The sequence below is a fragment of the Sarcina sp. DSM 11001 genome (assembly GCF_900101015.1).
In the GTDB taxonomy this organism is placed as follows: domain Bacteria; phylum Bacillota; class Clostridia; order Lachnospirales; family Lachnospiraceae; genus CAG-791.
Window position 1 is genome coordinate 142,564 of the sequence record NZ_FNFZ01000002.1, and the last position, 57,671, is coordinate 200,234.

General features: G+C 52.6%; 50 protein-coding genes and 1 tRNA gene (1 of these 51 running past the window's edge). 46 read left to right on the forward strand and 5 right to left on the reverse strand.

All coding sequences use genetic code 11. From position 1 onward, the window contains the following. The 5 genes from BLT02_RS01440 to BLT02_RS01460 form a co-directional block, all read left to right on the forward strand. Nucleotides 1-121, forward strand: the 3' end of a protein-coding gene (locus BLT02_RS01440; RefSeq protein WP_092991087.1) for a hypothetical protein. 1,442 nt of this gene lie to the left of the window's left edge; the window shows 121 of its 1,563 coding nt (coding positions 1,443-1,563); its start codon lies beyond the left edge, outside the window; the stop codon is at nucleotides 119-121. A gap of 106 nt (nucleotides 122-227) precedes the next feature. Further along, nucleotides 228-563 carry a DUF4176 domain-containing protein gene (locus BLT02_RS01445; RefSeq protein ID WP_092991088.1) on the forward strand — a complete coding sequence of 112 codons (336 nt, stop codon included), beginning with the start codon at nucleotides 228-230 and terminating at the stop codon, nucleotides 561-563. 352 nt (nucleotides 564-915) lie between these two features. After that, complete coding sequence (locus BLT02_RS01450; RefSeq protein WP_092991089.1) at nucleotides 916-1,215, forward strand: WXG100 family type VII secretion target; 300 nt, start codon at nucleotides 916-918, stop codon at nucleotides 1,213-1,215. A 214-nt stretch (nucleotides 1,216-1,429) separates the two neighbouring features. After that, nucleotides 1,430-1,744 (forward strand): WXG100 family type VII secretion target, encoded by a 315-nt coding sequence (locus tag BLT02_RS01455; RefSeq protein ID WP_092991090.1) that lies wholly within the window; start codon nucleotides 1,430-1,432, stop codon nucleotides 1,742-1,744. 433 nt (nucleotides 1,745-2,177) lie between these two features. Next, nucleotides 2,178-2,447 (forward strand): helix-turn-helix domain-containing protein, encoded by a 270-nt coding sequence (locus tag BLT02_RS01460; protein WP_242869666.1) that lies wholly within the window; start codon nucleotides 2,178-2,180, stop codon nucleotides 2,445-2,447. Between the two features lie 25 nt (nucleotides 2,448-2,472). Here the strand turns inward: BLT02_RS01460 and BLT02_RS01465 are convergent, their stop codons facing one another. Together BLT02_RS01465 and BLT02_RS01475 are read right to left on the reverse strand one after the other, a co-directional pair. Beyond that, on the reverse strand, nucleotides 2,473-4,488 hold the full coding sequence (locus BLT02_RS01465; protein ID WP_092991091.1) for a GH25 family lysozyme: 2,016 nt from the start codon (nucleotides 4,486-4,488) through the stop codon (nucleotides 2,473-2,475). Nucleotides 4,489-4,807: 319 nt separating this feature from the next. Beyond that, complete coding sequence (locus BLT02_RS01475; protein WP_092991093.1) at nucleotides 4,808-6,406, reverse strand: AAA family ATPase; 1,599 nt, start codon at nucleotides 6,404-6,406, stop codon at nucleotides 4,808-4,810. 225 nt (nucleotides 6,407-6,631) lie between these two features. Between BLT02_RS01475 and BLT02_RS01480 the strand changes: the two genes are divergently transcribed. From BLT02_RS01480 to atpC, 12 genes are all read left to right on the forward strand, one after another. Then, complete coding sequence (locus BLT02_RS01480) at nucleotides 6,632-8,191, forward strand: AAA family ATPase (protein WP_242869667.1); 1,560 nt, start codon at nucleotides 6,632-6,634, stop codon at nucleotides 8,189-8,191. Nucleotides 8,192-8,412: 221 nt separating this feature from the next. Then, the gene (locus BLT02_RS01485) at nucleotides 8,413-9,414 is read left to right on the forward strand and encodes an SDR family NAD(P)-dependent oxidoreductase (RefSeq protein ID WP_347474851.1); all 1,002 of its coding nucleotides are present in this window, start codon (nucleotides 8,413-8,415) and stop codon (nucleotides 9,412-9,414) included. Between the two features lie 167 nt (nucleotides 9,415-9,581). Further along, nucleotides 9,582-9,845, forward strand: a complete 264-nt coding sequence (locus tag BLT02_RS01490; RefSeq protein ID WP_092991095.1) for an AtpZ/AtpI family protein — start codon at nucleotides 9,582-9,584, stop codon at nucleotides 9,843-9,845. A gap of 57 nt (nucleotides 9,846-9,902) precedes the next feature. Beyond that, on the forward strand, nucleotides 9,903-10,511 hold the full coding sequence (locus tag BLT02_RS16710) for an ATP synthase subunit I (RefSeq protein WP_242869668.1): 609 nt from the start codon (nucleotides 9,903-9,905) through the stop codon (nucleotides 10,509-10,511). An 84-nt stretch (nucleotides 10,512-10,595) separates the two neighbouring features. After that, on the forward strand, nucleotides 10,596-11,360 hold the full coding sequence (gene atpB, locus BLT02_RS01500) for a F0F1 ATP synthase subunit A (RefSeq protein WP_092991096.1): 765 nt from the start codon (nucleotides 10,596-10,598) through the stop codon (nucleotides 11,358-11,360). Between the two features lie 255 nt (nucleotides 11,361-11,615). Beyond that, the gene (gene atpE / locus BLT02_RS01505; protein ID WP_092991097.1) at nucleotides 11,616-11,897 is read left to right on the forward strand and encodes an ATP synthase F0 subunit C; all 282 of its coding nucleotides are present in this window, start codon (nucleotides 11,616-11,618) and stop codon (nucleotides 11,895-11,897) included. Nucleotides 11,898-11,959: 62 nt separating this feature from the next. Then, nucleotides 11,960-12,463, forward strand: a complete 504-nt coding sequence (gene atpF, locus BLT02_RS01510) for a F0F1 ATP synthase subunit B (protein WP_092991098.1) — start codon at nucleotides 11,960-11,962, stop codon at nucleotides 12,461-12,463. Further along, nucleotides 12,460-12,999 (forward strand): ATP synthase F1 subunit delta, encoded by a 540-nt coding sequence (gene atpH / locus BLT02_RS01515; protein ID WP_092991099.1) that lies wholly within the window; start codon nucleotides 12,460-12,462, stop codon nucleotides 12,997-12,999. Before atpF ends, atpH begins: the two co-directional genes overlap by 4 nt. 130 nt (nucleotides 13,000-13,129) lie before the next feature. Then, nucleotides 13,130-14,662, forward strand: a complete 1,533-nt coding sequence (gene atpA, locus BLT02_RS01520) for a F0F1 ATP synthase subunit alpha (RefSeq protein ID WP_092991100.1) — start codon at nucleotides 13,130-13,132, stop codon at nucleotides 14,660-14,662. 65 nt (nucleotides 14,663-14,727) lie between these two features. Further along, entirely contained in the window at nucleotides 14,728-15,591 is an 864-nt protein-coding gene (atpG, locus tag BLT02_RS01525) for an ATP synthase F1 subunit gamma (protein ID WP_092991101.1), read from the forward strand. 63 nt (nucleotides 15,592-15,654) lie between these two features. Then, on the forward strand, nucleotides 15,655-17,049 hold the full coding sequence (gene atpD, locus BLT02_RS01530; protein WP_092991102.1) for a F0F1 ATP synthase subunit beta: 1,395 nt from the start codon (nucleotides 15,655-15,657) through the stop codon (nucleotides 17,047-17,049). A gap of 14 nt (nucleotides 17,050-17,063) precedes the next feature. Then, the gene (gene atpC / locus BLT02_RS01535; protein WP_092991103.1) at nucleotides 17,064-17,471 is read left to right on the forward strand and encodes an ATP synthase F1 subunit epsilon; all 408 of its coding nucleotides are present in this window, start codon (nucleotides 17,064-17,066) and stop codon (nucleotides 17,469-17,471) included. Nucleotides 17,472-17,693: 222 nt separating this feature from the next. Here the strand turns inward: atpC and BLT02_RS01540 are convergent, their stop codons facing one another. Next, entirely contained in the window at nucleotides 17,694-17,975 is a 282-nt protein-coding gene (locus tag BLT02_RS01540) for a helix-turn-helix domain-containing protein (protein WP_092991104.1), read from the reverse strand. Nucleotides 17,976-18,262: 287 nt separating this feature from the next. On the opposite strand from BLT02_RS01540, the gene hrcA reads away from it, so the two are divergent. From hrcA to thiI, 9 genes are all read left to right on the forward strand, one after another. Then, nucleotides 18,263-19,480: a heat-inducible transcriptional repressor HrcA gene (gene hrcA / locus BLT02_RS01545; protein ID WP_092991105.1), complete on the forward strand. Its 1,218-nt coding sequence runs from the start codon at nucleotides 18,263-18,265 to the stop codon at nucleotides 19,478-19,480. A gap of 161 nt (nucleotides 19,481-19,641) precedes the next feature. Continuing rightward, nucleotides 19,642-21,318 (forward strand): AAA family ATPase, encoded by a 1,677-nt coding sequence (locus BLT02_RS01550; RefSeq protein WP_092991154.1) that lies wholly within the window; start codon nucleotides 19,642-19,644, stop codon nucleotides 21,316-21,318. Between the two features lie 269 nt (nucleotides 21,319-21,587). Then, a complete protein-coding gene (gene grpE / locus BLT02_RS01555; protein ID WP_092991106.1) occupies nucleotides 21,588-22,292 on the forward strand; it encodes a nucleotide exchange factor GrpE in 705 nt (234 codons plus the stop codon). A 276-nt stretch (nucleotides 22,293-22,568) separates the two neighbouring features. Continuing rightward, nucleotides 22,569-24,449 (forward strand): molecular chaperone DnaK, encoded by a 1,881-nt coding sequence (gene dnaK, locus BLT02_RS01560; protein WP_092991107.1) that lies wholly within the window; start codon nucleotides 22,569-22,571, stop codon nucleotides 24,447-24,449. 218 nt (nucleotides 24,450-24,667) lie between these two features. Continuing rightward, the gene (dnaJ, locus tag BLT02_RS01565; protein ID WP_092991155.1) at nucleotides 24,668-25,855 is read left to right on the forward strand and encodes a molecular chaperone DnaJ; all 1,188 of its coding nucleotides are present in this window, start codon (nucleotides 24,668-24,670) and stop codon (nucleotides 25,853-25,855) included. 319 nt (nucleotides 25,856-26,174) lie between these two features. After that, nucleotides 26,175-27,179, forward strand: a complete 1,005-nt coding sequence (locus tag BLT02_RS01575; protein ID WP_092991109.1) for a 50S ribosomal protein L11 methyltransferase — start codon at nucleotides 26,175-26,177, stop codon at nucleotides 27,177-27,179. Between the two features lie 74 nt (nucleotides 27,180-27,253). Beyond that, complete coding sequence (locus tag BLT02_RS01580; RefSeq protein ID WP_092991110.1) at nucleotides 27,254-28,015, forward strand: RsmE family RNA methyltransferase; 762 nt, start codon at nucleotides 27,254-27,256, stop codon at nucleotides 28,013-28,015. Nucleotides 28,016-28,082: 67 nt separating this feature from the next. Beyond that, nucleotides 28,083-29,252: a cysteine desulfurase family protein gene (locus BLT02_RS01585; protein ID WP_092991111.1), complete on the forward strand. Its 1,170-nt coding sequence runs from the start codon at nucleotides 28,083-28,085 to the stop codon at nucleotides 29,250-29,252. Between the two features lie 75 nt (nucleotides 29,253-29,327). Further along, nucleotides 29,328-30,527: a tRNA uracil 4-sulfurtransferase ThiI gene (gene thiI / locus BLT02_RS01590; RefSeq protein WP_092991112.1), complete on the forward strand. Its 1,200-nt coding sequence runs from the start codon at nucleotides 29,328-29,330 to the stop codon at nucleotides 30,525-30,527. Between the two features lie 271 nt (nucleotides 30,528-30,798). Here thiI and BLT02_RS01595 read toward each other — a convergent pair whose 3' ends face one another. Further along, complete coding sequence (locus tag BLT02_RS01595) at nucleotides 30,799-31,029, reverse strand: HPr family phosphocarrier protein (RefSeq protein ID WP_092991113.1); 231 nt, start codon at nucleotides 31,027-31,029, stop codon at nucleotides 30,799-30,801. Between the two features lie 206 nt (nucleotides 31,030-31,235). Between BLT02_RS01595 and mtaB the strand changes: the two genes are divergently transcribed. The 20 genes from mtaB to BLT02_RS01700 all read left to right on the forward strand — a co-directional run bounded on the left by mtaB (nucleotide 31,236) and on the right by BLT02_RS01700 (nucleotide 56,254). Next, nucleotides 31,236-32,690, forward strand: coding sequence for a tRNA (N(6)-L-threonylcarbamoyladenosine(37)-C(2))-methylthiotransferase MtaB (mtaB, locus tag BLT02_RS01600; RefSeq protein WP_092991114.1), 1,455 nt, complete (start codon nucleotides 31,236-31,238; stop codon nucleotides 32,688-32,690). Between the two features lie 334 nt (nucleotides 32,691-33,024). Further along, nucleotides 33,025-33,306 carry an IreB family regulatory phosphoprotein gene (locus BLT02_RS01605; protein ID WP_092991115.1) on the forward strand — a complete coding sequence of 94 codons (282 nt, stop codon included), beginning with the start codon at nucleotides 33,025-33,027 and terminating at the stop codon, nucleotides 33,304-33,306. Between the two features lie 70 nt (nucleotides 33,307-33,376). Next, nucleotides 33,377-33,841 carry a Holliday junction resolvase RuvX gene (gene ruvX, locus BLT02_RS01610; RefSeq protein ID WP_092991116.1) on the forward strand — a complete coding sequence of 155 codons (465 nt, stop codon included), beginning with the start codon at nucleotides 33,377-33,379 and terminating at the stop codon, nucleotides 33,839-33,841. A 2-nt stretch (nucleotides 33,842-33,843) separates the two neighbouring features. Continuing rightward, on the forward strand, nucleotides 33,844-34,110 hold the full coding sequence (locus tag BLT02_RS01615; protein ID WP_175453639.1) for a DUF1292 domain-containing protein: 267 nt from the start codon (nucleotides 33,844-33,846) through the stop codon (nucleotides 34,108-34,110). 679 nt (nucleotides 34,111-34,789) lie between these two features. Further along, nucleotides 34,790-36,472: a ribonuclease J gene (locus BLT02_RS01620; RefSeq protein ID WP_347474853.1), complete on the forward strand. Its 1,683-nt coding sequence runs from the start codon at nucleotides 34,790-34,792 to the stop codon at nucleotides 36,470-36,472. Nucleotides 36,473-36,618: 146 nt separating this feature from the next. Continuing rightward, entirely contained in the window at nucleotides 36,619-37,125 is a 507-nt protein-coding gene (locus BLT02_RS01625; protein WP_092991118.1) for an endolytic transglycosylase MltG, read from the forward strand. Beyond that, nucleotides 37,106-38,044 carry an O-methyltransferase gene (locus tag BLT02_RS01630; RefSeq protein ID WP_092991119.1) on the forward strand — a complete coding sequence of 313 codons (939 nt, stop codon included), beginning with the start codon at nucleotides 37,106-37,108 and terminating at the stop codon, nucleotides 38,042-38,044. The genes BLT02_RS01625 and BLT02_RS01630 overlap by 20 nt, the downstream gene beginning before the upstream one ends. A 115-nt stretch (nucleotides 38,045-38,159) precedes the next feature. Further along, nucleotides 38,160-39,422 carry a peptidase U32 family protein gene (locus tag BLT02_RS01635; protein WP_092991120.1) on the forward strand — a complete coding sequence of 421 codons (1,263 nt, stop codon included), beginning with the start codon at nucleotides 38,160-38,162 and terminating at the stop codon, nucleotides 39,420-39,422. 118 nt (nucleotides 39,423-39,540) lie between these two features. After that, complete coding sequence (gene trkA, locus BLT02_RS01640) at nucleotides 39,541-40,917, forward strand: Trk system potassium transporter TrkA (RefSeq protein WP_092991121.1); 1,377 nt, start codon at nucleotides 39,541-39,543, stop codon at nucleotides 40,915-40,917. Nucleotides 40,918-41,067: 150 nt separating this feature from the next. Next, nucleotides 41,068-42,528, forward strand: a complete 1,461-nt coding sequence (locus BLT02_RS01645; RefSeq protein ID WP_092991122.1) for a TrkH family potassium uptake protein — start codon at nucleotides 41,068-41,070, stop codon at nucleotides 42,526-42,528. A 382-nt stretch (nucleotides 42,529-42,910) separates the two neighbouring features. Continuing rightward, nucleotides 42,911-42,983: transfer RNA gene (locus BLT02_RS01650), tRNA-Gln, on the forward strand. A gap of 588 nt (nucleotides 42,984-43,571) precedes the next feature. Then, the gene (locus BLT02_RS01665; protein ID WP_139187353.1) at nucleotides 43,572-45,512 is read left to right on the forward strand and encodes an amidase domain-containing protein; all 1,941 of its coding nucleotides are present in this window, start codon (nucleotides 43,572-43,574) and stop codon (nucleotides 45,510-45,512) included. A gap of 38 nt (nucleotides 45,513-45,550) precedes the next feature. After that, the gene (locus BLT02_RS01670; RefSeq protein WP_092991126.1) at nucleotides 45,551-46,327 is read left to right on the forward strand and encodes an acyl-[acyl-carrier-protein] thioesterase; all 777 of its coding nucleotides are present in this window, start codon (nucleotides 45,551-45,553) and stop codon (nucleotides 46,325-46,327) included. A gap of 204 nt (nucleotides 46,328-46,531) precedes the next feature. Then, nucleotides 46,532-47,365 (forward strand): CvfB family protein, encoded by an 834-nt coding sequence (locus tag BLT02_RS01675; RefSeq protein ID WP_092991127.1) that lies wholly within the window; start codon nucleotides 46,532-46,534, stop codon nucleotides 47,363-47,365. A gap of 241 nt (nucleotides 47,366-47,606) precedes the next feature. Next, nucleotides 47,607-48,695: a PucR family transcriptional regulator gene (locus BLT02_RS01680; protein WP_092991128.1), complete on the forward strand. Its 1,089-nt coding sequence runs from the start codon at nucleotides 47,607-47,609 to the stop codon at nucleotides 48,693-48,695. A 560-nt stretch (nucleotides 48,696-49,255) separates the two neighbouring features. Beyond that, nucleotides 49,256-50,593 (forward strand): S41 family peptidase, encoded by a 1,338-nt coding sequence (locus BLT02_RS01685; RefSeq protein WP_175453640.1) that lies wholly within the window; start codon nucleotides 49,256-49,258, stop codon nucleotides 50,591-50,593. Nucleotides 50,594-50,730: 137 nt separating this feature from the next. Further along, nucleotides 50,731-50,907, forward strand: a complete 177-nt coding sequence (locus BLT02_RS17040; RefSeq protein ID WP_175453641.1) for a DUF6472 family protein — start codon at nucleotides 50,731-50,733, stop codon at nucleotides 50,905-50,907. 103 nt (nucleotides 50,908-51,010) lie between these two features. After that, entirely contained in the window at nucleotides 51,011-52,324 is a 1,314-nt protein-coding gene (locus BLT02_RS01690; protein ID WP_092991130.1) for an SPFH domain-containing protein, read from the forward strand. 144 nt (nucleotides 52,325-52,468) lie between these two features. Then, nucleotides 52,469-53,908 carry a TFIIB-type zinc ribbon-containing protein gene (locus tag BLT02_RS01695; RefSeq protein WP_175453642.1) on the forward strand — a complete coding sequence of 480 codons (1,440 nt, stop codon included), beginning with the start codon at nucleotides 52,469-52,471 and terminating at the stop codon, nucleotides 53,906-53,908. Between the two features lie 174 nt (nucleotides 53,909-54,082). Then, nucleotides 54,083-56,254: a CotH kinase family protein gene (locus BLT02_RS01700; protein ID WP_092991131.1), complete on the forward strand. Its 2,172-nt coding sequence runs from the start codon at nucleotides 54,083-54,085 to the stop codon at nucleotides 56,252-56,254. A 37-nt stretch (nucleotides 56,255-56,291) separates the two neighbouring features. On the opposite strand, the gene BLT02_RS01705 is transcribed toward BLT02_RS01700, so the two are convergent. Continuing rightward, a complete protein-coding gene (locus BLT02_RS01705) occupies nucleotides 56,292-57,602 on the reverse strand; it encodes a glutamate-5-semialdehyde dehydrogenase (RefSeq protein ID WP_092991132.1) in 1,311 nt (436 codons plus the stop codon). Between the last annotated feature and the right edge of the window lie 69 nt (nucleotides 57,603-57,671).

A 57,671-nucleotide genomic window follows, 5' to 3' on the forward strand; every position in this document is an offset into this window, starting at 1 on the left:
ACGGCAGGGAGCTGAAAAAGCTGGGAAGGCAATTGTGAATACGGCAGAATCTGCGTGGGAACATGCAAAAACAGCCGGCGAAAAGATCGACAGCTTCATGCCCTGGAGATGGAGCTGGTAAAGGATGCGATGGCTTCCGCAGATAAAACAGAGAAAAAACCTATTGAAAAAAACGGATTGAGAAAAAAACGGATTGAGAAAAGCGGTTCGAGAAAAGGAGAAAAACCATGAAGTCACTTATTCCCGCGGGCAGTATAGTTTTGCTGAAAAATGCAGTGAAGAGGCTGATGGTGATCGGCGTTCTGCAGCAGAAACATTCAGAGACGGCAAATGGAATTCCGGCAGTATATGACTATATAGGTGTTCCTTATCCGGAGGGTTATATCGGGGCGGACAGTGCCTTTTTATTTAACCACGAGGATATAAAGGATATCGTCTTTACAGGCTTTGAAGATGAGGAGCGTGAAGGCTTTCTGGAGATTCTCTCGACTGTCTATGACTCCGCGCGGGAAACTGCCGAAAAGGAAGCCGATGAAACGAAGGAAGCTGATGAAACCAAGTGAATTGATATGGATATGATGATGTGTCCAGTACCTTGCGAAGATCCCATTCCGACAATGTGAATCGTTGTTGGAATGGGATCTTTGACGTACTGCCGGGATCCCTGATCTGACCGGGAGGAAATCTGCCCCATTTATCAGGATGGAACTGGTGGCGGGACCGCATTTCGTCAGGAAAATATGCAGTCTGTCGGACTTTGCCCTCCCGCTGGAGTACAGATGTTAATATACAATCACAGCAAGGGAAACACAAAAAAGAACAAAACAAAGAACAAAACGAAGAAGAAACACAGAAACAAAGAAGAGAAGATCACAACCGAAAAGGATTTTAAAAAGAAAGGAAGGATAATCAATTATGGCAGCAACATTCAGAGTATCAACAGCACGGCTCATTCAGCAGGCACAGGAACTGCAGACACTCAACGAGAGATTCAAGGCTGAGGTCACTGCAATGACCGAGAAAGAGGAGGCACTTTCCTCTATGTGGGAGGGCGAAGCGAGAAATGCCTTCCACAACGCCTACGCGACAGACGCAGAAAAATTCGCGAATTTCTATAACGGAATCGTCCGCTTCATTCAGGCACTGAGTGATGTAGCTCAGAATTACCAGAAAGCAGAGGCACAGGCGGCAGCGATAGCAACGACCCGGGCATAAGAATAATCCGGTCAAAAGCCTGAACGCAGATCATAAGAAAAAAATGTTACGGCCTGAGACATCGGACAACAGAACAGGCTGCAGCAGAACAGATCGCGGCAGAACAGGTTACAGCAGAATTGTTCACAACAGAACAGACTACAATAAACAGACCCCAGAAGAATAAACTCAATAGAAAAGATCGGATCCGCAGAAGCGGAAGAAAGGAAAGGACATGGAAGGACAGATCAAAGTAACAGCGCAGGAGCTTCTCAATGCATCCAGCGATTTCGAGGCAAGGAACTCTTCAGTCAATGATATCACGGCACAGATGCTCAGCCTGGCAAGAAATCTCTCCAGCCAGTGGGAGGGCGAAGCCGCTACAGCATACATCAACAAATTCAACGAGCTCGAGGACGATATGCAGCTGATCAGCAAAAAGATCACCGAGCATGTCACAGACCTGCAGGAAATGGCATCCATTTATGAGAATGCAGAGAAACTTGCACAGGAGAGCGGAAGCGGACTAAACGCACAGCTGATCAGCTGACGGGTAAAAGGAGACCGCAGAAGACAGGGCATTGCCTTATGCATCAGAAAGAAAGCATTAGCAAAATCAAAACAGAGATCACAGGAACCGCCCGGGACAGAAAAAGTCCCGGGCGGTATTTCGTGTTCCAGTGTAAAGTCGATACAGTGTGGCTCTGTTTTGGTGTAAAAAACAATACACAGATTTGGTGACACTTATTAAATGTCATTGTCTTATTACAGATTTCTATAATTTTATTAGGCTTTATGGTTTTTAAGATCAAAAGCTTTTTGATCAAAAGAATCTTGATCAAGGCTTTCCTGATTAAGGATATTCCTGATCAGAGACTTTCCTGATCAAAGAATATCTTGATTTAAAGAATCCGGATGAATTTAAAGAATCCGGATGAAAACAGAGTACGCAGAAACAGTCAGGTTTCGGGAGCGGGGAATTTATGGACGGCAGGGATGACAGATTTTTTAAAAACCAGGAGAAAATAATCTCCGGCGCTGGGGAAACGATCGGAGGCAACGTAAGGCGGCTCAGGGAATCAAGAAGGATCGGCCAGACGGAAATGGTGGCAAAGCTGCAGCTCAGGCAGGTCCCGATCACACGGGAAACCCTTGTGAAGATCGAAGGGGGAAGGCAGCACATAAAGCTGGCGCAGCTCAGGGGGATCAGGGATGTGCTGGGTGTTTCCTACGAGGACATTCTGGACAATTGAAAAAAGAGAGGAAAAGTGACCGGAATCACTTTTCCTCTCTTTCTACGAACCAGACATTGAGGTCTGTCATCCCCTCCGGGATCCCCTCGACCCAGCCGGTGTTGCTGTACTGCCAGAAGGTAAAGCGGTAAGGCGATTCCGGGATAATGCCGTAATCGGCATACCAGATCACAGCATTGTCCAGGCGGGACATATCCAGAATGTCTGTCTCAGTGGAACAGTTTGTGTAGATGGCGGGAGTAAAGCCCGCCTTTTCGATTTTTTTACAAAAAGCGACAGCGTTGTCTGTGAACTGCTCGCCGCTGATATAGTTGATGCGGGCGATGTATTCGGTCTGGATCTCCGGGTCAAAGACGACAGGAAGGGTGATTTCGACGCCGCTCTTTTTGATGATATCCAGGCAGAGCTGGGCTTCTTCCCGGGCTTCCGATTCGGAGACGGCCTGTGAAAAGACGTAGACACCTACATCAAGGCCGGCCTTTTTTGCCTGCCGCATATTTTTTACTGCGCGCGAGTCTGTAATGAGATCTCCGCTTTCAAACATACGGTGGCCGGCTCGGACAAAAACGAAATCATACCCGGCTTTTTTGACCTCGTCCCAGTCGATCTCTCCCTGAAATTCAGACACATCGATCCCCCGGCGGATCTTGTATTTTTTGTCCCCTTTGTAATAAAGATTCCACATCTCATCGTATTCCAGATAATCCCAGTTATAGTCATGCAGGGTCGTCTGCATCGGGAAATCATATCCGTGGAGTTCCTCCCAGTCCCGGACATATTCTTTCTGTTTTTTTGTCAGAGAAGCCTTGGAATCAGAATCCCCTTTGTCATTTTTGGAGTTTTTATTGTTGGCATTCTGCTCTTTATTTCCGCTGTCTTCGTCCCCTTTGTCCTCTTTGTTACCTTTGTCTTCTTTATTCTCCTTACCCTTTTCTTTATCATTTTTTCCGGAGGATTTTTCCGCGTCTGTTTTGTCCTCTTTATTATCGGATTTGCCATCGGACTTCTCATCAGTTTTTTTATCTGCTTCGGGCTTTTTCCCGTCTTTTGCACTGTCTTTTTCAGGAGCTGCTTTATCGGAGGCCGTTTTCTCAGGGGCTGCTTTTTCAGTAGCTGCTTTCTCAGAGGCTGCTTTTTCAGAAGCTGCTTTAACAGTGCTGTCAGCGGAAGCGTCTTTGTTTTTCCCTGCGGCAGTTTTCCCGGTATTTTGATCAGCGGCAGCCATTTCCATTCGGGTGCCAGCGGCAGCGGCGGAGGCATCTGCGCGTGTTGAGGCTGCAGCTGATTCCGGAGATGCTGCCCTGGCCGGGGAATCCGCCGTTGAGACCGGGTCTGCGGAGAGAGAATTGCTCTCTGCAGTGTTCTCTTCTTCCACAGCAGAGGATACAAATGAAAAAGAAGAAACAGGGGCCTCACCGGCTGGAGAGGCGGAAAGCGCAGGAACGGCAGAGGAGTCCTCTGCGCTGGAAAGAGCCTGAGATTCGGAGGGTTGAGAGATTTCAGCGGGTTCCGGGGACAGAATCTCCAGGACTGTGTCTACTCCGAGCCAGGACCGGAGACTTTCGGGAGAAGCGCTGTCCGACGAAGTACGGCGGGAAGAAGCACTGCCCGGCGAAGTATTACCCGGAGAAGTACTATCCGGGGAAGCACTATCCGGGGAAGCACTGCCTGGAGAAGCACTGTCTGCAGAAGAATTCAGCGTACTGCTGTGTCCGGCGGGATCCTGGATCCCGGGCTCGAAAACAGACCTGCTCCGGGACAGCACAAGGGAACTGCCTGCAAGGAACAGGAGGACCGCTAAAGCGGCGGAGAGTACCGGAATGAAAAATGAAGGGCCGTGGACGCCTTTTTTTTCTGGAGACGAAGAAACGGCTTTGCCTGATTTGCGGACGGCTTTGCCTGATATGCCCCCGCCGGCTTTGTTCTGGCCGGTTTTAATCCTGCCGATTGTTTTTTGGCCGGCTTTATTTATGGCAGTGTTATTCTGGCTGGTTTCCTCTTTATGATTTTGTTCAGAATTGATCTTTTTGAAAGAAGGCATAGGGTATCCTGTCTGGTATGGCTGGCCGGGTGAAAGCAACGGAATATTATTATAACTGGTTTTTTACACAGACTGCAAGCATAAGGGGAGGAAACAGCGAAACACTGAAACAGCAGGAAGCGAAACAGCAGGACCAGCAGGAAACAGCGGAACAGTGTAACGCGGAACAAAACGGAGCTGAATCAAACCAGAAACAAAAACCAAACCGCCGAACCACAGGAAGTCAGTGATTACGTTCCTTGGGACGGCGGCTGAAGACAGCGCATGCGCATGGAAATTTTTGCTGGTGTTTTCCCTGGAGTTATTTTTGGACAGTTTCTTACTTTTGCAGGCGTTCGATCCTGCAGGTGTGTCTGCGATTTCCGGCCTTTGCATTTTTGTCGTAGTTGATGCCGACGAGCAGGATTTCGCCTGTATATTCCCGGATCGATTCGGGGTACTGCTTTCGGCGGATTTGATCGATGGCGCTCTCCGCGGAGCGGTTCCACTTGAGTTCTACTACCAGCGCCGGCCAGCCTGAGCTATTTTTGGGGAAATAGACAATATCCGCGTACCCGATTCCCGCAGGCAGTTCCTCCCACTGCAGATAATGATCGCGGTACGTATAATATGCCAGTTTCAGCACACTGCGCAGACTCTGTTCATCGTTGTAATGAAGAGGAGACGTCTCCTCCATATGAACCTTTTCTATCTGAGTGGCGACAGCCTCTTCGTCCAGACGGATCGTGCTGTCAAACAGCCTGCTGCTCTCAAGAAGCCGTTTCTGTGTGGCTGCATGTTCTGTGGTACGAATGGATTTTGAAAACTCTCTCCGTATTTCCTCGTTGGGGATTCGTGCTTTTTTGTTTTCTGAATCATAGGACAGATATCCGAGGTGGATGAGCAGAGTCAGGACATCATCTTTTCCTCTGAATGTCGTCAGGTCATTCGCAAATCCCACAGTGTCGACCGGAACATCGATTCCGCCGACCAGTTCCGCTATAGTCCTTGACAATCCACTGTAGTCTTTACAGATATATTCGAGAAGCCCCTCTGCCGCAGAGGTCTCTGTCCAGTATGAATCAAAAGCGTCATAGCGGATCGCCTTCATGACCGAATTCGGATTATATACGGATCCGACATTTCTGACCCGGTATCCGTCATACCATTGCCGCATGCGCGAGAAATCGGCGTGTTTTTCTTCGCACAGACCTGCAACCTCCTCTTCGGTAAATCCGATGTATTTCCCGTAAGGTCCGGGCTGAAGCATATTGTATTCTTCAAAGTCAGAGATTGCAGACTGGGTTCCATCCTTTTTGATCGGCAGGATGCCGGTCATATATGCCCCCGCCACGGCAAAAGGCGTAAAATTACCGTTTTTGAACCATTCCCGAAGCAGGTTGAGGTATGCTTCCTGGGCGTCCTGATCATTCCTTGCCTCCCTGATCATGGCGTCCCATTCATCAATAATAAAATAAAACTTTCTTCCGTCCCGTTTCACATATTCCACCAGGCACTCCGTGAGTTCCTTTTCCGGGGACAATTCCGGACAGACCGCCAATAATTCTTCTTTTACAGCATGATTTATTTTTGCCGGGACATTCAGCAGACTTCCTTTATTTTTTTTGATTTCAGAGATGAAACCGGTGATATCCAGATAGATCACATTGAATTGATTGATCCGCATCTCATAATCAGGAAGCTGTGAAACCATCAGTCCGTCAAACAGAGCATGCGAATCACAGGATCTGTCGTAATACGCACTGAGCATCTGGGCTGCAAAAGACTTGCCGAAGCGTCTTGGTCTGCTGACACAGACCAGTTTCTGCTTCGTCCCAATCGTGCGATTGGTAAGGCCGATCAGCCCTGTCTTGTCCACATATTCCGTACGCAATACCTCTTCAAATCCTTCACTGCCGGGATTCAGGTACAGACTCATTTGAACAGCCTCCTTCCAGACGGCGGATCCCGCCACTTCAGTGATTCCGCCACTTTATTGTCTCATTGTACAGATTTGCGAAAGCACTTGTCAATCCGGTGTATACTATGCTTTTTTAACGTGTTTGTCCTATGGCACACCAGAAGTTCATTGCAGAAAGGGCATACGAAATTGTATAATAAAACAGAGTCCGGAGATACCGGGCGTGAGAGGAGATCGGGGATAATGAGTTCTGAGAAAAAGAGTTCGGAAAAAAAGCTTGCTCAGGAAAGGGAAAGACAGCGTCTGGAGGCGCTTCAGAATACGGAGAAGAAGTTTCTCAAGGGAATGTACGGAGACTTTTTCGGGGAGTCAGGATCCTCGCAGTCCGCAGGGAGCAGGATCGATGCGCTTGCGGAAAAGGAAAAAGAGGTTACTTCCGGGTTTTCGTCGCGGGCGGATGAGCTTCTGGGGAGGCAGAAAGAGATCTCCACACAGTTGGGAGAGCGTACAGATGCCCTGAAGCGTGCCAATGATGCGCTCAAAGAGGTGCAGTCTCTTTTGAACAATCCCCTTTACAATGGAATGCCGGATCTGACCGGGGAAGGGGCTGCCTGGTCCGGCGGCGGTAAGCCTGCCGGCGGGTTGGAAGGAGCTGGAGCGCAGGATTCCGGAGAGGGATCCTTCCCTAAAACAGGACTCTCTTCTGAAACGGGATACTCTCCTGCAGCAGGCCTTTCCTCCGAAGCAGCGGCGGATATACGGCCGGAAGCCATGGCTGTGCAGACATCATCGCAGCCGTCTCCTCAGGCGGAAGTAAAACCCGGGGAGCCGGAGACGGATCCCATGGAAGATCTGGATAAGCTGATCGGACTTAAAAAGATCAAGCACGATGTGAAGGAACTCACGGACTTTGTCAAGATCCAGAAGCTCCGCAGGGACGGCGGCCTCAAATCCGTGCCGGTGTCGCTCCACCTTGTGTTTACCGGGAATCCCGGGACGGGCAAGACGACAGTAGCCCGCATACTGGCGCGGCTTTATAAGCAGATCGGAGTTCTGTCAAAGGGACAGCTTGTCGAGGTGGACCGCTCAGGCCTCGTGGCTGGCTATGTCGGGCAGACCGCCCTCAAGACCGCCAAAAAGATCGAGGAAGCCAAGGGCGGCGTCCTCTTTATCGATGAGGCGTATGCCCTTGCGAGGAAAGACGACACCTTCGGGCAGGAGGCGATCGATACGATCCTCAAGGCGATGGAAGACAGCAGAGAGGATTTTGTCGTGATCGTCGCCGGCTACACAAAGCCTATGGAGGATTTTATCAACAGCAATCCGGGCCTGAAATCCCGTTTTAATAAATACATTGAGTTTCCGGATTATACCATCGATGAGCTGATGGGAATCTTTGAAATGAATTGTAAAAAGTACGATTATGAAGCTGAGGAGGATGTCCTGTCACAGATCCGGGCTATGATCGTACAGCGGAAGCTCGGATCCCTCGAAAACTTTGCCAACGCCAGAGAGGTGCGCAATCTTTTTGAGGAGATCATTACAAACCAGGCGCGCAGAGTGGCCGCCATGGAATCTCCCTCGCATGAGGATATGAAAAAGATCCTGATCGAAGACCTGGTGGAGACCGCCGAGGAGGACGCGGAGAAAACCGCCCGGAAGACCGCCGGGACAGAAACAGAAGGGAATGGACCGGAATCTGGAGAGGCTGAAGAGCCTGCAGATACGGAAGAGATCACGGAACCCGCTGAGATCACGGAACCTGTCCAGAAGGCAGAAACGGAAGAAAAGGCGGAAGCTTAAGAGAATCTTCCGTGTCCACAGTTATGGGTACGGTATAAGGCAGAAACTCAAGAGAACACAGAGCCTGCAGAGAACACATGACACTGCCCCCGGGATCGTTTTGGGATTTGTCAGGATCAAATGGGGTTTGGTTGGGAATTTGCCGGAATTTTGTCTGGACTTTTCATGGGATTTTTACAGAGTTCGCGGTTATAATATTTATGGAGTGGATGGATCGTTTTATGAATACTAACCTTATGGGAAAAGCCACACCCTGGCTCAGACAACTTGGAATGGGCAGTAAAAAGCTGAGTGAAACGGCAGCAGCGGCGGCCCGTTATTGCGCGGAGGGTGCGGAAAATGCTTTTCGGGATGCCCTTGCGAAAGCAAAGGCTGCCGCAGCGGAAACCGGGTCACAGGCCGGCGCAGCGGTGTCGGGCAAAAAGAATTATGCCCTGATTACAGGTGCCAGTTCAGGGATCGGTATGGAGTTTGCCCGCCGCCTGTCGCTGGAAGGATATCCGCTTATCCTCATCGCGCGAAGGCGTGACCGGCTTGAGGCTCTGCGCGCCGAACTGGGCACGGAGTGCCTCCTGCTGCCGGCAGATCTGGCCAGACGGGAAGACCTGATCCGCCTCTGCGAGGATCTCGTCGGGAGAAGGATCGATATTTTTATCAACAATGCGGGCTTTGGAGTCAGCGGCCCCTTCCTTGGGACTGATCTGATGAGGGAAGTCAATATGGTGGATGTCAACGTGGTCGCCCAGCATGTCCTCTTCAAGTATGTCCTCCACAGGATGGAGGCGGAAGGCGGCGGCGCCATCCTCAATGTGGCTTCCTCCGCCGGGCTCTTTCCCGGAGGGCCCTTTATGTCGGGATACTACGCGACCAAGGCTTACATGACAAGCCTCACCCGGGGCGTCGCCGAGGAACTGCGGCAGTCGGGGTCTCCCGTCTATGTCGGCTGTCTCTGCCCCGGTCCCGTGAACACGGAATTCAACGCGGTGGCGGATGTCGTTTTTGCCCTGCCCGGTATTTCCGTGGAGGAGTGCGTGGATTCCGCTCTTCGCATGATGAAAAAAAGAAAGACGGTCATCATTCCTGAAAAGGAGCTCAGGGCAGCTGTCATCGGACAGAGATTTCTGCCCGATGCCCTGACAGTGCGGATCACTGCTGCCCAGCAGAAAAAGAAGATGCAGGAGCCGGAGCATAAGACCGTGAAGGAGACGGCCTGCCCATCCTGACAGAAGAAGATGCAGAAAAAAGGTGCAGGAAACGGAGCAAAAGACCGTGAAAGAGACGGGTTGCCCTTCCTGACAGAAAAGTGTATAGTATAAAGACGTGTCGGCTGGGATAATGATTGAGACGGCATGTTAGTCTGAATCCGAAACCTGGAGGAGGCGGCAGCTATATGAAATGGAATGAGATACTGGCGCAGCTGACTCTGCTGGGACAGCTCGGGCTGTCGCTTGCAATGCCGATCCTGATGTGCCTCGGAGCCTGCTACCTGTTATGTACGCGTCTGAATGCTCCGCTGTGGATCTATCTTCCGGGTATGATCCTCGGGATAGGAGCTTCCTTTATGACTGCTTACAAAGTCTATCTGGCAGTCACGCGGAAGGAAAAGAGAGATCCCCGGGATCCGGATGAACGCTCCTACAACAGACATATGTAAATGACTGCGATGCGGAGCCGCACATAAATCCTTAGAATAAGAGAATACGAAACGAGAATGATGAAACTACAAAAAGCTGTAAAGCAGGAGACAGTCTCCGTCGCTGTGGGCACGGGGATTGGATGCATCGGCGTCATGGCTCTGTTCCTGATCCTGCATCTGATCTTTCCTGAATCCACTGTAAAATTTGATTACCGTGTGGTTCTGGGAGCTCTCTGCGGCGGGGCGGTCGCAGTTGCCAATTTCTTTCTCATGGCGTTGACAGTCCAGAGCGTCGTAAATGTGGAGAACAAGGATGATGCCCTGCGCATGATGCGTGTGAGTTACCGCAACAGGATGCTGATGCGGGGGCTCTGGGTCATCATTGCGATCGTTGCGCCCTGTTTCAACTATGCGGCCGGCATCATACCGCTTTTTATTCCGGGGTTCGTGATCAAGATCCGGGGGATCCGGATGGGGATCACGCAGAAGAAGCCTGCGGCCGGAAATACTTCCGGGACGGGACATGCAGACGCTTCCACAGAAACAGGCTCAAAAACAGAATCAGAGACAGATTCTCAGGCCCTGCCGGAAGAGGCAGAAGCTTCAGAAAAAACGGAAACTTCTGTGGAAACTGATTCTCAGGCCCTGCCGGAAGAGGCAGACACGTCAGAGAAAACAGAATAGTCGGAAACATCAACATCAGTCTGTTGCAGCACATACTATTCTTTATAATGTGGGAAAACACGAAGGAGGAGGTGAGTTTATTTAATGGAATTTGACATTTCCGGTGCGAAGATATTCGCGAGAATTCCGACCGGGATTCCCGTCCTCGGGGATATCCTGATCACGGAAACACTGGTGGTGAGCTGGATCGTCATGCTTATCATCACGGGACTGTGCATTTTCCTGACGCGCAATCTGAAAGTGGAGAAGATCTCCAAACGCCAGGCCGTTGCCGAGATGATCGTTGAAGCGGCGACCAACCTGGTGAGGAATAATACGGGAGGAACTAAATTTGACAACCTGATCCCGTTTGTTTCCACGATCTTCGCCACCAGTATCGTCTCAAACCTGATCAGCCTGATCCCGATCTTCAGGAGCCCGACGGCAGATTTGTCGACAGAGGCTGCCTGGGCGATTGTGGTGTTCATCATGATCACGGCGAACAAGATCAAGGCCGGCGGTGTCCTGGGTTATATGAAAGGGTTCACGGAGCCGATCCCCGTAATGACGCCCTTCAATATCCTGTCCGAGCTCGCGACGCCTGTCAGTATGGCCTGCCGTCATTTCGGCAACATTCTGTCCGGCATCGTTATCAACGGCCTGATCTATGCGGCTCTGGCAATCGCTTCTGCCGCCCTGCTGGGACTTATTCCCGGCGCGGCCGGTGAGTTCCTGAGCCATATCCCGATCCTGAGCGTAGGTCTTCCGGCGGTCCTGTCCGTTTATTTTGACTGGTTCACGGGATGTATGCAGGCCTTTATTTTCACGATGCTGACGATCATGTACATCGCGAACGCGGCGGAAGGCTGATCCGGGAAAGACCGGGCGGCGGTTTCAGAAACAGTTTCTGAAGGGAGTCGGTCCGGCTTCAGATCGCAAAGCGGCAGGAAAACAGCAAACTGCAGAAAATCATAAGCGGCAGGAAAACAGTAAACTGCAGAGAAACAGTAAACTGCGCGAAAACAGTAAACTGCACGATTTTGTAAGGAAAACAATAAATATATTATTGGATAATCTTAATATTTTAGAGGGATTTAGAAGGTTATTTCCCGAAAGGAGAATGAAATGAGTGAAATGCAATTTCTGGCAAAAGGTATCGCACTGGCTGGCTGCGGCATCGGCGCGGGATGCGCTCTGATCGCAGGTATCGGCCCTGGTATCGGTGAAGGCAACGCTGCCGCGAAGGCTCTGGAGGCCATCGGCCGTCAGCCCGAGTGCAAGGGCGACGTCACCAGCACCATGCTTCTGGGCTGCGCGATCGCAGAGACCACCGGTATCTACGGTTTCGTCACCGGCCTGCTTCTGATCTTTGTCGCTCCCGGCATGTTCATGGGTTATCTCAACTGATTCCGGAGTCCTTTTATCGGAACCGGTAATCACACAGATCCACAGGTATTTGGAGGAAAAGCATGAATACACAGCCACTGGTAACACTTGTGCCGTGGACTATGATCGCCCAGTTCCTGAACCTGATGATCCAGCTGTTTCTGATTAAAAAGTTCCTTTTCAAGCCGATCAATGAAATCCTTGAAAAGAGGAGACAGGCTGCGGATCAGGAGATCAGGGAAGCACGCGAAGCCAGGGAAGAGGCGGACAGCCTGAAGTCCCAGTATGAGACAGGGATCGCCAAGGCCCGCGAAGAAGCTGCCCGGATCGTGCAGAGCGCGCAGAAAGAGGCGCAGGGCAGGGCGGATGAGCTGGTGCAGGAAGCCCAGGCAAAAGCCGCCGGCATCAAGGCACAGGCGGAAGCCGATATTGCCCAGGAGCGCAAAAAAGCGATCAATGAGGTCAAGAATGAGATCGGCGGGCTGGTGATGGATATTGCCGGCAAGGTCGTCGAGAAAGAGATCGATGAAGCCGACCACAAAAAGCTCATCGATGAGTTTATTGAGAATGTAGGAGAGGCATCATGACAACAGCATGGGGTCTTTACGGGCAGAGCCTGTACGATCTGGCTGCTGAGGAAAAGGCCGATGATCAGATCATGGAGGAGTTGGAGGCGGTCCGCGGAATCTTCAGAGAGAACCCCGACTATATCACCCTTCTTTGTGAGCCTTCGATCCCCGGCAGGACCCGGGTTCAGCTGCTGGATGAGGCTTTCCGCGGACAGATCCATCCCTACCTGCTGAATTTTCTCAAGATCCTCGTGGAAAAGGGTCTGCTGCGCGGTTTTTCGACCTGCTGCAGGACCTACCGTGCCTCCTATAACAGGGATCACGGGATCTCCGAGGCGACTGTAGTCAGCGCCATCCCTCTTGGAGAGGAACAGGCGGCTGCCCTGCAGGCAAAACTGGAGAAGATCAGCGGAAAGAAAGTCCTGCTCAAACGGAGAGTAGACCCGAAGGTCCTGGGAGGCCTCCGCGTCTTACTGGACGGAAAGCTTTACGACGGAACTGTCGGAGGCAGGCTGGATGAGATCCGCAGGAGAGTCACGGAAACAGTCCTTTAATTATAAGTCTTATATATATAAGTCTTTTAATACTTTAATATTCAATACGCTTTATTTAATATTTTTATATTTAATAATAGAAAACACAGTCTACGTATAAAACATAATTTACGTATATAGAGGAATAGCAATGGAATTAAAACCAGAGAAGATTTCCCAGGTGATCCGCAGTCAGATCAAATATTATGAGAATGCGATCATCCAGAACGAGACCGGCACTGTCCTCACGGTCGGTGACGGTATCGCCAGGGTCAGCGGGCTGGTGAACTGCATGGCGGGCGAGCTGCTGGAATTTGCTGACGGCACTTTCGGCATGGCTCAGAACCTTGAGGAGAACAGCGTTTCCGCTGTTCTGTTCGGAGAAGATACGGGGATCAGCGAGGGACAGACTGTCAAGCGCACCGGCCGTGTCGTCTCCGTTCCCGTGGGTGATGCCATGGTCGGCCGTGTCGTCAACGCGATCGGCCAGCCGATCGACGGCGCAGGCCCCATCGACACGACAGAGTTCCGCGCAGTGGAATCCCCCGCGCCCGGCATCATTGACCGTCAGCCTGTCAAGGAGCCCCTGCAGACCGGTATCAAGGCTATCGACTCCATGATCCCGATCGGCAGAGGCCAGCGTGAGCTGATCATCGGCGACCGCCAGACCGGCAAGACGACGATCGCCACGGATACGATCATCAACCAGAAGGGCAAGGATGTCATCTGCATCTATGTCGCTATCGGTCAGAAGAGGTCCACGGTCGCCAACATCGTCTCGTCCCTGCGGGCCGCGGACGCCATGAGCTACACCATCGTCGTGGCGGCGACAGCTTCGGAGCCCTCTCCGCTGCAGTTTATCGCTCCCTATGCGGGCTGCGCGATGGGCGAATATTTTATGAACAAGGGCGGACATGTCCTCATCATCTATGATGACCTGTCCAAGCACGCGGTCGCTTACCGCGCTATTTCCCTGCTGATCAGAAGGCCCCCGGGACGTGAAGCTTATCCCGGCGACGTCTTTTACCTGCACTCGAGACTGCTCGAGCGCGCGGCCAAGCTCTCCGACGAGCTGGGCGGCGGTTCGCTCACAGCCCTTCCCATTATCGAGACCCAGGCGGGTGACGTCTCGGCCTATATTCCGACCAACGTCATTTCCATTACCGACGGACAGATCTTCCTCGAGACTGAGCTCTTCCACTCGGGCATCATGCCGGCTATCAACCCCGGTATCTCTGTCTCCCGAGTCGGCGGCAACGCCCAGATCAAGGCCATGAAGAAGGTCGCCGGAACCCTTAAGCTGGTCTACTCCCAGTACAGAGAGCTGCAGAGCTTCGCTCAGTTCGGGTCTGATCTGGACGAGGACACCAAGTCCCGTCTGGCCCAGGGCGAGCGCATCGTTGAAGTCCTCAAGCAGGGCAAGAACGTACCTTGGGAAGTCGAACGCCAGGTTGCGATCCTGTATGCCACAGTCAACGGGATCCTCAAGGACGTCGAGGTCGCGGACATCGGCGAATACCAGGAGGAGCTCGGCAGACGCCTCACCCAGGATCCCGACGGCATCGCCGTCATGAAGGCGATCCATGAGACCGGCGATCTCAGCAAGGAAAATGAAGCTCTGCTGAAATCGGTCCTCGAGGGCTTCACCCTGAACTTTATCGAATCGAAGAAGGCTTCTGCTTAAGAGTTTTCGCTTTTGTGAAAACTCTTCGGTGAACCGCCTGAAGGGCGGTTCAATGGAGGAAAATAATGGCAGCTGCTAATATGAAAGCAGTCAAGCTGCGGATCAAGAGTGTGCAGAACACGATGCAGATCACCAAGGCCATGCAGCTGGTCGCCGCATCCAAGCTCAGAAGGGCAAAGGACAAGGCAATGTCCAGCAAGCCTTACCTGCGTATCATGAAGCGCACGCTCACCAAGATCGCCAACGAAAACACGGATTTCCAGTCCCCATTTACCGTGCCGGGAGCCAGTGAGCGGCGTCTCTTTATCGTCATCGGCGGCGACAGGGGACTCGCGGGCGGTTACAACGCCAACCTGTTTAAATTTGTGGAAAAAGAGATCGAGGGACACGATTACGACGTCCTTCCCATCGGGAAAAAGGCAGTGGAGTATTTCCGCAGGAAGAAGGCGGGGATCTTCACAGACCTCTATGCCGAGGTGGCGAAGGTCTCGATCTCGGAGTGCTTCCGCATTGCCAAGACAGTGTGCGACGCTTATCTGGAAGGCCGGTATGGACACGTTTCCATGTGCTATACCAATTTCGTCTCCATGATGTCTCAGGTGCCGAAGGCAAGCGCCCTTCTGCCCCTTTCCGATTTTGAAAATCCGGAATATGACGATACTCCCGATGTGAAGAATATGATCCTGTATGAGCCGTCCGGCGAAGAGGTCTTTAACGACATCGTCCCCGAGTATCTGGCGGGAATCCTGTATACCAGTATCAACGTCTCGGTCGCCAGTGAGCTGGCTGCCCGCCGCACGGCCATGGAGGCCGCGACGGACAATGCGAGCGAGATGATCGAGAAGCTGAGTCTCTACTACAACCGCGCGAGACAGGCGAGCATCACGCAGGAGATCACGGAGATCGTGGCCGGCGCAGAGGGATCATAAGGACACGTAAGGACAACAGAGATCCTGCAGCTTTGACTTTTATCATTTAAAAAGAGGAAATCAATGAGTGAAAAACATATCGGCAAGGTAATACAGGTCACCGGCCCTGTCCTTGATATCAGATTCAAGGAGGGCGAGCTGCCTGCACTGCTCAATGCCATCGAAATCAATATTGATGGCCGCAGACTGATCGCCGAGGTGGCTCAGCAGATCGGCGATGATGTCGTCAGATGCATCGCGATGAGCTCCACTGACGGCCTGGTCCGCGGCGTCGATGCTGTCGACACGGCGGGGCCGATCACCGTGCCCGTAGGCGATGAGTGCCTGGGACGCGTGTTCAACCTCCTGGGCGATCCGGTCGACAATATGCCCGCTCCCGACGCGAAAGAGCGCTGGGCGATCCACCGTCCCGCCCCTTCCTTTGAGGACCAGATCCCCGCAACGGAGATCCTGGAGACCGGCATCAAGGTCGTCGACCTGATCTGCCCCTATGCCAAGGGCGGCAAGATCGGCCTTTTCGGCGGCGCCGGCGTCGGCAAGACGGTCCTGATCATGGAACTGATCCACAACATCGCGACCGCCCACGGCGGTATCTCCGTATTCACGGGCGTCGGCGAGCGCACCCGTGAAGGAAACGACCTCTACGGCGAGATGAAGGAGAGCGGCGTCATCGACAAGACCGCCCTGGTCTATGGTCAGATGAATGAGCCTCCGGGAGCCCGTATGCGTGTCGGCCTCTCGGGTCTTACCATGGCGGAGTACTTCCGCGATGTCAAGAACCAGGACGTGCTCCTGTTCATCGACAACATTTTCCGTTTCACCCAGGCTGGCTCCGAGGTCTCCGCGCTTTTGGGCCGCATGCCCTCCGCCGTCGGTTACCAGCCCACGCTGGCCACGGACATGGGCGCCCTGCAGGAACGCATCACCTCTACCAGGAAGGGATCCATCACCTCCGTCCAGGCAGTCTACGTCCCTGCGGACGACCTGACCGACCCGGCGCCGGCGACGACCTTCACCCATCTGGACGCCACCACTGTCCTCGCGCGTGAGATCGCTTCCATGGGAATCTATCCCGCGGTCGATCCTCTGGATTCCACGAGCCGTATCCTCTCCCCCGAAGTTGTCGGAGAAGAGCACTATGCCGTGGCCAGGGGCGTGCAGCAGATCCTGCAGAGATACCGTGAACTCCAGGATATCATCGCTATCATGGGTATGGACGAGCTTTCCGACGAGGACAAACAGGCTGTCTTCCGCGCCAGAAAGATCCAGAACTATCTGTCCCAGAGCTTTTCTGTCGCAGAGCAGTTCACCGGTATCCCCGGCAAGTACGTCCCGCTCAAGGAGACCCTCCGCGGTTTCCGCATGATCCTCGACGGCGAGTGCGATGATCTTCCCGAGAGCGCATTCCTCTTTGTCGGCTCCATCGACGAGGCATTCGAGAAGGCAAAGAAAGCGTAAGGAGGTGTAAATAAATGGCAAACACCTTCCATTTACAGATCGTTACTGTGGACGGCCTCGCCTATGAGGGAAACGTACAGCGCGTGACGATCCGTTCCGTACACGGAGATCTCGCCATCCTCGCGAGGCATATCAACTACTGCACTGCGGTAGGCATGGGCACGGCCCGTGTCCTCATGGAGGACGGGACGGAGCGCACGGCTGCCTGCATCGGCGGCATGCTCTCCATGATGGCGAATGAGTGCCGCCTGCTCCCCACGACCTGGGAATGGAGCGAGGACATCGACGTCGAAAGAGCACAGGCCGCGAAGGCCCGCGCCGAGGCCCTGCTTCAGCAGGGCGGTCTCTCGGAAGAGAGACGGATTCTGACCGAAGCCAGACTCTCCAGAGCCCTGGTCCGCATCGGCAGCGCGAAAAAGTAAAAGAGTATATAATCCACTATATAACTCTGATCTATAACTATGTATGTATATTTCCAGGTTTATAGAGATATTTCATATAGACACTTTTTATAAGTATATAGAAGTAAAAAAACCGCGGGGCTTTGTACAGTGCCCTGCGGTTTTTTGTGTTCAGCGGGGAAGGCCCCGGCTGAGATCAGCGGTGCGGGACTCGCGAGCGGGTCCTGCATTCATGAACATTATCTAAGCCTTATCGTCCTTTTCTTCATCGTCCTCTTCTGTTGAAAGGAGTTTGTCTACCGTGACGCCAAGAACGCGCGCGATTTTTTTCAACTCGATGTCGGTGACAAAACGTTTGCCGGCTTCAATGCGCTGAACTGCGTTCTTCTCAATATCAAGTCCGTGCAATTGTAAACTGTATGCCAGCGCCCGCTGTGATGTTTTTTCGGGCAGCGCCAGCCGCTGCTGTCTGATATTTGGACCGCAAATATTGTATCTGCCGTCTGCACTTCTACATTTGAACATTTTTTACTCCTTTTTTGACAAGTAACTCTACCCATAATCAAATAATAAAATATAAATTGGTTGAGAATGACATGCACTAGATGTCATAGCAGATGGACAAAATGATTTTTTGTATTTACAGGCGTACAGGATTCTAAAGTGGACATGCCCTGAATCTTGAGTTCTATTATTGACATCCCTTTTTGGCGGTGATATTCTCCTAATTATAAGATTTAGCACTCGAAGCAATGGAGTGCTAATAGAGAAAATATAAAGAGATAGAGACTATTGAAGCAGAGAGGTGTGCCATGGAACTTCCGGATCGAAAAATGCGAATATTGAAGGCTGTCGTCAGGAATTATCTGGAGACGGGCGAACCGGTCGGAAGCAGGACCATCTCCAAGCTCACGGACCTGAAGCTCTCCAGCGCGACGATCCGCAATGAGATGGCGGATCTTGAGGAGCTGGGACTGATCATGCAGCCGCATACGTCCGCAGGACGTATTCCGACAGATGCCGGCTACAGGTTCTATGTCGATGATATGCTCAGCGAGGAGCGGAAAGAGCTGCAGCAGGAGAGGAACGAACTGCTGGACATGAAGGATTTCCTCATGGCGAAGCAGGACCGTCTGGAAAACCTGCTGCAGAGTGTGGCAAAGACCCTGGCTTCGACGACGAATTATGCCTCCATGATCTCCGCGCCGACGACCAGGAGCAGCAAGATCAAGTTTATCCAGCTCTCGCAGGTGGATGATCACAATGTTCTTGCCGTCATCGTCATCGAGGGGAACCTCATCCGCAACAAGGTGATCCCGGTGGAGGAAGCCCTGTCAGCGGAGAACATGCTCAAGCTCAATATGCTCCTGAACACTAATCTCTGCGGCCTGGCGGTGGAGGAGATCACCCTGGGGCTCATAGAAAATATCAAGCGCAACGCCGGGATCCACACAGCGATCGTCAATGATGTTTTCGATGCCGCGGCGGAGATCGTCCGCAGCGAGGAGGAGCTCAAGATCTATACCAGCGGCGCCAACAACATCTTCCGTTATCCCGAGCTGGCTGACCACCAGCGCGCCAGCGAGATCATCAGTGATTTCGAGGAAAAACAGGCTCTGGGCAGCATTGTCCAGGAAACCCTGGCGGGCGAGGGCCAGAACGGGATCCAGGTCTATATTGGCGACGAAATGCCGGTAGCGCGCATGCGCGACTGCAGCGTAGTCACTGCGACCTATGAGCTGGGCGAGGGAATGAAGGGCACCATCGGCATCATCGGTCCCAAGCGAATGGACTATGACAAGGTTGTCGGCGTGATGAAGGAGATCATGACCCAGCTGGACGCATTATATAAACCCTCCGGACGCGCAGGCGGCAGCCGGAAAAATATGAATGGGAAAAACGAAACGGGCGCGACAGCCGGTGGCGGGTCAGTCCCGGGCAAAGGACCCGGACAGTCCTTCACGATACCGGACATCCGGATCCCACAGATCAAGCGGATCGAGGTCAAGGAAATACGGGATCCTGAATAATATTTTTTACATTTCCGATATAAGAGGAATAAGCAGCAACTGTGTTTATTTTTTGATTTTTTAGATTTATTAGTATGCTGGAAAGCAGGTGCGGAACGCGCCTGCTTTCTGCTATAATATTGATGCGGCAGAGTCTGACAGAGGCTGGGGAGGAGAATGATATGGGCACATACCTGAATCCCGGGAAACAGAGTTTTCAGATGGCAGTTAACTCCGGGATATTTGTAGACAAGACAGAGATGATCGCCTATTTGAATTCTGTCGTGAATACACAGCAGCGGTTTGTAAGTGTTTCCCGTCCTCGAAGATTTGGGAAAACGATGGCGGCGGATATGATCTGCGCTTATTATGACAGGACAGAAGAAAGCAGGGAACTGTTTGAAAAAAGAAAGCTCGCCTCATGCACATTCGATCGTGCCAGAGAAAAAGAAAGAGCCTGGGATGAATATCTTGGAAAATTTGATGTGATCAGGGTAGTGATGACCAGGTTTATCAAAAAGGGGACATCCGTTTCCAAAGCTCTGGAAAAAATGCAGCGGCTGATCATCCGGGAGTTGAAGAAGGAATATCCTGATGTTGATTATTTCAGCGATGACGATCTGATCCAGGCATTGGATGATGTTTATGCGGATAATAGACGGAGGGTAGTGATTGTCATTGACGAATGGGACGCAGTTTTCAGAGAAAGGCAGAATGACAGAGACGGGCAGACGGAATACCTGGATTTTCTCCGCGATCTGATGAAGGACAACAGCCACATTGCGCTTGCTTATATGACCGGAATACTCCCGATTAAAAAATACGGAAAACATTCCGCACTGAACATGTTTACGGAATATTCGATGACATTCCCCCGGCAAATTGCGCCCTATACCGGTTTTACAGAAAAAGAAGTAAGAGATCTCTGTGAAAAATATGGCCGGGATTATGAACGCATCAAAGATTGGTACGATGGATATGAAGTAAGCGATATCATACCGCCGGATCCTGATCACGAAAAGCTTAAGGTGACAGGTGGACCGCCAAAAGCGGTTAAATATTCACTTTACAGTCCGCTGTCTGTTGTTGAAGCGATGACGACCGGAGTCATTAAGGACTATTGGAACAAGACGGAAACCTATGAAGCATTGGCGGATTATATCCGAAAAGACTATGATGGATTAAAAGACGCAGTTGCTCTTTTGATGGACGGAGCCCGGCTGAGAATAGATACATCCGCTTATCAGAATGACATGACGACATTCTCGGGGAAGGACGATGTGCTCTCACTGCTTATTCATCTTGGCTATCTTGGTTTTGATGATGAGAGAAGCGAGGTGTTCATTCCTAATCGTGAAATACTGGACGAGTTCAAGACCTCAACCAGGTCTGAAGAATGGGATGAACCCTTGAGAGCATATGAGGCGTCCGGTGAGCTGCTGAGGGCAACATGGGCAGAAGATGCGGAGAAAGTGGCTGAATTGATTGAGACGGCACATAATTGCGCCGGGAATAGAACTTATAACGATGAAACCGCATTGAGCTATAGTATTCAGCTGGCATATTATGCTGCGCAAAAGTATTACACGACCATACTTGAACTGGATACAGGCAAAGGGTTTGCGGACATTGTTTACCTTCCATCACCCATGTATCCGCATATTCCTGTACTTTTGATAGAACTGAAATATGATAAATCGGCAAAGGGGGCTATTGCCCAGATCAGGAGACAAGATTATCCCGCAAGACTGGAGCATTACAGAGGGAACATTCTTCTGGTTGGAGTCAATTACGACAGGGATGTTTCAAACGTGAAACCAGAGTTTAAGCATCATACCTGTGTCATAGAAAAGGCGTAGACAGTATATCAAAACCGTTATATGGATCATGACAGCTGCCTGTGAATGACCAGGATCACCCGGCTGGAACGCATTGGCGTTCCAGCTTTTTTCATATCAGTATTTATTTCATTTATTCACTTCATTTATTTTCATTTCACGAATTCTTTACAAATTGCTGTTGACATAAGGTCTTTAGGGTGATATTCTCTCAAATGAAAGATGTTAGCACTCGAATCGAGTGAGTGCTAACAGAGAACAGAAACAGACAGAAAGGAAGTCAGCATATCATGGTAGAAAAGACAGTGGAGGAAATGCTGCAGGAGGAGATTCCTGTGACAGGAGAAGCCTCGGAGGAAGCTTCCACAGAGGAGACTTCGGGATCCGATGCAGCCGCTGATACTGACAGCATGGATGCCGATCAGGAAGAGAGCGGGGAGGCCGCAGAGGAAGAGACTTCGGAAGGAGAGGCCTCCGGCGATGATCTCGATCCTGATGAAACCGGTGAAGATAAAAAAGGCTTTTTTAAAAAGCTTAAAAAAGGTGATAAAGAAAAGACAGCCCTTCAGGAGAAGATCGAGGCTCTTGAGGACCGGGTGAAGCGCCAGATGGCGGAGTTCGACAATTTCCGCAAGCGCACCGAAAAGGAGAAACAGCAGATGTTCTCCATGGGTGAGCGAAATGCCATCGAGAAAATGCTGCCGATCGTCGATAACTTTGAGCGCGGCCTGGCCACTGTTCCCGAAGAGGAAAAGGACGGCCCGCTGGCCAGCGGCATGGAGATGGTATACCGCCAGCTTCTGAAGCAGCTCGAAGCTATGGGCGTCGCCCCGATCGAGGCGGTCGGAAAGGAATTCGATCCCGCCTTCCACAATGCGGTCATGCAGGTGGAGAGCGACGAATACCCGTCCGGCACAGTCGCCCAGGAGTTCCAGAAGGGATACACCTATCACGGAACGGTCATCCGTTACAGCATGGTGGGCGTCGTCCAGTAGTCCATTGCTGAAAGGGGCCGGCGGATAATCCCATAATTTTGAAAGCTGGAGAATATAACCGCGGCAGCTGCCGCGTTGACCATAGATCTTCCATTTAAGTCAGGTATACAGGAAAAGGAAATACAGGAAAGGAAATACAGGAAAAGAACTTACAGGAAAAGAAGAGTAAGAATAAAGTAAGAAAAAGAATAGCAGGAAAAACAGTAGGAAAAAGAAGAATAAGAAAAAAGATTATCGAATTTTATCGAATTATTCGTAAAAATAAGGAGGGAAATCATGAGCAAGATTATTGGTATCGATCTGGGAACCACCAACAGCTGTGTGGCAGTCATGGAGGGCGGCAAGCCCACCGTTATCGCGAACGCCGAAGGCGCCCGCACGACACCTTCTGTAGTGGCTTTTACTAAGAATAATGAGCGTCTGGTCGGCGAACCCGCAAAGCGTCAGGCCGTTACCAACGCGGACAACACCATCTCTTCCATCAAGAGGGATATGGGCACAGACCACGGCCGCACCATCAACGGCAAAAAGTACAGCCCCCAGCAGATCTCCGCATTCATCCTGCAGAAGCTGAAAGCGGACGCAGAGAGCTACCTGGGCGAGAAAGTAACCGAGGCAGTCATCACTGTCCCCGCCTACTTCAATGACGCACAGCGTCAGGCGACCAAGGACGCCGGCAAGATCGCGGGCCTCGAGGTCAAGCGTATCATCAACGAGCCCACAGCGGCAGCTCTGGCCTATGGCCTGAACAACGAAAAAGACCAGAAGATCATGGTCTACGACCTGGGCGGCGGCACATTTGATGTCTCCATCATCGACATCGGCGACGGCGTCATCGAAGTCAAGGCCACCAACGGCGACACCCACCTGGGCGGCGATGACTTTGACCAGAAGATCATCGACTGGATGGTCCGTGAGTTCAAAGCCAAAGAGGGCGTTGACCTCTCCAAAGACAAAATGGCTATGCAGCGTCTGAAAGAGGCGGCTGAGAAAGCCAAGAAAGAGCTCTCCAGCGCAGTCTCCACCAATATCAACCTGCCTTTCATCACTGCTACGGCAGAGGGACCCAAGCACTTTGACATGGATCTGTCCCGTTCCAAGTTCGAGGAGCTGATCAGCGACCTCGTCGAGAAGACAGCGATCCCTGTCCAGAACGCTATGCGTGACGCGGGCCTGAACAACTCCGACCTCAGCATGGTCCTGCTGGTCGGCGGATCCACCCGTATCCCCTGCGTGCAGGAAAAGGTTAAACAGCTGACCGGCAAAGAGCCTTCCAAGACTCTGAACCCCGACGAGTGCGTGGCTCTCGGCGCTTCCATCCAGGGCGGCACGCTCTCCGGCGACAAGGATGCCGGCACAGATATCCTGCTTCTGGACGTCACGCCTCTGACCCTGTCCATCGAGACCATGGGCGGCATCGCGACTCCTCTGATCGAGCGCAACACCACCATCCCGACCAGGAAGAGCCAGGTGTTCTCCACGGCGGCTGACAACCAGCCCGCTGTTGACATCAACGTCCTGCAGGGCGAGCGTAAATTTGCCCGCGACAACAAGTCCCTCGGCCAGTTCCGCCTGGACGGCATCCCGCCCGCAATGCGCGGCGTGCCGCAGATCGAGGTCACTTTCGATATCGATGCCAACGGCATTGTCAATGTTTCCGCAAAAGACCTGGGCACAGGCAAGGAGCAGCACATCACCATCACTGCCGGTTCCAACATGTCTGACGAAGAGATCGAGAGGGCTGTCAAGGAAGCTGCTCAGTACGAGGCTGAGGACCGCAAGCGCAAAGAGGCTGTCGAGGCCAGGAACGAAGCGGACTCCATCGTCTTCCAGACCGAAAAGGCCATGAAGGAAGCCGGAGACAAGATCGACGGCGCCGTCAAGGGCACAGTCGAAGCTGACATCGCGGACCTCAAGGCGATCCTCGAGCGCACCAAAGACCAGACAGATATCAGCGATTCTGATATTGACGCCCTCAAGAGCGGCAAGGAGAAGCTGATGAACGACGCCCAGCAGCTGTTCGCCCAGATGTATCAGGGCGCGCAGGGCGCGGCAGGCCCCGACATGGGTGCAGGCGCAGGCGCGGCAGGCAATTACCAGCAGCCTCAGGGCGGCGCGGATGACGATGTCGTCGACGGCGACTACAGAGAAGTATAAAAGACCAAGATAAAAGACCAGGTATAAAAGACCAGGTATAAAAGACGGAGTGTAACAGCTTTACAAATACATCCGGGTGTGGTATAAAAATATTTTGTTGCCGTCAGGCAATGACGATGCCCAGGCCGTACCAGCGGCCTGGGCTAAATGTGTGATTAAGACTTTGTGTGTGATTAAGACTTTGTGTGACCTGAACGCAGGACGGATTGGGTGTTTATATGGCAGAACAGAAAAGAGATTATTATGAGGTCCTGGGCGTGGAAAAGAGCGCGTCAGAGGACGAGATCAAAAAGGCGTACCGCAAGCTCGCAAAAAAGTATCATCCGGATATGAACCCGGGCGACAAGGAGGCGGAAGCCAAGTTCAAAGAGGCTTCAGAGGCCTATGCAGTCCTGAGCGACAGCGAGAAACGGGCCAAGTATGACCAGTTCGGCCATGCGGCATTTGACGGCAGCGGCGGCTTCGGCGCAGGCGGATTTGACTTTACCGGCGCGGATTTCTCAGATATTTTCGGGGATCTTTTCGGCGGCATGTTCGGCGGCGGCCGCAGCAGGGGCGCTTCCAACGGCCCCATGAAGGGCGCGAATATCCGCACCAGCGTCAGGATCACCTTCCTGGAAGCTGTTTTCGGCACAGAAAAAGACCTGACCATGAACCTCAAGGATCCCTGCCCCACATGTAACGGAACGGGCGCAAAGCCTGGGACATCACCCCAGATGTGTCCCAAGTGCGGAGGCAAGGGACAGGTGGTCTTTACTCAGCAGTCCTTCTTCGGGACGGTCCGGAACGTACAGACCTGCCCGGACTGCGGAGGAAGCGGCAAGATCATCAAGGACAAGTGCACGGACTGCGGCGGTACCGGTTATATCACCAGCCGCAAGACCATCAATGTATCAATCCCTGCCGGAATTGATAATGGTCAGAGTGTCCGCATCCGCGAAAAGGGCGAGCCCGGGATCAACGGCGGACCCCGCGGCGATCTTCTGGTGGAGGTCATCGTATCTCCTCATGAGACCTTTGAGAGGGATGGGATCGATATCTTTTCCATGGTCAGGATCTCCTACCCCATCGCAGCCCTCGGCGGCAGCGTCATGATCGACACCGTCGACGGCAGGATCGTCTACGACGTGAAAGCCGGCACACAGACAGGAACGCAGATCCGTTTCCGCAACAAGGGCGTGCCGAGCCTTCGAAACAAGGACATCCGGGGCAACCATTATGTGACCTTGGTGGTGGAAGTCCCCACGAAACTCAGCAAGGAAGCCAAGGAGGTCCTGCGCAAGTTTGACGAACTGACAGGAGACTCCCTCACCGCTGTGGAACGCGCGGGAAATAAGGACAATAAAGACGGCGAATCGGAAAAGAAAGACCATAAGGAAAAGAAAAAGCACTTTTGGGAAAAATAACTTCCGGGGAAAGGGCTTCCGGAAAAAGCAGTTTCCGGAAAAAGCAGTTTCCGGAAAAAGCAGCTTCCGGAAAAAGCAGCCTGCAGAAAAACAGGTTCCGGAAAAGCAGCTTCCGGAAGAAACAGGCTCCGGAAAAGATAAAATTTCCGGAGAAATATTCCGAATGAAATAAAGAGAAAGTTGTCAGGAGCTCTCTTCTGGCAACTTTCGCGTATACGCGTATATCGGGAGACAAGGGATTCCGGCAGCCCGCCGGATAAAAAATGACACGTCACCAGGAACGTCGACAAGACAGATAAACAGGGAGCAGGTACCTGCCATGAAATGGATGAGATTCAGGATCCGTACCAAAACGGACGCAGAGGATATATTGATCAGCTTTATGGAGGATATCGGACTGGACGGAGCCCAGATCGAGGACAATGTTCCTCTGACGGCTGCCGAAAAGGAGCAGATGTTCGTGGACATTCTGCCTGAGACAAAGGCCGATGACGGCACAGCTGTTCTGAGTTTTTACCTGGAGGAGAATGAGGACGGGTCTCTGACTGTGGACGGAGAGAAGTGTACTCCTGAGGAGATCCGCAGCAGGATCCTGGACAAAATAGAGGAGATCCGGGCGTTTACAGACCTCGGCGAGGGAACGGTCAGTGTGGATGAGACAGAAGATATTGACTGGATCAACAATTGGAAACAGTATTTCCACCAGTTCTGGATCGATGACATTCTGGTGATCCCTTCCTGGGAGGAACCGGAAAAAGTGATTGAGAACGGCCGGGAAAAGGTGCCCTTCCTCACCTTCCACATTGATCCGGGAACGGCTTTCGGAACAGGAATGCATGAGACGACACAGCTGTGCATTCGCCGGCTCCGCCAGTTTATCACTCCCCAGACAGACCTTCTGGATGTGGGCACCGGGAGCGGGATCCTGGCTCTCCTCGCGCTCAAGCTGGGGATCCGGTCCGCTGTCGGGACAGATCTTGACCCCTGTACCCTGCCTGCGATCGCGGACAACTGTGCCGCGAACGGAGTCGATCCCGCAAGGTTTGATGTCATTCTCGGCAACCTGATCGATGCCCCTTCTGTGCAGGAACGGGTGGGAGAAGGCCGCTATGATGTGGTTCTGGCCAATATCCTGCCGGATGTGCTGATCCCTTTGACCCCGCAGGCGGTGCGCTGTCTCAAGCCCGGCGGCATTTATATCACCTCCGGGATCCTGATCGAGCGCGCAGGAAGTGTTGAGGATGCCATGCGCAGGGAGGGACTGGAGATCCTGGAGACGATCAGGCAGGGCGAGTGGTGCTGTGTGACCGGCAGAAAGAAGTGACAGAGCTGAAAAAACAGCTGTAACAGGAGACTGTCACAGCAGATTGGAAAAAACCAGCAGAACCGGAGGCGGCCATGGTTCAGGTTTTCGCGGATCTTTCCGCCATGCAGGACGGCATACTGTCCATAGGCGGAAATGACTATAATCATATCAAAAATGTCCTGCGTATGCACCCGGGTGACCAGCTGGCTGTCCGCCCGGACACGGACGGAAACCAAGAAGGGAGCGGAGAATATCTTTTTGAGATCGTTTCCTTTTCAGAGAGTACGGTGATCTGCCGGCTCTTGTCTGTGCGGGAGGCGCAGACTGAGCTCCCGGTGCGGGTCCTGCTGTTTCAGGGCCTGCCCAAGGCCGACAAGATGGATCAGATCGTGCAGAAGACTGTGGAGCTGGGCGTCACGGATATCATTCCCGTGCAGATGCACAGGAGCATCGTGAAGCTTTCCGGCGACAAACGGAAAAAACGCATAGACAGATGGCAGCTGATCGCGGAAGCCGCTGCGAAGCAGAGCAGACGGAGCATCCTTCCGCAGGTACATGACCTGTGCCTGATGAAAGACGCTCTTGCCATGGCAGCGGCGGAGGCAGACCGGATCTTTGTCCCCTATGAAGCGGAAGCCGGCTCTGCCGGGACGCGCGCGATGCTGGAACAGCTGCGCCCCGGGCAGAGGGTCGCGGTTTTTGTGGGACCGGAGGGCGGCTTTGAGGAATCGGAGATTGAACTGGCGAGGGAACAGGGCGCCCAGACGATCTCCCTGGGCAGGCGGATCCTGAGAACGGAGACGGCGGCACCGGCCTTTTTGGCCTTCCTGACCTATCGGTTTGAACTGGACTGAAAACATATCTGTTCTGCTTCTATGCAGATGATGCAGGCGGCATGGAACAGGACATGGAGTAATCAATATGACCGGACAGAAAAGAGACATTTATCTCGACAATTCCGCGACGACGAGATGCTTTCCCGAAGCCGCCGCATTGATGAACGAGATTTTTCTGGAGGATTACGGAAACCCTTCCAGCATGCACCACAGGGGAGTGACTGCCGAGAGACGGGTTCTCGAGGCAAAAAAGACGCTGGCAGGACTTCTGAAAGTAAAGGAAAAAAATCTGTATTTTACTTCCTGCGGGACGGAGTCGGACAATCTGGCCATCATCGGCGGAGCGCTGGCCGCGCAGCGCCGGGGCAGACACCTGATCACGACCAGGATCGAGCATCCTGCGGTCCTGGAGGCAATGAAATACCTCGAAGCACAGGGCTTCGAGATCACATATCTGGGTGTGGACCGGGACGGCCTCGTCTCTGCAGAGGAGACGGCCGCGGCTGTGAGACCGGATACCATCCTGGTCTCTGTGATGCACACGAATAATGAGATCGGCTCGGTGCAGCCGATCGAGGAGATCGGCAGAGCGGTCAAGGCGGTCAATCCCCGCGTCCTCTTTCATGTGGATGCTGTGCAGGGCTTTGGAAAGTCACTGATCCTGCCGAAAAGGATGCACATTGACCTCCTGGCGGCCAGCGGGCACAAGATCCACGGTCCCAAGGGCGTCGGCCTCTTGTATGTGGCGGACGGCGTCCGTCTGGAACCCCTCCTGCACGGGGGCGGTCAGCAGGGAGGCATGAGGTCCGGAACGGAAAACGTTCCCGGCATTGCCGGAATGGCCCTGGCGGCAAAGCTTTTGTGCGGGAATCTGGATGAGGACCGTCAGAGACTGTTCGCCATGAAAAACAGGCTTATTGACAGGCTCCGGGAGATCCCGGATATTGAATTCAACGGAAGGACGGATGAGACGGCGGCTCCCCATATCCTGAGTGTCCGCGTCCGGGGCGTGCGGGCGGAGGTCCTGCTGCACGCGCTGGAGGACAAGGGAATCTATGTCTCATCGGGAAGCGCCTGCTCCTCGAATCATCCGCGCCCCTCTGAAACACTGGCTGCGATCGGCACTCCGGCTTCTGAGATGGACAACTCCATCCGCATGAGCCTCTCCGTAATGAATACAATGGAAGAGATGGATGCGGCTGCTCAGGCCGTCGGGGAGATCGTTCCGCTTTTGAGAAAATATATAAGACGATGAGGACTGCCTGCCACACAGGGCTTTTGAACGGTGTACAAGGAATAGAACGGTACACTGAAAATGAAGGGATTCTCTATGAATAAATACGATGCTTTTTTGATCAAATACGCCGAGATCGGGATCAAGGGCAAGAACCGGCATGTCTTTGAGGAGGCGCTGGTCCGCCAGATCAGGATCGCTCTGCGCCCCTGTGAGGGACGGTTCGCGGTGAGCCGGACTTACGGAAGGGTGTTTGTCGAAGCCCACAGCGATTACGATTTTGATGAAGTGACCGAGGCGCTCTCTCATGTGTTCGGTATCTGGGGGATCTGCCCTGTCGCGGTCCACGACCTCATGCCGCTCCCCGACCTGTGCAGGACGGCTGCGGCTTTCATGCAGGAGGAGTATCCGGAAGGGATCCATACCTTTAAAGTACGCACAAGGCGCATGAACAAGGAATATCCGCAGGACTCCCTGGAAGTCAATGCGGAGCTCGGCCGCGCTGTCCTGGAAGCCTGCCCCGGCATGTCTGTCGACGTACATACACCGGAGATCATGCTGAGCGTGGAGATCCGGGAGAAGCTGTATCTCTATTCCCATGTCATCCCCGGACCCGGCGGGCTTCCTGTCGGTGTCGGCGGCAAGTGCATGCTCCTGCTCTCCGGCGGGATCGATTCCCCTGTGGCGGGCTATATGGTCGCCAAGAGGGGCGTCCGCATCGATGCAGTCTACTTTAACGCTCCGCCCTATACCAGTGAGCGGGCCCTGCAGAAGGTCGTTGACCTCGCTAAAGAAATCTCTGTGTATACCGGCCCGATCCGCCTGCACAATATCAATTTTACCGAGATCCAGCTTTACATTTATGAAAAATGCCCGCACGACGAGCTCACGATCATCATGCGCAGATACATGATGCGCATCGCCGAGCGCCTCGCGAAGGAAAATGACTGCCTGGGTCTGGTCACCGGAGAGAGTATCGGACAGGTCGCCTCGCAGACTCTGGCCGCCCTGGCTGTAACCAATGAAGTCTGTACGCTTCCCGTCTTCCGCCCCCTGGTAGGCTTTGACAAGGAGGAGATCATCCAGGTCTCCAAAAAGATCGGGACCTTTGAGACATCCATCCTGCCCTATGAGGACTGCTGTACGATCTTTGTCGCAAAGCACCCTGTGACGAAACCCAGAGCGGAAGTCATCCGCGCGCACGAACACAATCTCGATGAGAAGATCGATGAAATGGTGGACCGCGCCATAGCGACGGATGATATCATCAATATCAGCAGCTACAGACCGGAGTGATTGCTTTCCGGATCCTTCACTGCCTGTACAATGTTGTGAAATGTACTGTGCTGTGAACAGAAAAGGGGAGCCTTTGTGAAAAAGGCTCCCCTGCTGTTTCTCTCCTGCGGGATTATAATATCGGAATATAATTCCTGACTATAATTCCGGATCATAATATCGGAATATAATTCCTGATGATAATACCTGATTATAATTCCTGACTATAATTCCGGATTATTATTTTCGGACTGTTATTTCCCGGATCATTATTTGTCCCGGGTCATTATTTTCAGATGATGTAGGGCTCAAGAGCCTTCAGGATCTCATCCATATTGTCAGATGCGTGAATATTCAGGTCGATCGGCTTGGAAAGATCCAGAGAAAAGATCCCCATGATGGATTTTGCATCAATGACATAACGGCCGGAAACGAGATCAAAATCATCGTCGAATTTTGTAAGAGTGTTGACAAAAGATTTGACTTTGTCGATAGAATTGAGAGAGATTGTTACTGTCTTCATGCGTATCGTTCCTTTCAACTTTTTAGCTGAAGCGTTGACTGCCCCGAAGCGTAAAAAAGCGCGGGAAGGCGTCAACGGCTGTCGTTTTTTCCTTTACTGTTTCATATAGCTTTATATAGTCACTATAAAATCAGAGGGTATAAAAGTCAAGAGGCGGTCTGAACCGTAAACCCCAATCCGCTCTTCAAACGAAAGATTTGTATCATATGAAAAAGGCTGCTTTTCACAATCTGGGCTGCAAGGTCAACAGCTATGAACTGGATATAATGCGTCAGATCCTGCTTGAGGAAGGGTACGAGGAAGTGCCGTTCCACGAACAGGCAGATGTCTATGTGATCAATACCTGTACAGTGACGAATATCGCTGACCGCAAGAGCCGGCAGATGCTGCACCGGGCAAAAAAACAGAACAGGGAGGCGGTTGTCATTGCCGCGGGCTGTTATGTGGAAACGGATCCTGAGCGGGTGGAGAAGGACGACGCCATCGATCTCGTGATCGGCAACAACAGGAAATCCGAGATCGGGACGATCCTGAGAGAATACCTTGAAAACAGAGAAAAGCAGAGGGGCGGGAAAGAACCGGAAAAAGAGGAAGAACAGGGCAGGCAGGATAAGCCTTTTTTCAAAGAGGATCTCACCTGTTCACCTGTCTATGAAGACATGCAGCTCGAAGTCCCCGGGCACACGAGGGCTTTTATCAAGATTCAGGACGGCTGCAACCAGTTCTGCAGCTACTGTATCATTCCCTTTGCGCGCGGCCGTATCCGCAGCAGGGATAAGGAGGAGATCCTGCGGGAGGCGGAAAGACTGGCTGCGGGCGGGATCCGTGAGATCGTCCTGACCGGGATCCATGTCAGTTCCTACGGTCTTGACCGCGGGGCTGAGGGGCCTGTCCGCTTTGATCCGGACAAGTCAGGTGATGCTCTCCTGGATCTGCTGCAGGATTTGAGTTCTGTCAATGGTCTTGAACGGATCCGCCTGAGCTCCCTGGAACCCAGGATCATGACGGAAAGCTTCATTTCCAGGCTTGCTGCGCTCCACAAGGTCTGCCCGCATTTCCATCTCTCCCTTCAGAGCGGATGTGATGAGACCCTGCGCCGCATGAACCGGCACTATACAGCTGCCGAATATGCGCAGAGTGTCTGTCTTCTGAGGCAGTATTATGACCGCCCGGCTTTGACTACCGATGTCATTGTCGGTTTTCCCGGAGAGACTGAAGAGGAATTTGAGACCACCTGCGCGTTCCTTGAGAATATCGGCTTTTACGAGATCCATGTTTTTCGCTATTCGAGAAGAAACGGGACTGTGGCGGCGAAAAGAAAAGACCAGATTCTGGAGCCTGTCAAGGCGGTGAGGAGCGACCGGCTCCTCGAAATGACAGCAGCCCAGGCGGCGGCATACCGGGCACAGTTTGCCGGAGAGAGGGAGACCCTGCTGCTGGAGGAGGTCTGCGAACATGAAGGTGTGCATTACTGGACAGGAAACACGACCCGGTATGTGACGGGGGCATTTCCTGTCTCCGCATCAGAAGGGACCGGCACTTTGAAGGCTGGCGATCTGGTATCGGGCGTTTTCGGGACCCGGGAGATTCCTTTCTCCAGGGGGGCAGCCCTGTGTTTTATACCGGATGATGTCCCGGCCCCGACAGGGCATGTACTGTGACGCCGCTTGACCAGCCCTGGCCCGTCCCGGAATGCTCCCGGCATGAAGGCCGGAATGCCCCCGGCATGAAATCCCGGCATGCAGTCCCGGTATGCAGTCCCGGTATGCAGTCCGGGTATGCATAAAAGTATTTCCTGAAAACATGATTGATTCAAGGACACAAATAGAGTAAGATAGGTGAAAAGCTGTTTTAGCTCATTAGCAGAACGCGCGTCCGGAATTGCAGGGCAATGACTGGTTTGACTGAAGATCCGGACCGCTGACCGAGATCCAGCTGCTGTAACGGGTCCTGCCGAAACGGCCCCGGGAGGCAGCAGACAGTGAGGCATTCTAAATGGAAGATAGAACAAAAAACAACCTTGAGAATACGCAGTTTTTCCGGGTTCAGCCAGAACCTGTCAACGGTGTTCAGAAGATCCTTTCCGTTGTTTACGAAGCTCTTTCCGAGAAAGGGTATGATCCGGTCAGCCAGATCGTCGGGTATATCATGTCCGGCGACCCCACCTATGTGACTAACTACAAGGGAGCCCGCAGCCTCATCATGAAAGTGGAACGGGACGAACTGGTCGAAGAGATTATGCGGAGCTATATACAGTGTCACAATTGGTCGGAATGATCAGGCCCTGACGGGGACCTGTCAGCATTCCGAAGATGATTGACGGGCAGGATGTAATGGCAGAACGCATATGAGGATCATGGGATTGGATTTCGGCGGAAAAACCTGCGGCGTAGCGCTCAGTGATCCGCTGATGATTACGGCACAGCCCCTGGAGATCATACGCAGAGACCGGGAGAACAAACTCAGGAGAACTCTTGCCAGGATCGAGGAGCTGATTATAGAGTACGAGGTAGGCCTGATCATTCTGGGGCTGCCGCTGAATATGGATGATACGCAGGGAGAGCGGGCAAGGAAGACCCTTGAATTCAAGGAGGATCTTCATAGAAGGACCGGTCTCCCGGTTATAATGTCCGACGAAAGGCTGACGACTGTCGAGGCAGAGGAAATCATGAAAAAGCAGGGGATCCCCCGGGACAAATTTCACGATTACGTGGATATGATCGCGGCCGGGATCATTCTTTCAGATTATCTCGAAAATCACCGCGAACAGCTCCGGGAAGGCCTTTCCCGCTTTGAATGGGAAGAAGAGTGAACATGAAAAAAGTGCAGTTTATTCCGGACGGCGAAGACCGTGCCGTTGATTTTTTTGTACTTGAAGAAACCAGGCTTGCCGGAAAACAGTATCTTCTCGTCACGGATGTTCCTGACGGAGACGGAGAAGCACTGATCCTGCGCGCCTGCAAAGGTGAAACAGAAGAAGATAAATCATTTGAGATTGTGGAGGACGAAAAGGAACTCTCCGCAGTCCTTTTACTTATGCGCGACAGCCTTGAGGAGCTTGGAATAGAGGTCCAGGAGTGAGACAGCAGGCCGGCGCGCCTACAATGGAAAGAAGACGGAATTGAAGAAAGTGGCATTTGGAAAAAAAGAAATTAAAAAAGATAAGAGAAATACTGCAAAGAACAAAAAAGAGCTTTTAAAGAAAAAAACTTTTAAAAAGGAAACTGGAAAAAAAGGTTTATCAGAAAAGGAAACTGAAGTAAAGAAAGCTGAAGCAAAGAAAACAGAAGTAAAGAAAACAGAAGCAAAGAAAAGCGCAGCCAGGCCGGCTGTAAAAAAGGGACTCTCCGGAAAACCGAAAGCGGATGTAAGGGCTGCGGGGCCGAATATCCTGAGAAAGAGTAAAAGCCCGGAGAAGAAAATAACAGGAAAAACAGGTCCGGAAAAACAAAAAGAGTTTAGAAAAAGCACGGAGAAGAGATTTTTCGAAGAAAAGAAGCCGGGAAAGAAGAAGCCTGAAAAGAAAGGTTCTGATAAGAAAAATCCCGCAAAGAAGGAGTCAACACAGAACAATCATCTGACAAGACCTGACCGTGAAGTAATGTTTCCGGAAAAAGAGATCCGGGAGGGAGAGGTCAGAGGAAGAAAAAAACACGAGAAAACAGTCTCTCCGGGGATGTTATTTTCTGCTCGGAAAAATGCAGTCAATAACCTGAGCGGGAATTTGACGGAGAGAGCAAAATCCGGAAGAGGAGACCTCTTGAATAATTTAATAGAGACAAACAAGGAATCTGAGCAGACCCTCAAGATCGTTCCTCTGGGGGGACTTGAACAGATCGGTATGAATATCACTGCTTTCGTATACGGCGACAGCATTGTGGTAGTGGACTGCGGACTGGCGTTCCCCGAGGACGACATGTTCGGCATCGATCTTGTGATCCCTGATACGACGTTTCTGGAGGAGAATCTCGACAAGGTCAAAGCGTTTGTGATCACACATGGACACGAGGATCATATCGGAGCCCTCCCCTACGTACTGAAAAAGATCAATGTACCAGTCTACGGGACCCGCCTGACAATGGGTATCATTGAAAACAAGCTGCGGGAGCACAATCTGCTGAATACTACGGAAAGGCATGTCGTCTCCTTCGGAGATGTCATCACGCTCGGACAGTTCCAGGTGGAATTTATCAAGACCAACCACAGTATTGTGGATGCAGCGGCGCTTGCCATCACTTCTCCCGCAGGGACGATCGTCCATACGGGCGACTTTAAAGTGGACTACACACCGGTCTACGGGGATGCTATCGACCTGCAGCGCTTCGCGGAGCTGGGAAATGACGGTGTCCTGGCGCTGATGTGTGATTCCACCAATTCCAACAGGCCCGGCCACACGCCTTCCGAAAAGGCGGTCGGCAGGAACATCGACCAGATCTTCCGTGATCACTCGGACACCAGGATCATCATTGCGACCTTTGCCTCCAATGTGGACCGTGTCCAGCAGATCATTGATTCCGCTTATAAATATGGCAGGAAGGTCGTGGTCGAGGGCAGGAGCATGGTCAATATCATTGAGACCGCGACCAAGCTCGATGTACTCAAAATCCCGGAAAACACTCTGATCGACACCGACCAGCTCAAAAACTATCCCGGGGAAAAGACAGTCATCATCACGACCGGCAGCCAGGGAGAAAGTATGGCGGCTTTGAGCCGCATGGCGGACGGCCTGCACCGCAAGGTCACGATCGGCCCCAACGACACCGTGATCTTTTCGTCCAGCCCGATCCCGGGCAACGAAAAGGCTGTCACGGCGGTGATCAATAAACTCCTTCTCAAGGGCGCGGACGTCATTTCCCAGGATGTCCATGCCTCCGGCCATCCCTGCCAGGAGGACGTAAAGCTGATCTACCACCTCGTGCAGCCCAGATACTGCATCCCCGTTCACGGAGAGTACCGGCACCTCAAGGCCCAGGCGAAGCTCCTGAGAGGTCTGGGGTATGACAAACAGGATATTTTTATCCTACATTCCGGTGATGTCCTGGAGTTCGGAAAAGACGGAGCCGTTGTGCGTGAAAAGGTCCAGGTGGGTAATATCCTGGTGGACGGGATCGGAGTCGGCGATGTCGGAAACGTCGTGCTTCGCGACCGCCAGCATCTGGCCGAGGACGGCATCGTGATCGTTGCCTTCGCCCTCGAATCCGGCAGCTGCCAGCTCCTGTCCGGACCGGAGATCACCTCCCGCGGATTTGTTTATATCAAAGAAGCAGACGATATGATGACCGGGGCGGCCGCAGTGGCGGAGGAATCCATTTATCATTGCCTGGAGACCGGCGTGACGGACTGGAACCGCTTCAAGAGCGCCGTCAAAGACAGCCTGAGTGACTTTTTCTGGAAAAAGACCCAGCGCCGTCCTGTCATCCTGCCTATGATCCTGGAAGTATGACAGGGGATTGACTTGACAGATTCATCCATCGGGACCGGCAGACGCCGGATGCGCCCTGCGGGTTCCGTATAAGACATCCGGGGCACCGGCCCGGACACCAGGGAAAACCTCCCTGGACCGTTCCGACAGGAAGCGGAGGAGACCCTATGAAGAAAGACAACAGAGAAGCGGGAATCCTGGAGACGCTCATCGGAGTGCTGATGGATGCCCTGCCCATAGTCTGCGCCTTTTTTATCGTGACGTGGGCAGGCGCCGCCTATACAGAAGGATACGGACTGTTTGTCCAGAAGGGGATGGACAGATCCGGGTCCGCCCATACGGAGATCGTGGAAGTGACGGAGGAGGAAGCCTCTTCCGCCCTTGCTGTCGGACGTGTCCTGGAAAAACAGGATCTGATCCGCAGCAGGTTTGCTTTTGCCATTAAATCAAAGCTGTCCGGATATGACGGCCTGATCCTCCCGGGACAATATGTCCTGTCCTCTGACATGACGGCAGAGGAGATTCTGCAGAAGATATCCACAAAGACCGCAAAAGCCGGAACTGAATCGGGAGGAGCGGCCGCAGGCGGGGAGGACGAGCAGGAAGAAGGCAGCCGGTCCCGGGAAAGCGACGACGCTGAGAAGGAGAATAAGGATGTGTGGGGACAGTATTGATTCCGGAGAACGGAGATCCTGTGCTGCCGACCCTCACCGGATGGACGTTTTTGTTGAAGCAATGGATTCCGGAGAACGGAGATCCTGCGCTGTCGACCCTCACCGGATGGATGTTTTTGTTGAAGCAATGACACCTCCGGGTCCGGCACATCTGCGCAGCCTGGAGAAGCAAGCCCTGGACGAGGGCGTACCTGTTATCCGCCCCCAGACGCAGAATCTCATCCGTTTTTTTCTCACGCTGAACAGGCCGGGGAGGATACTGGAGATCGGTACCGGTGTGGGCTTTTCTGCTCTTTTCATGCAGTACTATGCCCCCCTGGACTGCAGGATCACTACGATAGAGATCGACCCCGTCCGCGCGGAAAAGGCGCGGAATAATTTCGTCCGGGATGATTACGCCCGTGACGCTTTCAACAGTACATCAGGGATCATCCAGGAAAAAAGAAGACCGCTCGGACACAGCCTGGCAGAGTCCTTTATGGATACGGCCGGGCCGCAACCCGGTGCTCACGGGGGCGCCGGCACCATCGAACTTCTCGAAGGCGATGCAGCGGACATACTTCCCCGGATCCATGAAGACGCTTCCTTTGACCTGATCTTTATGGACGCGGCCAAAGGCCAGTATATCCGGCTTCTGCCGGAAGTGCTGCGCCTGCTTGCGGAGGGAGGTCTGCTGATCACCGACAATATTCTGCAGGAGGGGGATGTCCTCTCCTCTCGTTTTGCTGTCACGAGGAGAAACCGCACGATCCACCACCGCATGCGCGCCTATATCCGTGCTTTGATGGAGGCGCCGGAGCTGGAGACCCTGCTCGTGCCGTCGGGGGATGGAGCGGCGGTCTGTGTCAAAAGACAAAACGACCCTGCCGGAAGACGGCCGGAAAAGAATATCAGTGAAAAACCGGAATTGAAATCTTAATATTCGAAACAGCTGGAAATTTAATATACAGTTGGAATTTTAATATACAGAAGAATTATAATATACAGAAGAATTATAATATACAGAAGAATTTTAATATTCAGAACAGATAGAAATGGAAAAAAGATGGAAGACAACCCGACCGAAGCCGGAGCTTCTGATCCCCGCAAAGGATCTGGAGGTCCTGCGGACGGCGGTCAATTTCGGAGCGGACGCGGTCTATATCGGGGGTGAGGCCTTCAGCCTGCGGGCGAAGGCGCGCAATTTCAGCCCCGATGATATGCGCGAGGGGATCGCCTATGCCCATGAGAGGGGCGTGCGGGTTCATGTCGCCGCTAATATTTACGCACACAACCAGGATCTGGACGAGGCCAAGTCCTATTTTGAATTTCTGGAAGGGATAAGGCCGGACGCGGTCCTTATTGCTGACCCCGGCATGTTTATGCTTGCCAGGGAGCACTGCCCGGGGATCCCGATCCATATCTCGACACAGGCCAACAGTACCAATTACGGGACTTTCCGCTTCTGGCACAGCCTTGGCGCTTCCCGAGTGGTATGTGCCCGGGAGCTTTCGCTGCGGGAGATCGCCCAGATCAGGGAGAATACCCCCGGGGATCTGGAGATCGAAGCCTTTATCCACGGCGCGATGTGTATTTCCTATTCGGGAAGATGTCTTCTTTCCGCCTGGTTTACGGGTCGGGATGCCAACCGGGGCGCCTGTACCCATCCCTGCAGATGGAAATATGCGGTGGCGGAAGAGAGCAGGCCCGGGGAATACCTGCCGGTCGAAGAGAACGAAAGAGGTACCTATATCTTTAATTCCCGCGACCTGTGTATGATCGATCATCTGCCTGAGCTTGCCCGGGCCGGGATCGACAGCCTCAAGATCGAGGGACGTATGAAGACTGCCCTCTATGTCGCGTCGATCACCCGCGCTTACCGGCGCGCTATTGACGATTACCTGGAGAGCGATGAAAAATATACCGCGGGAATGGACTGGTACCGCAGGGAGATCCGCAAATGTACCTACCGCGATTTCACGACAGGATTTTATTTCGGCAGGCCGGATACGCAGTCCATGGTCTATACCGACAACACCTATTCCAGCGATGCCGTTTTTCTCGGAATCGTTGAAGAAGTCCGGGAAGAAGCCGGGGACGCTCCGGGTTCCGTGGTCATCCATCAGAAGAACAAGTTTTCCGTAGGGGATACCATAGAGATCATGCGCCCGGATGGAAAAGACAGGCAGGCCCGTGTCCTCGGGATGCGGGGCGGGGACGGGGAGCCGGTGACGTGCGCTCCTCATCCGGGAGAGCGGATCCGGTTGTTTCTGGATGCTCAGGCCTGTGAAGGAGATCTGCTGCGCGCAGTCAGATAAGGAACTGCCGTGAACAGTCAGACAGGGGACTGCTGCGAACAGTCGGATTAAAAACTGTTGCAAACAGTCCTATAAGAGGCTGTTGGGGACATTTCCTGTATACGGATGGGAGGCAAATATGAAAATCATAGTGATCGGCTGCGGCAAGGTCGGTTCGGCGCTTGCGAGGCAGCTCAGTGAAGAAGGCCATGACGTCAGTGTCATAGACAGAAATCCGGAGGTCGTCAATGAAGTGACTTCCAGCTGTGATGTCATCGGTATTGTGGGCAACGGCGGCAGCCATGCTGTGCAGAAGGAAGTAGGGATCGAGGACGCGGATCTTTTGATCGCCGCGTCGGATTCCGACGAATTGAACCTTCTGAGCTGCCTGATCGCAAAGAAAGCAGGTAACTGCAGCACGATCGCCCGTGTCAGAAACCCGATCTACAACAGTGAGATAGGATTTATCCGGGAGGAACTGGGGCTTTCCCTCACAGTCAATCCCGAATACGCGGCAGCCATGGAGGCCTCCCGCCTTCTGAAATTCCCGTCCGCGATCAAGATCGAGCCTTTTGCCCGCGGTCATATTGAGCTGCTCAAATTCCCGATCTCGGGGAATTCCCCCATCGGCGGGCACACACTGGCGGAGGTTACCAAAAACATCGGTGGAGATGTCCTGGTCTGTGCCGTGGAGAGAGGCCCGGAGCATAATGTCACGATCCCCGACGGTCTTTTCCGCCTGCAGGCGGGAGATATCCTCAGCATTATTGCTGGTCCCAAGAGCGCCCACGCGTTTGTGGAGAAGGCAGGGCTGAAAAGCCGCAGTGTCTCCAACTGCATGATCATCGGCGGCGGAACGATCGCCTATTATCTGGCCAGGATCCTCCTGGACAGCCATATCGATGTCACGATCATTGAGAAGAAACCCGAGGTCTGCAAGATGCTGGCGGAGGAATTGCCCGAGGCCAATATCATCTGCGGCGACGCCGCCAACCAGAACGTCCTCCTCGAGGAAAAGATCGAGAGCATTGAATCCTTCGTCAGCCTGACCGGGATGGATGAGGAGAATATTTTCCTCTCCCTCTATGCCCGCAGGGCTTCTTCCAGGGACGTCAAGCTGATCACCAAGGTGAACCGCATCAATTACGACGATATTATCGACGACATGAACCTGGGAAGCATTCTCAATCCCCAGAAGATCGTCGCGGAATATATCGTCCGCTATGTCCGCGCGATGGAAAATTCCATCGGCAGCAACGTCGAGACACTCTACAATATTATCGAAAACAAGGCGGAGGCTCTGGAATTCCTGGTCCAGGAGGGCGCTCCTGTCATCGGGATCCCCCTTATGCAGCTTCCGCTCAAAAAAGATGTCCTGGTGGCCTGTATTTACAGAAACAGGCAGGTCATTATTCCCAACGGTCAGACCAAAATGGAAGTGGGCGACAGGGTCATCGTGGTGACGACAAAGATCGGTTTCCAGGATATTAGGGATATTCTGGAGGAGACCCGTTGACAGAACCGGGCATGAGCACGCGAACCACCCCCGGGGCCGGTCACCGAAGGATCATTGGTCATCGGATGACCGGTAACGCAAAAGTACCCCGGGTTTTGCCGCGGCCTGAGAAGTAACTGTTGACCTATGTGTTAAAAGCAGGGTAGTGATATGAATTATTCCATCATCCGGCGAACGACCGGACTTGTTCTGCGGTTTGAGGCCATGTTCCTCATTCTTCCTGCCTTGACGGGATTTATATACCGCGAACTGGCCGGAGCCATTTATCTGTTACTCGCCGTTGCCTACTTTCTGCTGGGGAATCTGTTAAACCTCAGTGTCAGAAAAGATGACAGCACGGATTATTTTACCAAAGAGGGCTTTATCAGTGTCGCGATGGTCTGGATCGTGATCAGTATGTGCGGGGCGCTGCCCTTCGTTGTCTGCGGAGACATTCCGAAATATTCCGACGCTCTGTTTGAGACAGTTTCCGGCTTTACGACCACCGGTTCCAGTATCCTGACAGATGTCGAAGCGCTCAGCCACGCGAGCCTGTTCTGGAGAAGCTTTACCCACTGGGTTGGCGGCATGGGCGTTATCGTCCTTGTCCTCGCCATCATGCCCATGCGCTCCCGCAGAATGGGCAGTCAGATGCACCTGATGCGCGCGGAGAGCCCGGGACCTGTCGTCGGCAAGCTCGTCCCCAAGATCAGGGATACCGCAAAGATCCTTTACATGATCTACCTCGGGATCACAGTCACGGAGATCGTACTCCTGCTCATTGCGGGAATGCCGCTCTTTGATACCCTTTGCCTCAGCTTCGGAACAGCAGGTACCGGAGGATTCGGTGTTCTGGGAGACAGCATCGCCAGCTATCCCGTCCTGCAGCAGGCGATCATCACGATATTTATGATCCTTTTCGGCGTCAACTTTAACGCCTACTTTTATCTCTTTCTCGGAAAAGATAAAAAAGAAGCATTCCGCCTGACGGAAGTGCGCTGGTACTTCGCGATCATCGCTTTCAGCATCGTCACGATCACGATCAACATCCACGGCCTGTTTGAAAACATTTTCATGGCCTTTCACCACGCTGCCTTCCAGGTCGGATCCATTATCACGACTACCGGTTATGCGACGGCTGATTTTGACCTGTGGCCGCAGTATTCCAGGTGCCTTCTGGTCATCATCATGTTCATAGGAGCCTGCGCGGGCAGTACCGGCGGCGGGATCAAGGTATCCCGTATCATTATCCTCCTCAAGGCCTCCGGCAGGGAGATTTACCACTACCTGCATCCCAGGAGCGTCACAACCATCCGGATGGACAACAAGCCCGTGGAACAGGAGACCGTCAGGTCTGTTGTTATGTACGTGGGCGTCTATGCCGTTATTTTCACGACCTCCGTCCTCGCTGTTGCCTTCTTTGACAGCGGCCAGTCACTGGAGACCATCTTTACGGCAGTGGCGGCGACCTTCAACAACATAGGCCCCGGACTGTCTGCCGTCGGACCGACTGCCAACTTTTCCGCCCTGTCGCTGCCGACCAAGTATATTCTTATGTTTGACATGCTTGCGGGCAGACTGGAGCTCTATCCCATGCTCCTGTTATTCTATCCCCAGCGCCTCAGACACTGATCTGAAAGATAACGGTTCAAGGCTCGCTCGCGAACCTTGCGCCCGCCTGCGGGTTTCCCTTGTCCTTGTCTTGTAAAGACAAGAAAGAACAAGGGAAACATTTTCCGCACTGCGCGTGGGGCAGGAGACAGGTTATACATATGGGACTATGTTGTTCCTGATGAACCACACCGCGCGTGGGGCAGGAGACAGGGGACAAAGAACCGTCTCCTGCCTCCGGCCTTCTTTCCTACCGGCGCACTGCTTTTTTTGAAAAAACGTTTGGCAAAAAAATGTTTGAAAAAACGTTTTTGAAAAAAATTAAAAAAGTGCTTGCATTTTGGGAAATGCAACAGTATAATTATGATTCGTAGCCGGCAATCAGTCGGAAACAAACAGATAATGGGCTATAGCCAAACGGTAAGGCAGCGGACTCTGACTCCGTCATTTTGTAGGTTCGAATCCTACTAGCCCAGCTTTAAGGAAGGGTTTTATCGTCTCACAGGGGGAGGCGGTAAAATCCTTTTATTTTGTCCATGACTCTTTTGTCTATGAGTTTTTTGCCAGTGAATAGTTTGCCGGCAAATATTTTTGAAAGAGAGCTGTGATGCCGGGATCCGGACAGAGATTGAGGCAGAAGATGTGGCGGACGGAGCCCGGTCTCCGCAGGGGGCCGGGATACTTTCAGAACCTTCTGAAAACCTTGTATTTATTGGGATTGTTACAGACTGTCAGGAAGTTGTCATTCTGTGTTCTGGGATGATTGGACAAAATTGTTACGAAATCATTACATAAATTTAATGTATATTACAGGTGGACAGGTTGTTCCAACAAGTATATAATTGTATCAAACCTTTTATGTTGACCATACAGTTTTTTACAGTACGGACTCTCCCGAAGATGCAGAAGCAAAATTTGATCTGGATTTCGGGATGTTCTGTTTGGTGTGTCAAAAAAAGGATTATTTTCCTGATGTTGAAAACGGTGCCTGCCTGCGCCGGGTTTTATCCACTCAGGACGGAATATCTTAGCTGCATCTGGGTCCGGATGAGAATGGAGGGAGTTTGAAAACGGGAACGACCAGGTTCAAGAGAGCTAAAGGTATGCTGGCAGCAGCCATTACAGCAGCCGCTGTGATGACGATGGCTTTTCCAGCTTACGGAAATACCTCAATAACAGAGGATACAGTCAGTATCCCGGCAGCTGAAGCGGAGGAAAGATCACTCTCCTTTGGCGATGCGGTCAGTGCTTTATATGCCGGTTCCTCAGATATGACAGATGATATGGTTCTGGAAGCAGCCCGTCAGATCTGCTCGGAAGGAGATCTTTTGTTTTCAGAGCTGAACACAGAGGACGCGCAGGCTGTGATGAACGCTCTCTCGAGATACGAGGAAGCAAAAGCCTGTTTTATAAAGACAGAGATAAATGCATCAGAAAAAGGGGAAACGGCTCGGGAGGACATGCCCGGAGCCATTTATGATGAATGGGAAAGACAGGCTTCATTATCCAGAATGACTGTCATGGAGGATTCCTCTATCCGTGAACTGATCCCCAGATTCCGCGTGACCGGCTGCAGAGAAGAGAACGGTGTACTTTCCGTGGATGTGGATGAATGGATGACCCAGGCCTACGGCTCTGCCGGCGGATCCGGAGTCACCAATGCCTCAGCCTACAGCTATGCTTTTTCCCTCGACCTCAAGTCCGGCGGAGATGGTGCGTGGGCGCCCTGCGGAGTCAATGGGACGGAAATTAACTTTGCCTGGCTGGAAGGGGATAAAGACCCCGTCGCAGAATCCCGGCAGGTGCCTCAGGCTCTGTATGAGGTAAAATCAGATCTGTCCGCACAGACGGCGGCGTATGCGTCGATCAGGAGCCCGGCTCCTGAAGCAGAGGATGCCCTGCAGAACGACAGCGGGGAAAAGGCTGAGACCCTTTCCTTTTCTGTAGAGAAGCAGGCGGTTGTTCTGCCGGAAAGCGTACTGGAGGACGGATCCGCCTTAGATGCGGGCGTATATGAGGTTTCCAGAGGTTACAGCTACCAGATTTCCAAGGCAGTGGCCTATGGGGACCGCTATTGGAAGCATTACAACCACAGTTACCACAACTACGCGAACGAGGGAGGCGACTGCGCGAATTTTGTATCCCAGTGCCTGTATGCCGGCGGGATGCCTCGCACGGACGACTGGTTCCCCCAGTCTGTGAACTGGATCAATGTAATGGGACATATTCGTCATTTCAAGGCATACGGCTCTTTCCTGACTGCGTCAAACTCCAATGTGAGTGCAGGCAATCCGGTTTATTATGACTGGAACAGGGATGGGATCTATGATCATACAACGCTCTGCGTGGGAGTTAACTCCTCGGGAATGCCCGTGGTGGACTCGCACACGGCCAATCTCTATCATGCTCCCTGGAGTATGGGCAGTCATGCGAAACGCGGGACGATCAGGCTTCATGGAACAGGGGCGTCCTCTTCAAGCGCGCCGAAGAAAAACAGCTGGGAAACAGTCGGAGGAAAAACCTACTACATCGGATCTGACGGAAAAAGAGTCAAAAATAAATTCCTCAGGATCAACGGCGGAGTTTACTATTTCAATTCCAGCGGCGTACGGGTTACCGGCTTCTTCAAGGTTGGCTCCTACTGGCACTATGCTTCTGTCAAGACCGGGAAGCTGCTCACAGGATTCCAGTGGATCGCAGGGAAGACTTATTATTTCTCTGTCAAGAATTATGCGCGTCTGACCGGCAGGCAGTGGATCGCCGGCTATACCTATTATTTTAACGGCAAGGGTGTCCGCCAGTATGGCTTTTTGAGGATCGGAGGCAGGTACTATTATGCGGCTCCGAAAACCGGGAGATTTGTCAGGGGCTGGAAACAGATCAATGGCAAATGGTATTTCTTCGACAGGCAGACCATGGTGAGAACGACCGGCTGGAAGGTTATTGACGGACGCAGGTGTTATTTTGACTCGCAGGGTGTTCTGCGGAAGGGCAGGCACGGCTGACAGAGAGTACTTTTGCAAAAACGTATACGGAGGCACCGATGTATACTTTTGACAGCAGGGTCCGCTACAGCGAGACCAGTGCGGATGGACGGCTGACACCGGAAAAGCTGATCGATTATTTTCAGGATTGTTCAACTTTTCAGTCCGAGGATATTGGGGCAGGTGTGGAAAAGATAAGGTCGCGGAGCCTTGCATGGATGATCGTGTACTGGCGCGTGGAGATCCGCAGAATGCCGGTCCTCGGAGAGCAGATAAGAATCGGGACTCTGCCGTATGAAATGAAGGGAAGCATCGGGCTTCGTAACTTTATGATGGAAACGGCAGACGGAGAGAGACTGGCATGCGCCAATTCGGTATGGTCTCTGATCGATACTAAGACCATGCACCCTGTGCGCATTCCTGCTGATATCGTAGATGTCTATCAGTTAGGGGACCGGCTCGATATGCTTTATGATTCCCGGAAGATCCGGATCCCGGATGTTCCCGGTGAGGAAAAGCTGCCGGTCGTCGTAAAAGAATATCATCTCGATTCAAACAGACATATGAACAATGGCCAGTACGTGCGGATCGCTATGGGTTATCTGCCCCCGGAGACAGAGATCTCCGTGCTCAGGATCGATTACCGGAGACAGGCCAGACTGGGAGACAGGATCATACCTGTGGTGTATGAACTGCCTTCTCGTATAGATCCTATGACTGACCATACGGATATACTGGATACAGGGACTGCGTCGGAGAGAGAGGGCCGGACTGTCTGTGTATCACTAAATGATAATGACGGGAGACCTTATGCTGTACTTGAAATTAAAAATTGAAAACGGAAAGAAATTGTTTTCTCCGGGAGACATTGATCCGGGGAAATGTCAGGTTCCGGGTATACTGCGGCATTTACAGTCCTACGCTGAAAGGCTGGGAACTGCACCGTCTGTTAACGCAATGCTCTATTAGCGCAGAAACAATGGGAAAATGTCGAAATAAATGGCAGTATACTATCCGGAACACTAACGGAAAGGATATGTATGCTCAGAATAGGTGAAAAACAGATACTACGTATAGATAAACAAGTACCCTTTGGAGTTTACCTGACGGCTGATGTACCTAATGAACGCGTACTTCTGCCCAGGTCACAGGTGCCCGAGGGGGCAGCGATCGGCGATGAGCTGGAGGTTTTTTTATACAAAGATTCTGAGGACAGGCTGATCGCTACAAGAAAGGAACCTAAGCTTACTCTGCATCAGGTTGGCTATCTTACAGTGATCCAGGTGAGCAGGATCGGGGCGTTTCTGGACTGGGGACTGGACAAGGATCTCCTGCTTCCCTATCATGAACAGCCCAGGGAACGTGTCCAGGAAGGGCAGACAGTCCTGGTTGCCGTTTATCTGGACAAGAGTGAACGCCTGTGCGCCACCATGAATGTTTATCCCTGGCTGCGTACAGACAGTCCCTATAAGACAGGCGATCAGGTGGAGGGTGTCGTCTACGAGACAAGCCGCAATTTCGGCGCCTTTGTCGCGGTAGACAGTATCTATTCGGCATTGATCCCCAGGCGTGAGCTTACCAGAGAATACAAGGCGGGAGAAGTCATTCAGGCCCGCGTCATCGGGGTCAAACCCGACGGAAAGCTGGATCTGAGCACCAGAGAGAAGAGCTACCTTCAGATCGACACGGATATGGAGACGATCCTTAAGGCGCTCAGGGAAGGAGACGGCGCGATCCCTTTCACGGACAAGGCTTCACCTGAACTGATCCGGGAAGAGATGCATATGAGCAAGAACGAGTTCAAACGCGCAGTGGGACACTTGCTGAGAGATAATAAAATAGCCATAGAAGAAGACAGGATCGTTTTACTATGAGAAAAAGCACAGCGAAAGCTGTGCTTTTCTTGTGCCTGTTGAAGCATTCCTCCCCTTGTTCATATTGAGATTATGTTCATAATGATATCAGGGTGAAGATTTTTCAAGTATGATTTTGTCTATTATTTACAAATTTTCTTGTTATTTTTGTAGATTATTATTGATTTTTACATTAGAATAGTATTTGGGGTATTGAAAAGATGTTCATGCGGAGTCGGCTCCGCAGGAAAGAGTGGGACGCATGGTTTCTAATCAGGTTTTACAGAATACTATTGAAGGAATCAGGGACATCACACATCTGGAAATCTGCGTGATGGACGCGGAAGGAAGAGAGGTGGCATCAACGGCGCCTGTCTTTGGAGATGCTGTACATGTGATCCCTGATTTTGCGGTTTCTCCTGCTGACTCCCAGTCAGCCGGTCCTTTTCAGTTTTTCAAGGTTCTGGAGGATCAGCAGCTGGAGTATGTGCTTGTGGTATTCGGGGATTCAGATAATTCACTGCTTGTGGGAAGAATGGCGGCCTTTCAGCTGCGCGGCCTGATGGCTGCCTTTAAGGAGCGCTACGATAAAGACAGCTTTATGAAGAATCTGCTGCTGGACAATCTGCTTCTCGTCGATATCTACAGCAGGGCCAAGAAGCTCCGGATCGCTCCGGATGAAAAGAGGGTCGTCATCATCATTGAGAACGGTTCGGACAAGGACAGGAACGTCCTTGAGCTCACGCAGGAGTATATCGGCGCGGGAACATCTGATTTTGTCACGGCTGTTGATGAGACGAATGTCGTTATCGTGAAGGAACTCAGTGACCCGGAAAAGGAAAAAGAGATTGAAAAGACAGCCCTGAATGTTGAAGAACGGCTCAAAAGGGCAGGGATCACGGACATCCGTATCGCCTACGGGACTGTCGTCGATGAGATCAAGGAGGTCAGCCGGTCCTTCAAGGAAGCCAAGATGGCCCTTGATGTCAGCAAGATCTTTTTTGAAGACCGCACGGTCATTGCCTATAATGAACTCGGCATCGGGAGGCTGATTTATCAGCTGCCGATCCCCTTATGTAAAATGTTCATCAGAGAGATCTTCAAAGGAAAGAACCCCGATGAATTCGATCAGGAGACGCTTGCCACCATCAATAAGTTTTTTGAAAACAGCCTGAATGTTTCGGAGACCTCACGTCAGCTTTTTATCCACAGAAACACTCTGGTGTACCGGCTGGACAAGCTGCAGAAGAGCACCGGCCTTGATCTGCGCGTTTTTGAGGATGCCATTACTTTCAAGATCGCGCTGATGGTGGTCAAATATATGAAATACATGGAACAGTTTGATTTCTGACCGGGCAGCTCCGGAAGGACCGCTGTTTTGGGAGAAACAGCGGTATAACGGCGGACGATAGGGAATATCCCTGCAGCGGATGATTGTACCGCGGCGGATGCTGGCACTGTGACCGATCATGGTATTGTGACGGATTTATGAAGTTTTCCCTCAGCCCGTGACAAACGGCCTGAGACTTATTACAATGAATTACTGTAAAAGATTAGTGTGACGTCTCAATCATAATTAGAATTAAAATCACCATCTCGTCGCCGCCCGCTGCGTTGGTCTTCGTTCCACTACGGTCCGCGCAGAACCGATGTCCACGGGACATCGTGCGCCATCAGTCGTCGATGGGTTCACATCGACTCCTTCTTCCGCCTTGCGGGAACGACGACGATCTGGCAATTTTAACTTCAAAAATGATTGAGACGGCACACTAGCAGGCGGCTTTCCTTTATATGCTGCTTCAGGGAAGACCCGGCTGTCCGTTTACGGTAAAAGGGCTGCGGGAATGAGCCCTTATGTAAATAACCACGTACACAGCCATAGACATAATGTCAGCAGAGGATTTAAAGAAAATGAACGAAGAGATAAACAAAGAGATGCCCCTCTCCGGGGAAGAACAGGGATCATTGGAGACGCCGCAGAGTCAGCCGGTGACAGCCGCTCAGGAAGCTCCTCAGGATCCGCGAACCAGAGCAAAGAAGAAAAAAGGCCTGGGAAAGGTCCGGGTCTTTATATTGGGGATGGCTGCGGGCTTTATGCTCCTGCTCATAGCCGGGCAGCTGCTTTATCCGATCAGGACCGGAGCAGTCCAGACCGGGACAGGTCAGAGGTCCGGACCGCAAAGTGCAGTCGGCAGCGGTACGATCTCCAAGCTCAAACTTCTGGAACAGTGCATTTACGATTACTATTATGAGCCGGAGGATGTCACTCCCGAGAAACTTGAGGCGGGAATGTACAAGGGGCTCATGAATTCTCTCGGTGATCCTTATACAGAGTATTACACCCAGGAGGAATATAAGTCTCTGATGGAGGAGACAACAGGTGTCTACAAAGGCATCGGAGCGTATATCGGTCTGGATAACGACACGAACGCGCCTGTCTTTACCAGTATTATGCCGGGGACTCCCGCTGAGAAGGCAGGTCTCAGGGCCGGTGACATCATCTGCGCGGTAAACGGCAAAGATACCCTCACCATGGAGACCGCCGAGGTGGCAAGCCTTGTGAAGGGTGAAGAAGGAACGGATGTCGAGATCAAGGTGATGAGAGACGGCCAGTATGTCACAGTGACGGCGACCAGGGCGACGATCAACGTCCCCACAGTTACCTCAAAGATGCTCCCCGACAACATCGGCTATATCCAGATCACCGAGTTTGACGATGTGACACCCGCCCAGTTTGAAGAGAACCTTGCCCAGATGAAAAAAGAGGGAATGACCTCTCTGATCCTGGACCTGCGCAATAACCCGGGCGGAACAGTCACAGCCGTGACCCAGATCGCCTCAGGGATCCTTCCCGAAGGTCTGGTCTTTTATATGGAGGATAAGGACGGCAGAAAAGACGAGTATAAGTGTCCGGGAGCGGATTTTGAGTACCCTGTCGCTGTCCTTGTGAATGAGTATTCGGCGAGCGCGGCTGAGATCCTGGCGGGGGCCATTCAGGATGCGGGCATCGGAAAGCTGATCGGAACCCAGACCTACGGAAAAGGCATCGTACAGAACCTCTATCCTCTGGACGACGGCTCGGCGCTCAAGATCACGATCGCGGATTACTACACCCGCGGGGGACGCAATATCCACAAGGTAGGGATCGAACCCGACTACATCGTGGAGCTGGATGCGGAAAAATATGAAAAGGATGAGACCGACACGCAGCTTGAGAAAGCCAAAGAAGTCCTTCTGAACGCGGAGTAAGCAAAGAAACAGACAAAAAAGCGAGTAAACAAGAGAGTAAACAAGCAAGTAAAAAAGCAAGTAAAAAAGCAAGAAATAAAGTTAAATACAAAAGTAATTTGAAAAGCAGATAAAGAACAGAAACACGAAAAACACATATGCAGAATGAATGCGATACCTGCGCTTATTGCGCATATGACGAAGAATACGGAGATTATTTGTGTGAAATCGATATGGACGAGGACGAATACGTGAAATTCCTGACGGATTCACATTACTCCTGTCCTTATTACAGGAACGGCGATGAATATGCCGTCGTCCGGCATCAGATGTAAGACCGTGATCTTCCGGATTTTGTAATTGACGTCACCTGGTGGTGGTCTGTTATTTTGGTTCGTTTATATTTATAATTGTTCGTTTAAAAAGGGAGGTTGTGTAATGGGACTTATTTTAGCAGCAGGCGCTTCTCTCAGTTCTGTGCTTGGAGATCAGTGGAAGGATTATTTCTACTGCTCGGAAATGCCGGCGAACGTACTTGTCCGCAAGGGTGAGCATCATACAGGCAAGTCCGGGCTTCTGAACAGAGGCGGAAGTGAGAACATCATCACAAACGGATCCACGGTCGTTGTGAATGAGGGACAGTGCATGATCATTGTAGATCAGGGCGCGATCGTCGACATCTGTGCGGAACCGGGTGCCTATACCTATGACACCTCCAGTGAGCCCAGTATCTTTACCAGCGGGCTCGGCAAGGGCATCAAGGAGAGCTTCAAGAAGTTTGCGGCCCGTGTCGCCCATGGCGGCGTGACAGCCCATGATCAGAGAGTCTATTATTTCAACACCAAGAATATCATTGGAAACAAGTACGGGACGGCCAGTCCGGTTCCTTTCCGTGTCGTCGACAGGAATATCGGCCTGGATCTGGACATTTCCATCCGCTGCTTCGGCGAATATGTCTATAAAATGACAGACCCCATCCTGTTCTACAAGAATGTCTGCGGCAATGTGGACAGGGACTATACCCGCGACAAGATCGAAGATCAGCTGCGCTCGGAGCTTCTGACCGCCCTGCAGCCGGCTTTCGCCAGGATCTCCGATCAGGGGATCCGCTACAGCTCCCTGCCCGGACACACGAGAGAACTGTCCGAGGCGCTCAATACGGAACTGTCCTCGACCTGGGGACAGGTCTACGGTATTGAGATCGTCACCTGCGGGGTGAGCAGTGTCAAGGCCTCTGAGGAGGACGAGCAGGCCATCAAGAACCTGCAGCTCGGCCTTGCGGCAGGCGGCAATGCAGCCATCGCCGCTGGTATGACAGTCCAGGCAAATGCGCAGGCGATGAAGGATGCCGCAAAGAACGCGAACGGCGCGATGATGGGATTCGCCGGCATGGGCATGGCCCAGCAGGCCGGCGGCGTCAATGTCGGCCAGCTTATGCAGCAGGCCCAGGCCCAGCAGCAGGCAGCAGCCCAGATGCAGCCTGCCGGCGCGGCTTCTGCCGGATGGACCTGCCCTTCCTGCGGACACAAGGGAAATACAGGGAAGTTCTGCAGCAACTGCGGTTCGGCGAAACCGGCTGAGCCCGAAGAGTGGACCTGCCCTGCCTGCGGACAGACCGGAAACAAGGGCAAATTCTGCCCTTCCTGCGGTGCGGCAAAACCTGTTGCGAGCGCCGAATGGACCTGCCCTGCCTGCGGACAGACCGGCAATACAGGCAAGTTCTGCTCAGGATGCGGAAAGCCCAGACCCTGAACCCGGCCCATTCATTGATCTGACGTGAGAGGTTTCCAGCGCTTTCTGCGCGAAAACCCGAGTGAAACGAAGTGAAGCAGGGGACGGTTCCTCGTTCCACTTCAAAGTGGAGCGGGAAACCGTCCCTGCTTTATTGGAGGAAATATGGCGGAGCAGGTCACCAATTATCAGTGTCCGGCATGTACCGGCCCGCTGCGTTTTGACGCCGGGACCGGAAAACTGAAGTGCGATTACTGCGGAAGCTCCTTTACTGTGCAGGAGATCGAGAAGCTTTACGCCGACAAAAATGCCGCGGCGGAAAAGGCAAAGGAAGAAGCCGATAAAAAAGCTGAGAAAAAGGCTGAAAAAAAGGCTGAAAAGGAAGCCTCGGGGCCCTCAGCCGGAAAGGATGCAGCGGCAAAGGAAAATACCGGCAGCGCTGAGAATGCCCGGGAGGGATGGGGAAAAGATGCCGCTAAAATGCGGGCCTATAACTGTACCTCCTGTGGAGCCGAACTCATCTGTGATGAGACCACAGCAGCCACAAAGTGTCCCTATTGCGGGAACAATACGATCATTCCCGGTCAGTTCGCGGGAACCCTGAAACCGGACTACGTCATTCCTTTCAGGAAGGAAAAGAAGGAGGCGGTGGATGCCCTGAAAAACTATTATAAGGGCAAAATGCTTCTGCCGGGCTCCTTCAGCAATTCCAACCATCTTGAGGAGATCAAGGGAGTCTATGTCCCCTTCTGGCTTTACAGCGGGCATGTCGATGCGCGCGGTCTTTATGACGCAAGGCAGGATGAGATCCACCGCGAAGGGGAGTATGAGGTCACCAGATCCAGACACTATGAGGCGGACAGGGAAGGTACTGTGAGCTTCAGCAGGATCCCGGCAGATGCTTCTTCAAAAATGCCGGATGACCTGATGGACAGCATTGAGCCCTTTGATTACTCGGAGATCACGGATTTTTCCCTTTCCTATATGCCCGGTTATCTGGCCAACAAATATGACGTCGGCAAAAAGGAATGCGGCAGACGGGCAGAGGAGCGCGCCAGGCACAGCGCTGCTGATGAGCTGCAGGCAACGGTGCAGGGATACACCAGTGTGACTGCCAGGACCCATGAGGAAAAGGCCGTCAGCGAAAAGGTTGAATACGCGGTATTCCCGGTCTGGCTGCTGAGCACACAGTGGGAGGGACAGAATTTTCTCTTTGCCATGAACGGACAGACCGGAAAGATGATCGGCAATCTCCCTGTGTCAAAGGCCAGACAGGCCATCTGGTTCCTGGGATCCTTTGTCATTTTCCTGCTTATTTTCGGATCCTTTCTCCTTACCGGGGAAGATACGACGGCGTCCTCATATGTGATCGCGGCAGCGTTTGCCCTGATCCCCTCTGTGATCCTCAATATGGTCCTCGTCTCCCAGATGAAGCCGGTCGCCCGGGAGAGCAGGGCGGCTGCCTATGCCGCGTCAGGAGGGGTCCGGCTGCGTGTAAAAAACGACCGGTACATCCGCACGACGGAATCCCGCGTAAAGCTCCAGAACAGGCAGGAACCCGGCGGCGGTGTCAATCACGGCAGGCCCCCTCACGGGCACAGATGATTAGTGAACATGGTGGTTTGTCCTCCTGACGGGACAGCGATAAGGGCAGTATTTTTAAGTTAAAAACAATCCGGCCTTTATAATTACAATGATCAAGACGGCACAATAGATTTTTGACATAGGCAGAGGGACGGTGTCTTACCGTCCCGTTGTCTTATAAGAGAAGTCAGACTTATGAGAAGAGAAAATACCGGAAGGACCAGGACTGTTATTATTCTGTCGGCCATGACAGCGGGACTGTGCCTCCTTCTCCTGCTTGTTTATATTCGGTTTGACCGGAGCCGGACCCTGTACAGAGCCCTGCAGGCACTGGACAGCGCCCCGCTCACTTTCAGTGCGGACAGCGGCTTTTATGAGGAGGGATTCACACTTACCCTGGAACCGGACAGCAGCATTCCCGTAAAAGACGGCATAGAGATCCGCTATACAGTGAATGGAGACGAGCCCACTGATGAGAGCAGGTTGTATGACGGCGGGATCGATCTGTCAGATGTGATCGAGGAGCTTCAGGCGGAAGCTGCGCGCACGGAGGAAAAAAAGAAGGAAGTCATCCAGCAGGCAGATGCTGAGGCGGAAGCAACCCGGCTCGCTCAGGAGCAGAAATCCGCTCAGGACCTTCAGAAAGCCGGGGATCAGAAAGCCGGTGAGGAGAAAGAACCGGAGAACGGCGAAGAGATCAGGCCCGGACTTGAAGAGGGAAGAGAAGCCTGGCAGAAGTCATTATGGACCGCGGCCGCCGACAGCGGGCTGCGCCCGGAGCGGGAAGAGGACGGGATCCGGGTGATCCCCATCCGCGCCTGCCTGGTCCAGGGGGAGGACAGAAGCCCCATTGTCACCAGGACCTACGTGATAGGCAGAGGGGTGAAGAGCCGCTATGATGTTTATGTCGCCAGTGTCGTGACGGATTCATTCAATCTTTTCGATTATGACCTGGGGATCATGATCCCCGGAAGCCATTATGAAAAAGATGTGAAAAACGGAGTCCGGCCGGACCGGGCAGGCAATTTTTACCAGAATGGGGATGACTGGATCAAGAACGGTCACGTGACCCTGTTTTCTCCGGACGGAGAAGTGCTCCTCGAGGAGGACACCGGCCTCTCTATCGCCGGTTACAGCTCGCGGATCCTTCCCACCAGGACCTTCCGGGCAGAGGCCTCAAAAGAAAAGGGGACGTCTGACGACTATTTCCACCTGGATATTTTTGACCAGGATGCTTCCATTGATGCCTTTCAGAAGATCAAATTCCGGTCCCACGGGATCCCTCAGTTTCATATCCGCAGCGTCCGCAATCAATATGCAAAGGAGCTTACGGACGAAGCGGGCTTCCCTGGACTGCCGCAGAACTGCCTGGGTGTCATGTTCCTGAACGGGGACTTCTATACAGTCTGTGACCTGACCCCGAGCACAACGAAGGACTATGTATGCCGGCTGTTCGGCCTGAATGTCCCGGACGGAATCGAAAAATACAGCGGGAGCGATGTGGATGTCTATACCAGGACAAAGATCATCAAACTGTTCACAGCGGACCTGACTCAGCAGAAGAACCAGAGGGCGCTTGAAGCGGCGGTGGATATGGACAATTACCTCTTCTATTTTGCCCTGGAGGTCCTCTTTAACAATGCCGACTGGCCCTACAACAACGTGACGGTCTGGAGATATCTCGGCGAAGAGAATCCGGAAAATCCGTATTCCGACGGCCGCATCCGTTTTCTGGTCGAGGACATGGACCAGATCCTCTCCAATGATCTCCACGGTGATCCGACCCGGTGGTCCGCTGAGCTGATCGACTATCTGATGAAGGATAAAGGGAACACTTTTTATCATGTGATGTCCTGCACAAGGTACAGGGATACCTTCCTGACCTATGTGGAGGACCTCCTCCGGACGGCCTTTGAGCCGGGGCATGCCTGCGCGGTTCTGGACCGTCTCTACGGAGAGCTGAAGGACGAGTATATCAGGGACTACGGCCGGGAGTTCTGGACAGAGATGGAGCGGACCGCCGAGATCACCAAAAACAACGTGCGGGAAAAAGAAGGCCTCTATCGGGAGAATATCAAAAAGTACATGGGGCTTTCTGAACGATATCCTGTTGAGATCCAGGCAGACCAGGGAATCTCCGTCACCTGGAACAACATGATGGTGGGGCCCGGACAGAGCTGGTCCAATAAATACTACAGCGGAACTTCCTTTACAGTGACAGCGGAGCCGGCTGAAGGCTATCGGTTTGCGGGCTGGGAGATCGACGGAAAACCGGCAGAAGAAAAAGCACTGTCAGGCGGGGACGGCAGATCGGTAGTGATCAGCGGCCCCGTGACAGTGCGTGCTCTCTCGGAAAAGATAAAATAAAAAGAAATAAAATAAAGGCAGTAAAATAAAGGCAGGATCAAAGATCCCGGAAGTGGAACTGACTGCGGCCGCTGGCATAATCGCCGACAATCTGGCCGTTTCCGCGGAGGGTATATTTGTAGGTGACCAGGCCCTCGACACCGACAGGACCGCGGGCGTGGAGCTTGCTGGTGCTGATCCCTACCTCGGCGCCGAAGCCGTAGCGGAAGCCGTCGGCAAAGCGGGTGGAACAGTTGCGGTAGACACCTGCCGAATCGACCATCTGGAGGAAACGTTCAGCGGCGGCGTCATCTCTGGTGAGGATGGAATCTGTATGGTGGGAACCATAGCGATTGATATGATCGATCGCCTCCTCGACGTCGGCAACGACCTTCAGAGAGACGATCATGTCCAGGTATTCCGTCCGGAAATCATCTTCGCTCATAATGTCCATGGCATTGATCTCAGCCGCAGTCTCAGAGGAACGCGCGATCAGGTTTTCTGCCTCCTGAGTGCCGCGGAGCCTGACACCGGCCCTTGCGAGCGAGCGGGCGAGACGGGGCAGGAAGACCGGAGCGATCTCGCGGTGTACGAGGATGGTTTCGACCGCATTGCAGGCTGCGGTGTACTGGGTCTTGGCATCGATAATGACCTGGACCGCCATCTCCTCGTCCACATCCCTGTCCACATAGATGTGGCAGATTCCGTCCGCGTGACCCATGACAGGAATCTTTGTATTGTTCATGATGTACTGCACAAACTGGTTGGAGCCCCTGGGGATGAGCAGATCGACATCCTTTTCGCACTGCAGGAGCTCGTCGATCTCATTGTGGAGCTCTGCCTGCACAAGGCAGGAATCAGGAAGGCCGGCCGAGACGGCTGCGTCATGAATGATCGAAAACAGCACGCGGTTTGTACGGGCGGTCTCACGCCCTCCCTTGAGGATCGCGCAGTTGCCGCTCTTGATGCAGAGCGTGGAGATCTGGACCAGGGCATCCGGGCGGGCTTCAAAGATTACGCCGATGACACCGATGGGCACACTGATCCTCTCCAGGACCAGTCCTTTATCAAGCTCGCGGCGCAGGAGAGAACGGCCGACCGGATCCGGAAGAGAGATCAGCTGGTCGATTCCCCTGCAGACATCCTCCAGCTTAGCCTCATTGAAATAGAGACGCTTCATGACAGCAGAAGAGATCCCGTCTTCTTCAGCAGCCCGGCAGTCCTGGGAATTTGCTGCGAAGATTTCTTCTTTCTTTTCCTTCAGCGCATCCGCGATCTTTTGCAGGGCTGCATTGCGAAGGTCTGCAGAAGATGCCGCCAGGACAGGCGCAGCCAGTTTCATTTTTCTCGCTTCTTCTCGAATATCCATAAATTTCCTCCTCCCGGGGGTATGTGATCAGCAATCAGGAACTGACCGGTGTGATTCAAGAACAGCTCC

Excerpts from the sequence above, each read along its gene's own strand:
- BLT02_RS01445 (WP_092991088.1), top strand. The coding sequence starts at position 228 with ATGAAGTCACTTATTCCCGCGGGCAGTATAGTTTTGCTGAAAAATGCA.
- BLT02_RS01450 (WP_092991089.1), top strand. The coding sequence starts at position 916 with ATGGCAGCAACATTCAGAGTATCAACAGCACGGCTCATTCAGCAGGCA.
- BLT02_RS01455 (WP_092991090.1), top strand. The coding sequence starts at position 1,430 with ATGGAAGGACAGATCAAAGTAACAGCGCAGGAGCTTCTCAATGCATCC.
- BLT02_RS01460 (WP_242869666.1), top strand. The coding sequence starts at position 2,178 with ATGGACGGCAGGGATGACAGATTTTTTAAAAACCAGGAGAAAATAATC.
- BLT02_RS01465 (WP_092991091.1), bottom strand. The coding sequence starts at position 4,488 with ATGCCTTCTTTCAAAAAGATCAATTCTGAACAAAATCATAAAGAGGAA.
- BLT02_RS01475 (WP_092991093.1), bottom strand. The coding sequence starts at position 6,406 with ATGAGTCTGTACCTGAATCCCGGCAGTGAAGGATTTGAAGAGGTATTG.
- BLT02_RS01480 (WP_242869667.1), top strand. The coding sequence starts at position 6,632 with ATGAGTTCTGAGAAAAAGAGTTCGGAAAAAAAGCTTGCTCAGGAAAGG.
- BLT02_RS01485 (WP_347474851.1), top strand. The coding sequence starts at position 8,413 with ATGAATACTAACCTTATGGGAAAAGCCACACCCTGGCTCAGACAACTT.
- BLT02_RS01490 (WP_092991095.1), top strand. The coding sequence starts at position 9,582 with ATGAAATGGAATGAGATACTGGCGCAGCTGACTCTGCTGGGACAGCTC.
- BLT02_RS16710 (WP_242869668.1), top strand. The coding sequence starts at position 9,903 with ATGATGAAACTACAAAAAGCTGTAAAGCAGGAGACAGTCTCCGTCGCT.
- atpB (WP_092991096.1), top strand. The coding sequence starts at position 10,596 with ATGGAATTTGACATTTCCGGTGCGAAGATATTCGCGAGAATTCCGACC.
- atpE (WP_092991097.1), top strand. The coding sequence starts at position 11,616 with ATGAGTGAAATGCAATTTCTGGCAAAAGGTATCGCACTGGCTGGCTGC.
- atpF (WP_092991098.1), top strand. The coding sequence starts at position 11,960 with ATGAATACACAGCCACTGGTAACACTTGTGCCGTGGACTATGATCGCC.
- atpH (WP_092991099.1), top strand. The coding sequence starts at position 12,460 with ATGACAACAGCATGGGGTCTTTACGGGCAGAGCCTGTACGATCTGGCT.
- atpA (WP_092991100.1), top strand. The coding sequence starts at position 13,130 with ATGGAATTAAAACCAGAGAAGATTTCCCAGGTGATCCGCAGTCAGATC.
- atpG (WP_092991101.1), top strand. The coding sequence starts at position 14,728 with ATGGCAGCTGCTAATATGAAAGCAGTCAAGCTGCGGATCAAGAGTGTG.
- atpD (WP_092991102.1), top strand. The coding sequence starts at position 15,655 with ATGAGTGAAAAACATATCGGCAAGGTAATACAGGTCACCGGCCCTGTC.
- atpC (WP_092991103.1), top strand. The coding sequence starts at position 17,064 with ATGGCAAACACCTTCCATTTACAGATCGTTACTGTGGACGGCCTCGCC.
- BLT02_RS01540 (WP_092991104.1), bottom strand. The coding sequence starts at position 17,975 with ATGTTCAAATGTAGAAGTGCAGACGGCAGATACAATATTTGCGGTCCA.
- hrcA (WP_092991105.1), top strand. The coding sequence starts at position 18,263 with ATGGAACTTCCGGATCGAAAAATGCGAATATTGAAGGCTGTCGTCAGG.
- BLT02_RS01550 (WP_092991154.1), top strand. The coding sequence starts at position 19,642 with ATGGGCACATACCTGAATCCCGGGAAACAGAGTTTTCAGATGGCAGTT.
- grpE (WP_092991106.1), top strand. The coding sequence starts at position 21,588 with ATGGTAGAAAAGACAGTGGAGGAAATGCTGCAGGAGGAGATTCCTGTG.
- dnaK (WP_092991107.1), top strand. The coding sequence starts at position 22,569 with ATGAGCAAGATTATTGGTATCGATCTGGGAACCACCAACAGCTGTGTG.
- dnaJ (WP_092991155.1), top strand. The coding sequence starts at position 24,668 with ATGGCAGAACAGAAAAGAGATTATTATGAGGTCCTGGGCGTGGAAAAG.
- BLT02_RS01575 (WP_092991109.1), top strand. The coding sequence starts at position 26,175 with ATGAAATGGATGAGATTCAGGATCCGTACCAAAACGGACGCAGAGGAT.
- BLT02_RS01580 (WP_092991110.1), top strand. The coding sequence starts at position 27,254 with ATGGTTCAGGTTTTCGCGGATCTTTCCGCCATGCAGGACGGCATACTG.
- BLT02_RS01585 (WP_092991111.1), top strand. The coding sequence starts at position 28,083 with ATGACCGGACAGAAAAGAGACATTTATCTCGACAATTCCGCGACGACG.
- thiI (WP_092991112.1), top strand. The coding sequence starts at position 29,328 with ATGAATAAATACGATGCTTTTTTGATCAAATACGCCGAGATCGGGATC.
- BLT02_RS01595 (WP_092991113.1), bottom strand. The coding sequence starts at position 31,029 with ATGAAGACAGTAACAATCTCTCTCAATTCTATCGACAAAGTCAAATCT.
- mtaB (WP_092991114.1), top strand. The coding sequence starts at position 31,236 with ATGAAAAAGGCTGCTTTTCACAATCTGGGCTGCAAGGTCAACAGCTAT.
- BLT02_RS01605 (WP_092991115.1), top strand. The coding sequence starts at position 33,025 with ATGGAAGATAGAACAAAAAACAACCTTGAGAATACGCAGTTTTTCCGG.
- ruvX (WP_092991116.1), top strand. The coding sequence starts at position 33,377 with ATGAGGATCATGGGATTGGATTTCGGCGGAAAAACCTGCGGCGTAGCG.
- BLT02_RS01615 (WP_175453639.1), top strand. The coding sequence starts at position 33,844 with ATGAAAAAAGTGCAGTTTATTCCGGACGGCGAAGACCGTGCCGTTGAT.
- BLT02_RS01625 (WP_092991118.1), top strand. The coding sequence starts at position 36,619 with ATGAAGAAAGACAACAGAGAAGCGGGAATCCTGGAGACGCTCATCGGA.
- BLT02_RS01630 (WP_092991119.1), top strand. The coding sequence starts at position 37,106 with ATGTGTGGGGACAGTATTGATTCCGGAGAACGGAGATCCTGTGCTGCC.
- BLT02_RS01635 (WP_092991120.1), top strand. The coding sequence starts at position 38,160 with ATGGAAAAAAGATGGAAGACAACCCGACCGAAGCCGGAGCTTCTGATC.
- trkA (WP_092991121.1), top strand. The coding sequence starts at position 39,541 with ATGAAAATCATAGTGATCGGCTGCGGCAAGGTCGGTTCGGCGCTTGCG.
- BLT02_RS01645 (WP_092991122.1), top strand. The coding sequence starts at position 41,068 with ATGAATTATTCCATCATCCGGCGAACGACCGGACTTGTTCTGCGGTTT.
- BLT02_RS01670 (WP_092991126.1), top strand. The coding sequence starts at position 45,551 with ATGTATACTTTTGACAGCAGGGTCCGCTACAGCGAGACCAGTGCGGAT.
- BLT02_RS01675 (WP_092991127.1), top strand. The coding sequence starts at position 46,532 with ATGCTCAGAATAGGTGAAAAACAGATACTACGTATAGATAAACAAGTA.
- BLT02_RS01680 (WP_092991128.1), top strand. The coding sequence starts at position 47,607 with ATGGTTTCTAATCAGGTTTTACAGAATACTATTGAAGGAATCAGGGAC.
- BLT02_RS01685 (WP_175453640.1), top strand. The coding sequence starts at position 49,256 with ATGAACGAAGAGATAAACAAAGAGATGCCCCTCTCCGGGGAAGAACAG.
- BLT02_RS17040 (WP_175453641.1), top strand. The coding sequence starts at position 50,731 with ATGCAGAATGAATGCGATACCTGCGCTTATTGCGCATATGACGAAGAA.
- BLT02_RS01690 (WP_092991130.1), top strand. The coding sequence starts at position 51,011 with ATGGGACTTATTTTAGCAGCAGGCGCTTCTCTCAGTTCTGTGCTTGGA.
- BLT02_RS01695 (WP_175453642.1), top strand. The coding sequence starts at position 52,469 with ATGGCGGAGCAGGTCACCAATTATCAGTGTCCGGCATGTACCGGCCCG.
- BLT02_RS01700 (WP_092991131.1), top strand. The coding sequence starts at position 54,083 with ATGAGAAGAGAAAATACCGGAAGGACCAGGACTGTTATTATTCTGTCG.
- BLT02_RS01705 (WP_092991132.1), bottom strand. The coding sequence starts at position 57,602 with ATGGATATTCGAGAAGAAGCGAGAAAAATGAAACTGGCTGCGCCTGTC.